General features: G+C 54.4%; 52 protein-coding genes (1 of these 52 running past the window's edge). 12 read left to right on the top strand and 40 right to left on the bottom strand.

Features of this window, described 5'->3' with window-relative positions:
* The 6 genes from ACX9GU_RS10920 to ACX9GU_RS10895 form a co-directional block, all read right to left on the bottom strand.
* On the bottom strand, positions 1 to 62 hold the beginning of the coding sequence (locus ACX9GU_RS10920; protein ID WP_473194763.1) for an amino acid permease. The gene continues 1,309 nt to the left of window position 1, outside the view; the window shows 62 of its 1,371 coding nt (coding positions 1-62); its start codon is at positions 60 to 62; its stop codon lies off the left edge, out of view.
* Positions 63 to 224: 162 nt separating this feature from the next.
* A complete protein-coding gene (locus ACX9GU_RS10915; RefSeq protein WP_021181027.1) occupies positions 225 to 461 on the bottom strand; it encodes a DUF4060 family protein in 237 nt (78 codons plus the stop codon).
* A 90-nt stretch (positions 462 to 551) separates the two neighbouring features.
* A complete protein-coding gene (locus ACX9GU_RS10910) occupies positions 552 to 854 on the bottom strand; it encodes a phage protein NinX family protein (RefSeq protein ID WP_024486479.1) in 303 nt (100 codons plus the stop codon).
* Positions 855 to 1,056: 202 nt separating this feature from the next.
* Positions 1,057 to 1,338: a YebO family protein gene (locus ACX9GU_RS10905; RefSeq protein ID WP_473194762.1), complete on the bottom strand. Its 282-nt coding sequence runs from the start codon at positions 1,336 to 1,338 to the stop codon at positions 1,057 to 1,059.
* Positions 1,339 to 1,436: 98 nt separating this feature from the next.
* Complete coding sequence (gene mgrB, locus ACX9GU_RS10900; protein WP_473194761.1) at positions 1,437 to 1,580, bottom strand: PhoP/PhoQ regulatory lipoprotein MgrB; 144 nt, start codon at positions 1,578 to 1,580, stop codon at positions 1,437 to 1,439.
* A gap of 120 nt (positions 1,581 to 1,700) precedes the next feature.
* Positions 1,701 to 1,940 carry a DUF2766 family protein gene (locus tag ACX9GU_RS10895; protein ID WP_021181023.1) on the bottom strand — a complete coding sequence of 80 codons (240 nt, stop codon included), beginning with the start codon at positions 1,938 to 1,940 and terminating at the stop codon, positions 1,701 to 1,703.
* A gap of 169 nt (positions 1,941 to 2,109) precedes the next feature.
* Between ACX9GU_RS10895 and ACX9GU_RS10890 the strand changes: the two genes are divergently transcribed.
* Positions 2,110 to 2,322 (top strand): YccJ family protein, encoded by a 213-nt coding sequence (locus tag ACX9GU_RS10890; RefSeq protein ID WP_021181021.1) that lies wholly within the window; start codon positions 2,110 to 2,112, stop codon positions 2,320 to 2,322.
* A 476-nt stretch (positions 2,323 to 2,798) separates the two neighbouring features.
* On the opposite strand, the gene cbpM is transcribed toward ACX9GU_RS10890, so the two are convergent.
* The 5 genes from cbpM to ACX9GU_RS10865 form a co-directional block, all read right to left on the bottom strand.
* Entirely contained in the window at positions 2,799 to 3,101 is a 303-nt protein-coding gene (cbpM, locus tag ACX9GU_RS10885; protein WP_021181020.1) for a chaperone modulator CbpM, read from the bottom strand.
* Positions 3,101 to 4,021: a curved DNA-binding protein gene (cbpA, locus tag ACX9GU_RS10880; protein ID WP_021805649.1), complete on the bottom strand. Its 921-nt coding sequence runs from the start codon at positions 4,019 to 4,021 to the stop codon at positions 3,101 to 3,103. Before cbpA ends, cbpM begins: the two co-directional genes overlap by 1 nt.
* A 609-nt stretch (positions 4,022 to 4,630) precedes the next feature.
* A complete protein-coding gene (locus ACX9GU_RS10875; RefSeq protein ID WP_473194760.1) occupies positions 4,631 to 5,437 on the bottom strand; it encodes a dimethyl sulfoxide reductase anchor subunit family protein in 807 nt (268 codons plus the stop codon).
* A gap of 12 nt (positions 5,438 to 5,449) precedes the next feature.
* On the bottom strand, positions 5,450 to 5,998 hold the full coding sequence (locus ACX9GU_RS10870; protein ID WP_473194759.1) for a 4Fe-4S dicluster domain-containing protein: 549 nt from the start codon (positions 5,996 to 5,998) through the stop codon (positions 5,450 to 5,452).
* A gap of 3 nt (positions 5,999 to 6,001) precedes the next feature.
* The gene (locus ACX9GU_RS10865; protein ID WP_473194758.1) at positions 6,002 to 8,335 is read right to left on the bottom strand and encodes a molybdopterin-containing oxidoreductase family protein; all 2,334 of its coding nucleotides are present in this window, start codon (positions 8,333 to 8,335) and stop codon (positions 6,002 to 6,004) included.
* 216 nt (positions 8,336 to 8,551) lie between these two features.
* Here ACX9GU_RS10865 and ACX9GU_RS10860 point away from each other — a divergent pair, with 216 nt between their 5' ends.
* Complete coding sequence (locus tag ACX9GU_RS10860) at positions 8,552 to 9,244, top strand: IclR family transcriptional regulator (RefSeq protein ID WP_473194757.1); 693 nt, start codon at positions 8,552 to 8,554, stop codon at positions 9,242 to 9,244.
* Between the two features lie 101 nt (positions 9,245 to 9,345).
* A complete protein-coding gene (locus ACX9GU_RS10855; protein WP_024486415.1) occupies positions 9,346 to 9,732 on the top strand; it encodes a helix-turn-helix domain-containing protein in 387 nt (128 codons plus the stop codon).
* Between the two features lie 699 nt (positions 9,733 to 10,431).
* Here the strand turns inward: ACX9GU_RS10855 and ACX9GU_RS10850 are convergent.
* Positions 10,432 to 10,596: a hypothetical protein gene (locus ACX9GU_RS10850; protein ID WP_166732779.1), complete on the bottom strand. Its 165-nt coding sequence runs from the start codon at positions 10,594 to 10,596 to the stop codon at positions 10,432 to 10,434.
* A 490-nt stretch (positions 10,597 to 11,086) separates the two neighbouring features.
* The gene (gene lysM / locus ACX9GU_RS10845; protein WP_024486819.1) at positions 11,087 to 11,527 is read right to left on the bottom strand and encodes a peptidoglycan-binding protein LysM; all 441 of its coding nucleotides are present in this window, start codon (positions 11,525 to 11,527) and stop codon (positions 11,087 to 11,089) included.
* 224 nt (positions 11,528 to 11,751) lie between these two features.
* Between lysM and ACX9GU_RS10840 the strand changes: the two genes are divergently transcribed.
* Positions 11,752 to 11,943 carry a YdfD/YebW family protein gene (locus tag ACX9GU_RS10840; protein WP_021181014.1) on the top strand — a complete coding sequence of 64 codons (192 nt, stop codon included), beginning with the start codon at positions 11,752 to 11,754 and terminating at the stop codon, positions 11,941 to 11,943.
* A gap of 85 nt (positions 11,944 to 12,028) precedes the next feature.
* Here the strand turns inward: ACX9GU_RS10840 and ACX9GU_RS10835 are convergent, their stop codons facing one another.
* The 6 genes from ACX9GU_RS10835 to ACX9GU_RS10810 all read right to left on the bottom strand — a co-directional run bounded on the left by ACX9GU_RS10835 (position 12,029) and on the right by ACX9GU_RS10810 (position 20,183).
* Positions 12,029 to 13,123: a porin gene (locus ACX9GU_RS10835; RefSeq protein WP_473194756.1), complete on the bottom strand. Its 1,095-nt coding sequence runs from the start codon at positions 13,121 to 13,123 to the stop codon at positions 12,029 to 12,031.
* Between the two features lie 578 nt (positions 13,124 to 13,701).
* Complete coding sequence (gene astE, locus ACX9GU_RS10830) at positions 13,702 to 14,685, bottom strand: succinylglutamate desuccinylase (RefSeq protein ID WP_473194755.1); 984 nt, start codon at positions 14,683 to 14,685, stop codon at positions 13,702 to 13,704.
* Positions 14,686 to 14,697: 12 nt separating this feature from the next.
* A complete protein-coding gene (gene astB, locus ACX9GU_RS10825) occupies positions 14,698 to 16,038 on the bottom strand; it encodes an N-succinylarginine dihydrolase (protein WP_473194754.1) in 1,341 nt (446 codons plus the stop codon).
* Between the two features lie 373 nt (positions 16,039 to 16,411).
* Positions 16,412 to 17,884, bottom strand: a complete 1,473-nt coding sequence (gene astD / locus ACX9GU_RS10820) for a succinylglutamate-semialdehyde dehydrogenase (protein WP_473194753.1) — start codon at positions 17,882 to 17,884, stop codon at positions 16,412 to 16,414.
* Entirely contained in the window at positions 17,884 to 18,918 is a 1,035-nt protein-coding gene (gene astA / locus ACX9GU_RS10815; RefSeq protein ID WP_098931916.1) for an arginine N-succinyltransferase, read from the bottom strand. The genes astD and astA overlap by 1 nt, the downstream gene beginning before the upstream one ends.
* Positions 18,919 to 18,968: 50 nt before the next feature.
* A complete protein-coding gene (locus tag ACX9GU_RS10810) occupies positions 18,969 to 20,183 on the bottom strand; it encodes a bifunctional succinylornithine transaminase/acetylornithine transaminase (protein ID WP_473194752.1) in 1,215 nt (404 codons plus the stop codon).
* 828 nt (positions 20,184 to 21,011) lie between these two features.
* Between ACX9GU_RS10810 and ACX9GU_RS10805 the strand changes: the two genes are divergently transcribed.
* Positions 21,012 to 21,986, top strand: a complete 975-nt coding sequence (locus ACX9GU_RS10805) for an alpha/beta hydrolase (RefSeq protein WP_473194751.1) — start codon at positions 21,012 to 21,014, stop codon at positions 21,984 to 21,986.
* Here ACX9GU_RS10805 and ACX9GU_RS10800 read toward each other — a convergent pair.
* The gene (locus ACX9GU_RS10800) at positions 21,983 to 23,392 is read right to left on the bottom strand and encodes an aminotransferase-like domain-containing protein (protein ID WP_473194750.1); all 1,410 of its coding nucleotides are present in this window, start codon (positions 23,390 to 23,392) and stop codon (positions 21,983 to 21,985) included. The two genes, ACX9GU_RS10805 and ACX9GU_RS10800, sit on opposite strands and share 4 nt — an antisense overlap.
* A 141-nt stretch (positions 23,393 to 23,533) precedes the next feature.
* Here ACX9GU_RS10800 and ACX9GU_RS10795 point away from each other — a divergent pair, with 141 nt between their 5' ends.
* The 3 genes from ACX9GU_RS10795 to ACX9GU_RS10785 are packed head-to-tail and all read left to right on the top strand — an operon-like array spanning position 23,534 to position 26,102.
* The gene (locus ACX9GU_RS10795) at positions 23,534 to 24,934 is read left to right on the top strand and encodes a cytochrome ubiquinol oxidase subunit I (protein ID WP_473194749.1); all 1,401 of its coding nucleotides are present in this window, start codon (positions 23,534 to 23,536) and stop codon (positions 24,932 to 24,934) included.
* Positions 24,935 to 24,936: 2 nt separating this feature from the next.
* Positions 24,937 to 25,944, top strand: a complete 1,008-nt coding sequence (cydB, locus tag ACX9GU_RS10790) for a cytochrome d ubiquinol oxidase subunit II (protein ID WP_098930740.1) — start codon at positions 24,937 to 24,939, stop codon at positions 25,942 to 25,944.
* Positions 25,945 to 25,958: 14 nt separating this feature from the next.
* Positions 25,959 to 26,102, top strand: coding sequence for a DUF2474 domain-containing protein (locus ACX9GU_RS10785; protein WP_152523268.1), 144 nt, complete (start codon positions 25,959 to 25,961; stop codon positions 26,100 to 26,102).
* A gap of 3 nt (positions 26,103 to 26,105) precedes the next feature.
* Here ACX9GU_RS10785 and ACX9GU_RS10780 read toward each other — a convergent pair whose 3' ends face one another.
* From ACX9GU_RS10780 to ACX9GU_RS10715, 14 genes are all read right to left on the bottom strand, one after another.
* A complete protein-coding gene (locus ACX9GU_RS10780; RefSeq protein ID WP_473195158.1) occupies positions 26,106 to 27,194 on the bottom strand; it encodes a fatty acid desaturase family protein in 1,089 nt (362 codons plus the stop codon).
* Positions 27,195 to 27,196: 2 nt separating this feature from the next.
* Positions 27,197 to 28,291, bottom strand: a complete 1,095-nt coding sequence (locus ACX9GU_RS10775) for a fatty acid desaturase family protein (RefSeq protein ID WP_473194748.1) — start codon at positions 28,289 to 28,291, stop codon at positions 27,197 to 27,199.
* Complete coding sequence (locus ACX9GU_RS10770; protein ID WP_473194747.1) at positions 28,284 to 29,402, bottom strand: sterol desaturase family protein; 1,119 nt, start codon at positions 29,400 to 29,402, stop codon at positions 28,284 to 28,286. The genes ACX9GU_RS10775 and ACX9GU_RS10770 overlap by 8 nt, the downstream gene beginning before the upstream one ends.
* A complete protein-coding gene (locus ACX9GU_RS10765) occupies positions 29,399 to 30,016 on the bottom strand; it encodes a phosphatase PAP2 family protein (protein ID WP_473194746.1) in 618 nt (205 codons plus the stop codon). Before ACX9GU_RS10765 ends, ACX9GU_RS10770 begins: the two co-directional genes overlap by 4 nt.
* Positions 30,013 to 31,299 (bottom strand): F390 synthetase-related protein, encoded by a 1,287-nt coding sequence (locus tag ACX9GU_RS10760; protein WP_473194745.1) that lies wholly within the window; start codon positions 31,297 to 31,299, stop codon positions 30,013 to 30,015. Before ACX9GU_RS10760 ends, ACX9GU_RS10765 begins: the two co-directional genes overlap by 4 nt.
* Positions 31,296 to 32,102 carry an MBL fold metallo-hydrolase gene (locus ACX9GU_RS10755; RefSeq protein WP_473194744.1) on the bottom strand — a complete coding sequence of 269 codons (807 nt, stop codon included), beginning with the start codon at positions 32,100 to 32,102 and terminating at the stop codon, positions 31,296 to 31,298. Before ACX9GU_RS10755 ends, ACX9GU_RS10760 begins: the two co-directional genes overlap by 4 nt.
* Complete coding sequence (locus tag ACX9GU_RS10750; RefSeq protein WP_473194743.1) at positions 32,095 to 33,111, bottom strand: NAD-dependent epimerase/dehydratase family protein; 1,017 nt, start codon at positions 33,109 to 33,111, stop codon at positions 32,095 to 32,097. The genes ACX9GU_RS10755 and ACX9GU_RS10750 overlap by 8 nt, the downstream gene beginning before the upstream one ends.
* Positions 33,108 to 34,115, bottom strand: a complete 1,008-nt coding sequence (locus ACX9GU_RS10745) for a 3-oxoacyl-[acyl-carrier-protein] synthase III C-terminal domain-containing protein (protein ID WP_473194742.1) — start codon at positions 34,113 to 34,115, stop codon at positions 33,108 to 33,110. Before ACX9GU_RS10745 ends, ACX9GU_RS10750 begins: the two co-directional genes overlap by 4 nt.
* A gap of 358 nt (positions 34,116 to 34,473) precedes the next feature.
* Positions 34,474 to 35,151, bottom strand: coding sequence for a respiratory nitrate reductase subunit gamma (gene narI / locus ACX9GU_RS10740; protein ID WP_024485415.1), 678 nt, complete (start codon positions 35,149 to 35,151; stop codon positions 34,474 to 34,476).
* A gap of 2 nt (positions 35,152 to 35,153) precedes the next feature.
* The gene (narJ, locus tag ACX9GU_RS10735; protein ID WP_473194741.1) at positions 35,154 to 35,876 is read right to left on the bottom strand and encodes a nitrate reductase molybdenum cofactor assembly chaperone; all 723 of its coding nucleotides are present in this window, start codon (positions 35,874 to 35,876) and stop codon (positions 35,154 to 35,156) included.
* Positions 35,873 to 37,417, bottom strand: coding sequence for a nitrate reductase subunit beta (gene narH, locus ACX9GU_RS10730; RefSeq protein ID WP_021805674.1), 1,545 nt, complete (start codon positions 37,415 to 37,417; stop codon positions 35,873 to 35,875). Before narH ends, narJ begins: the two co-directional genes overlap by 4 nt.
* Positions 37,414 to 41,175 carry a nitrate reductase subunit alpha gene (locus tag ACX9GU_RS10725; RefSeq protein ID WP_473194740.1) on the bottom strand — a complete coding sequence of 1,254 codons (3,762 nt, stop codon included), beginning with the start codon at positions 41,173 to 41,175 and terminating at the stop codon, positions 37,414 to 37,416. The genes narH and ACX9GU_RS10725 overlap by 4 nt, the downstream gene beginning before the upstream one ends.
* Before the next feature lie 388 nt (positions 41,176 to 41,563).
* Complete coding sequence (locus ACX9GU_RS10720) at positions 41,564 to 42,307, bottom strand: winged helix-turn-helix domain-containing protein (RefSeq protein ID WP_473194739.1); 744 nt, start codon at positions 42,305 to 42,307, stop codon at positions 41,564 to 41,566.
* A 540-nt stretch (positions 42,308 to 42,847) separates the two neighbouring features.
* A complete protein-coding gene (locus ACX9GU_RS10715; RefSeq protein ID WP_473194738.1) occupies positions 42,848 to 44,245 on the bottom strand; it encodes a NarK family nitrate/nitrite MFS transporter in 1,398 nt (465 codons plus the stop codon).
* Between the two features lie 353 nt (positions 44,246 to 44,598).
* Between ACX9GU_RS10715 and narX the strand changes: the two genes are divergently transcribed.
* Positions 44,599 to 46,383: a nitrate/nitrite two-component system sensor histidine kinase NarX gene (narX, locus tag ACX9GU_RS10710; RefSeq protein ID WP_473194737.1), complete on the top strand. Its 1,785-nt coding sequence runs from the start codon at positions 44,599 to 44,601 to the stop codon at positions 46,381 to 46,383.
* A gap of 9 nt (positions 46,384 to 46,392) precedes the next feature.
* Positions 46,393 to 47,043 (top strand): two-component system response regulator NarL, encoded by a 651-nt coding sequence (narL, locus tag ACX9GU_RS10705; protein ID WP_473194736.1) that lies wholly within the window; start codon positions 46,393 to 46,395, stop codon positions 47,041 to 47,043.
* On the opposite strand, the gene ACX9GU_RS10700 is transcribed toward narL, so the two are convergent.
* The 3 genes from ACX9GU_RS10700 to ACX9GU_RS10690 all read right to left on the bottom strand — a co-directional run bounded on the left by ACX9GU_RS10700 (position 47,040) and on the right by ACX9GU_RS10690 (position 51,199).
* Complete coding sequence (locus ACX9GU_RS10700) at positions 47,040 to 48,821, bottom strand: YchO/YchP family invasin (RefSeq protein ID WP_473194735.1); 1,782 nt, start codon at positions 48,819 to 48,821, stop codon at positions 47,040 to 47,042. The genes narL and ACX9GU_RS10700 overlap by 4 nt on opposite strands.
* Before the next feature lie 419 nt (positions 48,822 to 49,240).
* The gene (gene cbl / locus ACX9GU_RS10695) at positions 49,241 to 50,194 is read right to left on the bottom strand and encodes an HTH-type transcriptional regulator Cbl (RefSeq protein WP_473194734.1); all 954 of its coding nucleotides are present in this window, start codon (positions 50,192 to 50,194) and stop codon (positions 49,241 to 49,243) included.
* Positions 50,195 to 50,503: 309 nt separating this feature from the next.
* Positions 50,504 to 51,199: a gamma-glutamylcyclotransferase gene (locus ACX9GU_RS10690; protein WP_024485630.1), complete on the bottom strand. Its 696-nt coding sequence runs from the start codon at positions 51,197 to 51,199 to the stop codon at positions 50,504 to 50,506.
* 505 nt (positions 51,200 to 51,704) lie between these two features.
* Here ACX9GU_RS10690 and ACX9GU_RS10685 point away from each other — a divergent pair.
* Together ACX9GU_RS10685 and chaA are read left to right on the top strand one after the other, a co-directional pair.
* Positions 51,705 to 52,523: a siderophore-interacting protein gene (locus ACX9GU_RS10685; RefSeq protein ID WP_473194733.1), complete on the top strand. Its 819-nt coding sequence runs from the start codon at positions 51,705 to 51,707 to the stop codon at positions 52,521 to 52,523.
* Between the two features lie 309 nt (positions 52,524 to 52,832).
* Positions 52,833 to 53,933 carry a sodium-potassium/proton antiporter ChaA gene (chaA, locus tag ACX9GU_RS10680; RefSeq protein WP_021180982.1) on the top strand — a complete coding sequence of 367 codons (1,101 nt, stop codon included), beginning with the start codon at positions 52,833 to 52,835 and terminating at the stop codon, positions 53,931 to 53,933.
* A gap of 52 nt (positions 53,934 to 53,985) precedes the next feature.
* Here the strand turns inward: chaA and lpxO are convergent, their stop codons facing one another.
* The 3 genes from lpxO to phoH all read right to left on the bottom strand — a co-directional run bounded on the left by lpxO (position 53,986) and on the right by phoH (position 57,155).
* Positions 53,986 to 54,888, bottom strand: coding sequence for a lipid A hydroxylase LpxO (gene lpxO / locus ACX9GU_RS10675; protein WP_059202051.1), 903 nt, complete (start codon positions 54,886 to 54,888; stop codon positions 53,986 to 53,988).
* Between the two features lie 768 nt (positions 54,889 to 55,656).
* Complete coding sequence (locus ACX9GU_RS10670) at positions 55,657 to 56,229, bottom strand: phosphatase domain-containing putative toxin (protein WP_473194732.1); 573 nt, start codon at positions 56,227 to 56,229, stop codon at positions 55,657 to 55,659.
* A 137-nt stretch (positions 56,230 to 56,366) separates the two neighbouring features.
* Entirely contained in the window at positions 56,367 to 57,155 is a 789-nt protein-coding gene (gene phoH, locus ACX9GU_RS10665) for a phosphate starvation-inducible protein PhoH (RefSeq protein WP_021180979.1), read from the bottom strand.
* Positions 57,156 to 57,671: the final 516 nt, after the last annotated feature.

Below are 57,671 nucleotides of genomic sequence, written 5' to 3'. Positions count from 1 at the left end.
AGTTGTATGTGTCTATTTTTTAAACCGCGTTTTAGCGGGGTATCCTGAAGCTGACCGCCCATCTTATCCTCGTCCGGCTGAGTATCCAGGCAGCATTGCGCAAGATATCGCCAACCAATAAATAAACCTGCGGGCGTTTTAACACTTAACCTTTCAGGCATCAAGGATTAGAGCCCGGCGATCGTTAACCGGGCCAGAGGGTTGCAGGAGGTTTGCTATGCCAGCTAGCTTGGCATACCGCACAGTTTGCTGAGGTTACGTGCGCCAATCATCAGCGTCGCCACATAGGATTGACGGCGGGTGATGACCTCCACCGCCACGCGATCGTTTTGATACTTTATCAGGTAGGTTGAGGGCCAGCCCTGTCGGTGCAGCCCATAGCTTTTGGCATGACAATCGATCGCCGCATGGGCAATCACTAAATGAGAGAGAGTGGTATCACCTTTGATAATGCGCTTCATAAAACAGTCTCCGTCAGCGACAGGTCCATTGTCAGAATAAGGCGGTGTCTCATCATTACGGGTCATCTACATTATCGACTAACATTTGATTTATTGCGCTTGCTGACTCAATAAAAAACAGATCATTGCGGCACGCAACGGGCTGTGACTGCCAGCTTGCCACTCCCCTTGCTGGGTGATCATACTGGCTTGCCACTGTGGCTGGTCACTTTGTTCGGGGGCATTAAGGCTTATTTTGTTGGCGCAAATAATCGGCCAGGCATCGGAGGGGTTCTTGCAGTAATCTTTCCCTTTCACGCCGCCGTAAGGGTACCATTTGTCCGGATTTTCCCCGGTGATTAACGCAATGCTGCGGTTTACTTCGGCGTCGCTTTCTTCGTACCATCTAATCATTGCTGATATCCATCTTTCGTAGAGTTGGCGCTACATTACGACGCCAATACGACAGATTTATGACAGCTCGCGGGCCGTAAACATTATTTTTACTAACGGAATGGCAGATTGTTGCAGAGGAATGGTGAGAAGGCGATCCGGTTAAAACTGAAACTGAGATAACCGACGTGTCCTTAACCTTCTCACCAAATGAGGGGGGCGATTAACGCTCTGGGATAAACCCTTTATAACTCAGTGCCGGGCTAAGGTCATCATCATAATCGTCAACCGATGCCTTGTCCCCGCGGGCGGTTTGCACCAGCGTTTTTAACAGTGCCGTTTGCTGGCGCTGCTGCTCGGCGATTTCCTGCAACAGATGGATCTGTTCGTTGGCGCGTACGCTGGCGCGATTCACGATGAACCAGACCCACAGGCCAAACAATACGGCCAACGCCACAACGGCGATGGAAATCAGGCCGGACGGGCCAGAAGCTAAATCAAACATGGACAACCCTATCTACTCTACTGCCTCAACCAAGCTGATATAGTAACATTCTCACCAAGGCCAGGGGCAAGTTTGCGAAAAATTGTTATCTCGCCATGTTACCAGGGAACGATACGCGTGATTGAGCAAATGCCCAGTGCAAACTTCCCACCTTGATCGCAATAGCTATCCAGAGCCAGCAGATAGAAAAGCAAGCAGGCAATCAGCGTTGCCACTAGCACCAGCAGTTTTTTACGCCCCAAACCTTAGCAGCCTTATGATTATGTTGTTAACCTAATCATCAATGCTAGCATAGGCAACTTAAACGAAGTTTAACCGGCCGTTTAGATTTCTCAGCCCATCTGGAACAAAAGATAACCCGGTTACTCGCGGTTAAATTTCATCTCAATCAGCGCAATCGCTTTTTCAATCGCCCGCTTGGTGATCGGGTCGGCCCCGGCCGGGTGGCTGCTAAAATCGATACTCTTGAGCTGGCTGGCCATCTTGTCCCGTACTTCGGTCGGCGCGATCACGTCGATCACATCCAGGATCTGCTTGATAACCAGTTGGCAGGCAACCAGATCGGAAACCAGTTCTTGATCGTTGCTCAGTGCGCTAGACATAATCTTTCCTCTGTTGATTTAAACGCGGCAAAGAATACCACGCCGTTTTGCATTTTGCCGCAGGCGTTCCGCCCTGAATTTTCGGCAATAATACGCATGCCTTGCAAAAACCAGCGGCAGAATTGTGGCCTATACTAGGCTGTGCCTCACACTCAACAGGAGAGCAGTCATGGCAAATCATAATGTGAAATCTTGGGCGACAGTGCGTGAAACCTCGGTAGAAATTGCCGAAGCGATCTTTGAGTTGGCCGGTAATGACGAGGTTTTGGCGCAAAAAATTTGGGAAGAAGGCAGCGATGAAGTACTGCCGCTGGCGTTCAGTAAAACCGAAGCCGACCAACTGTACTGGGGCGAAGAAACCATCGAGCGTAAAAACGTCTGAGGCCCCTCACCCCAACCCTCTCCCACAGGGAGAGGGAGTTAGTACAGCGATGTAGTCAGGTACCGTGATCGATCCGTTTCCCTCCATAAAAAGCGCTGATTCAATGCCGTGGTCAGGTAAGTTTCCGCAACTGATAGCAAACTCGCTCCCTAACCCTAACCCGCAGGGAGAGGGAGTTAGTACAGCGATGTAGTCAGGTACCGTGATCGATCCGTTTCCCTCCATAAAAAGCGCTGATTCAATGCCGTGGTCAGGTAAGTTTCCGCAACTGATAGCAAACTCGCTCCCTAACCCTAACCCGCAGGGAGAGGGAGTTAGTACAGCGATATAGTCAGGTACCGTGATCGATCCGTTTCCCTCCATAAAAAGCGCTGATTCAATGCCGTGGTCAGGTAAGTTTCCGCAACTGATAGCAAACTCGATCGCCCCTTTGGCCAAGGTGAGTCAACTAATGCTCATGATGAATCACTGCACTTTTACTCTGCGATAAAGCGCTCAAGACGATGACGTAGCTGAGCGTTCTCCCTGCGCAACTGTTCAATCTCATCGAGCAGCGTCAGCGCCACCGCAATACCGGGCCAATCCAGAGCCAGTTCACGTTGCAGACGCTGGGCGCGATTAAACGCCGCCACCGCCCCATCATCAAACAGCCAATCATCCACCGTCAGATCGCGGGGCTGGATCACTCCCAACCCCACCACCTCGGCCAGTTCGCTTTCCGTTACGCCGGTATGCAGGCAAAACTCGGTAATGGTGAGGGTTATCTGTAGCTTGGCCATTATGCTTTACTCCATTGCGTACGAGGATCGAAGGCCTGATTCGCCTCGGCCAGTCGTTGCCAGAGTGCGGCGCTGTCTGCATCGGGTTTGGCCGGCATGACAATCTTGATCACCGCATACAAATTGCCGGTCTCTTTTTTGCTGACCAGCCCCTTCCCTTTGACGCGTAACCGCTGCCCGGTCTGGCTCCCCGCAGGGATGGTCAACAGGATATTGTCCGCCAGTGTGGGCACAGAAACCTTGGTTCCTAACGCCGCCTCCCAAGGTGCCAAGGGCAGAACGATTTCCAGATCGTGCCCGATCACCTCAAACAACGGATGCGGTGCCAGTTGAATGATCAGGTACAAATCGCCATTGGCTCCGCCAGCCATACCAGGCACGCCTTGGCCTTTCACGCGGATACGTTCCCCGTCTGCCACGCCCGCCGGGATTTTCACGTTCAGCGTTTTAGCGATCTCTTTCTCTGTCTGGCCAAATGCGTTGTACACCGGCACCTTATAGCTCAGGGTGCGGGTTTGCTCGGTGAGGGTTTCCTCCAGGAACAGCGCCACGCCGATCTCAACATCCTGCCCACGGGCCGCACGCGGTTGGCCCTGCTGGCGGCCACGCGCACGCTGGCCAAACATCGAGGAGAAGATGTCGGAGAAATCCTCGGCACCACCATACTCTTCACGCCGGGTCTGGCGGCCGAAATTGGGCTCGTTACGATGCAGCCGCATTTGGTCATATTCGGCCCGGCGTTCGCTGTCTTTCAGCACTTCATAGGCTTCTGCGACTTCTTTAAAGCGCGTTTCGGCATCGGGCTCGGTACTGACATCGGGGTGATATTTGCGTGCCAGGCGGCGGTAGGCGGTTTTGATAGCCTTGATATCATCTGAGGGTTTAACCTCTAGAATGGCGTAGTAATCCTTGATTTCCATAATGCTATGGTCTCTTTACTGTGGCCGGAAAAGTGGATAGCGCGTTGATACGTGAGCAAGTTGAGGAGATAAGACTCATTGTAGCGCCATCAAGCAGTTAGTGCAGTATGCGCATCACTTCACGCGGTGATTTAGCGTTTCGGGCTGATTTGTTGCGGAACGTGCGGGAATTGCGGTGCTGACAAAGTGTTGATGACTCGGCCCATATCTGAGCCGGTCAACAGGTTGCGAGTGAACTTCGAGTTAACATTGCAGGTTCCGGTTGCTAGCCAGTTTCACGGTTCTTCACCTCCCACGCCTTGCGTGTTATTGACCATCATCACTGGCATTGCCAGAAAAGCGGCGACGCCCACGATCACAAAAAGAGTAATAATCACTGTCATTAACATGCGATCACCCCATCAACGTGGCGTTGTTACGGCTGACTCTCTGTTTTGGTTAATTACATTGCTGGCCTGGACTACTTGGCATTTGCGGTAGCGGGCAAGTTCAGATTAGCTGGTTTTTCCGAATGCTGGCAAGCCCTGTATTGAGGCTTTTTTCTGCAGGATGTTGGGTCGGCCTGCCGCTCGGCGGTTGCACGGGCTGGACCGACCTCAGTTTATTGCATCAGAACCAGGGGAATTGGCCCATGACGTTATGATAAAACAGCATACGCCCGACAATCTCCCCCGACACCAATGCCACTCCGGCTATCACGGCCATCGATGGGGCCAAACGTGTACGTAGGCCAAGCACCGCAAACAGCACACCGCCCACCAACATGCTGCCAACCAGCTGCCACCAAAGCATGATCCCTTGAGCGCTGGCCCCGGCAATCTGGTAACGGCCCACCAACGTGGCCAGCAGTAACAGGCAGCCCACCAGCAAACCGTAGCGAACCGTACGCGGAGCGGCCAGGCCGCAGCAATTCAAATAGATCCCCAAGGTAGCGAACCCCAGCAGTAACGCGGTACTCAGAAACGCCAATTGGGTCAGTGGCGTATGCCACAGTGGATGGCTGGCCATCTGGTAGTAGATTTGTGCCGAGACCAGAATAGCGGCAATCCCCAATACCGAGGTCACCATTCCCAATGTGGTGATCACGGCCGACTTCTGCGGCCGCAGCCAGCAAACTGCCAACATCAGGAACAGGCTGATATTCACCAGGATAAAGGCGATCACCTCACGGCTTAACCAGGAGTGCGGCAGGCCCAGCACCGCGCGGTAAGCCCCAAACGGGCTCCCCAGGTGCAGCAGTGACAAGCTGGAGCCAACGACCTCCACCAGCCACAATCCCAGAACCAGATATTTCAGTTGCCCAACGGACATCTGGGAGGTTGGTCGCAACCGATAGAGCGTCAAGGCGATAATACCGCCAATGCCCCATTGGCAGAGCACGGTAAAAAACACCAACGGCAGTTCATATTCGTTCATGGTAGCACCCTATTATTTATCCGCTGGAATGATGACCACGTTCGGGCCGCTGATACGATGATCGGGCATGTGATATCTAGCCTCCAGTACCGCCCAATCCGTTGAGTGGATTTTTCTTAACTCCTCGATATCACCAAACTTCAAGACGCCCGCCGGGCAAGACGCCACGCAACGCGGCGGTAATCCTTCGTCCAAACGCTCGGCACACATATTGCACTTGCTGGTTTTACCTTCCTGCGGATCGAAGACTGGGGCGTTGTACGGACAAGCCATAATGCACATGCGGCAGCCGATGCATTTATCATGATCCTGCACCACAATGCCGTCCGGGCGCTTATGGTAAGTATCCGCCGGGCATACCTTCATGCATTGCGGATCGTCACAATGGTTGCAGGACATCGAAATAAACCCTTCAGAATTCGGGCCATCGGTTTCATACTCCCGCACCCGCCGCCAAAGCACGCCCGGTGGCGTCTGATTCTCTGACTTACAGGCCATGGAACAGGTTTTACAGCCGTAACAACGTTTAATATCAATCAGAAAGCCATATTGTTTGGTCATGGGTTATCCCTCCGCCCGTACATCAACCAGCGTACTGTTACAGCAATGCCCGGTACCCAACGCCTCTACGGCGTCATTGGTGACGTGGCTGCTGCTGCCTCCCTGCTGTTCCCACCAGCCGTTATCCAGGGAAACCACGCCTCGTTTGATATGCGTCGTCACCACGGCAATCGCCCGATGTTCCCCTCGCTGATTAAATACGGTGGCCCAGTCGCCGTGTTTGATCCGGCGCTGTTGTGCATCCTGCGGATGGATCATCACGTTAGGCTTATTGCGCTGCACCTCAAGGATCCATTCGTTCATGCCGTGGCTTGAGTGAATGCTGCGAGCCAGCTTGCGTTGTACCGCCATCAGCGGGTATTTAGCGGCCAATTCCGGCGAGCCTTGTGGCGATTCATTCACCCGCAGATAAGTAACGACCGGCGAAAATTCTTTCTTCTGCCACTCTTCAATAAAGAAGTGGGCTTTACGGGTCGGCGTGCGGAACACCCCATTTTCAAACGGGATCCAGTCGCCGCTCACCGGCAGCACCGGCCCTTTTTTCAGCTGTTCCAGGGTGATACCGGAACCTTGCAGGCACGCATTGATGTAATGCTCAATTGGCTGGTTAAACACGTCGCCAAAGCCAAAACGCTCAGCCAGACGTGCAAAGATCCAATAATCCGGCTTGGCTTCACCCGGTGGCTCGACAGCTTGCTCCATCAGCTGCACATAGTGGCTACGCACGCCCGCCATCAGGCTGACATCTTCAAAAATGGTCGTCACCGGCAGCACCAGGTCAGCATATAGCGCGGTAGAACTCATCAGGTTATCGGCCACCACCACAAAGGGAACTTTTTCCAACGCCTTCCTGACCATGTTGGTGTTGGGCAGTTGGGTCATGACCCCCATGGTCATAATCCACCAGAATTTAATCGGGTAAGGCCGGTCATTGACCACCCACTCACCCACCTTGGCAACCGGTATCGGGGTGATTTTCTTCACCGCAGGCGCTGGTGGAATGATCGGGCTGAATTTTGCCATTTGGCGTGCTCCGCCCGCGTCACAGATCCCCGCCCCTCGCTTGCCGATATTGCCAGTTAGCAGGGCCAGGTAGAATTGGCTGGCGGCCACGTAGGTACCAAATTCGGTGCGCTGAGCGCCTGACATATTTTGCACAATCATCGCCGGAGCGGTGGTGGCATAGTCGCGGGCCAAACGCAAAATGGTGTGGGCGGGAATGTCGGTTTCAGCCGCAACCCGGTCAAGCGTCCATGGTGCAGCCTGCTGGTAAACGGTTTCGAATACGGTGCGATAGCCGCTGTCAGCTGGCAGTTGGTGCTGGAACAAAGCCGGGGTTATCCCCGCCTTGTCATGCCTTACCAGGCTCTGGCTGGTGCAGTCATAAACCAGATAGCTTTCAGTGTCGTTGGCATCGGCACGTACCAATTGATCTTTGGCATCCACCAGATACACCGCGCCGGTATTCTGGCGCAGGAAATCCGCATCAATATGCTGCTCTTCGATAATGATCTTCATCATCCCGAGCGCTAAAGCCGTATCCGTACCTGGAACAATCGGGATCCATTCGTCGGCTTTGGCGGCAGTCTCGTTAAAACGTGGGTCGATAACCACGATGCGCGCGCCCTGCTCTTGCGCACGTAGATAATTTTTAAAATACGCCTGCATAGTCACCGCCGGGTTGTTGCCCCAGCAGATGATCAAACGACTGTCGGCAATGGTGTCGCGGGTATCGGCATAGCGTAATCCCACCATTGGCATCATCGCCGCCGTCACTGCCGAGCAACAGAGTGACCCCGCCTGTTTAACCGAACCACCCAGATAATCGAAGAACGCCTTGCCCATATCGTTCTTTATCGAGTCCATGTTGCCAGCATGGGTGGACAGCAGCAGCCCTTCGTTGCCCTGTTCCTTGATGGTGGTACGGATGTTTTTTTCGATTAAATCCAGTGCCTGTTGCCAGGTAATAGGTTCGAATTTGCCCTCACCTTTCTTGCCTACCCGCAGCAGAGGCGTCGTGATGCGCTGCTGGTGATAAACCCATTTGGTACGGCTGATGCCCCGCAGGCAACATTTCACATTGAAGCCTTCTGTCGCTTCAATCTTCATCAGCTTTTTCTGATAGACGTAAGCGGTCAGGTTGCAGTGCAGGCACTCCATCGCACAGGTTGAGCGAAAGGTTTGATAATCCGACAGTTTTAGGTGGATGCGGCGTAAGGGTTCTTGTTGACCCGTTGATAAGGAGAAGGCGCAAGGCGAAAGTGAAGCTAGGCCAATAACGCCCAGCCCTTTTAGCAACGTGCGCCGTTTTAGTCTGAGTGAAGCAATGTCGTTCATAGTTTTATTCTCGGTAAGATCACTTCCTGGTGTTCACTATAAATAAACCGAGTTAACCCATAGTATATTGAAGCAGATCAATCCACCTCAAAATAGTTAGTCCTTGCGCGCTGAAAATTATCCTGCTGCGGTGCCAGGCTCAGGTTAGCGGGGGCATTCACCGCCTTAAACTGGTAAAGTGATCGGATCGAGGTAATGGCAAGTAAGGTAAGCAGAATGTCGGAAGTTCAAGGTGTAAATTCGGTCGATATTGCCGTATCGGTATTAGAGAGTGTCACCGCACTGGGGGGAAACGCCCGCGCTTCGGATATCGCCAAACACAGTGGGCTGTCGAAAAGCCGGCTGCATAAATATCTGGTTTCGCTGTGCCGTAGCCAGATGCTGTATCAGGAGCAGGAGACCAGCCGCTACTCGCTTGGCAGCAAGCTGTTGGCGCTGGCCGCGGCGGCAGGCAAACAACAGACACTGGCGACAATCATCAATAATGCGCTCTGTGAGCTGCGCGATGAGCTGAACTACTCCACCGGTTGGGCGGTGCGCCAAGGGGGTAACATCTTGCTGACGCGCTACAATCGCAGCCATAAAAATATCGACATCGATTACCTTGAAAACACCCTCATCCCTATGAATGCCAGTGCGGCGGGTTATGCCTATCAGGCCTTTGATGGCTCTATTACGCCACAGCTCGAGGCTAAAGAGCTCGAAAAGATCCGTCTACAGGGCTATGCGGTACGTTACAATGTTACCGAAGGCATCCCTGGAGCACGCGCGATAGCCTGCCCGATTTTCAGCCAGGATAACGTCCTGTTGGGGATGGCGATCACCATGGGGTTTATTCCAGACGACCCGGCAGAGATTGTCCGTCTGGCAGGTCGCCTGATGGCGAAGGTCAAAACGATCCCGCTATAACCGGCTCGCAGGTGACAACCCGGGGCCTGTAAGGTACGCTAAGTGAGCCTGCCGTAAGCTCCGCGCTGCGGTTAAACGACAAAATCAATTGGGTAAAGTTATTGATACAAGAACATCACCTCGCACTAGTCTGCGCACTCAGTAAATGGGTCGAAACCCATCTGGGACGAGTGATCCACCTTGAAGAGTTGGCCGAGTATTCCGGCTATTCACTGTGGCATATGCAGAAGCTGTTCAAAGAAGCGACGGGGATCTCGCTGGGCAAGTACATCCGCGAGCGCCGCCTTGCCGGAGCGGTGTACCAGTTGCGCAGCAGCGAGGCTTCCATTTTCGATATCGCCCTGGATTTTGGTTTCGGTTCCCAATCGCACTTCACCTACATGTTCAGAAAGCGTTTCAACATTACGCCCTATGACTTCCGCCAGGATCTGAGTGTCGATCTGCATATCGAGCCTCCGCTGCATATTATTCACCAGAAGATGGCGTGAGCAGCAGCGGGTTGTTTAAATGACGACAAAAGAAACGGCCCCAGAAAGGAGCCGTTGGCTGAGTGTGCTAGCTATGTCAGGGTTGATGGTTAATCATCCAGCGTTACTTTAGTGCTACCGCCACGAGTACAGCAATGCAAACCCAAAACACCGCCGTGGCGATCACAACATGGGATAATCTTGCATGGGAGAGTAATTGGCTCATAAACACCTCGCTTACATCGGCAATAGAACTGACAGAATTTCCGTACAGATTAATCTCAGCTTAGCAGGGCTTGGCTATTTACGACAGCCTGCTAATTCGGGGTAAATAACAATATTTGATTAACATCACAAACACATTTAAGAAATACATTCACTTTAATCATTAATTGTGACTTAAATATAATTAAAGTGAATTTATTTAGAAAAATTAACCAACCACGTCCGCAGCTCATGCTGCCCGCCCCTCATAAGCAAAGACCGTCAAAAAATGTGTCACCCCCCTGCTACGCCTGAGCTGTAGCGGCTCTGCCGTGGCGGAAAAAACGCCATGCAACGATCGTTGTCTATTTAACGGCACACAGCCGACGAATAATTCGCCACAACCTTTATTAGTGGTTAAATCGCAGCTAGTGCGTTAAATCCCAAATAAACCAAGGCATATGGCAAAAATTTTTCATCGTCGAATCAACAATTACGATAAACGCAGCTCTGGCTTCAGCCGCCTTTGATGTAACAGCTTTTGGCATCGACCTCTTGATCGATATGCCGCAGATCGGATAAATACGTGATGCCAAACAGGATCGACACGACAAGCAACACTGAGACCAATAAGGCAATGACCGCAATAAGCTTGGTTTCATCATGCGGATTGTGTTCCATTTTATCTCCTAAAAACAGTAAGTTACTCCCACCCACTGTGTGATCGTCAACGTAAAAATGATCAATATGCAGCAACCACCGTCAACGTTGTGATGACGCGTTGCGCATTGTCCATGGTTTTCCTGGTATTTCTTGTCTAATGGGGTGTTCACACCCTCTACTCTCTTACTGCTGGCCATAACGCCTTGATGCTAAAAAGGGTAACCTCAGGCTCAAGCAACAGCCAAATTTACGCCATCAATAGCTAAGATTTTTCTTGCATGCAGACGCTACCAATTTTCTGCAACAGGGTCAAGATTCTCAGGGTTAGTCGCCAGCGCGCGGACTGGAAACATTCGTTGGATTTATCGAATTGCGGTTGGGAAAATTATAGGGGGCGAACATCGGTATGAACGTACACATTGGTTGAGGAATTTCAGCACAGCGCCCCAGATGAGGCGCTGGATTACGCAGCTCTAAGTTCGAGCTTCGATTATCTAGGTCTTCGGTATCATTGTGGGATGCGCAATACCTGGCCCGGATAGATTTTATCTGGATGGCTTAGCATCGGTTTGTTGGCTTCAAAGATCTTGTTGTACAGGTTGGCATTGCCATACATCTCTTTGGCAACGGCGCTCAGGGTATCGCCCTTCTTGACGGTGTAAAAGCGGCTTTCCGCTTCTGGTTGCGCTACTGCAACATTATCTTCCACGCCGCTGATACCTGCCACGTTACCCACGGCTACCAGAATTTTTTCTTTCAGTTCCTGGCTGATACCGTCCCCGGTGACCACAGCCTTGCCATCAACGACCTGAACATCCACCTTATCCGTATCTGGCAGGCCACTGTTATCAAGGTGCGCTTTCAGCTTGGCGCTTTGATCCTCAGCGTTACCACTCACCGTATCCCACAGTTTTGCGCCAGCTTCTTTGACGAAGTTAAACAATCCCATATTCGCTCCCGTTAATGATTGGACAGTTAAGAAATTTTAAAACTCATTAAGCTTAGCAGTACAGAGCGGAACTTCAATCCTCTTAAGGATGATTAAACGCTGCCAAAATTCTGAAAATACCGTTTTTGTCTGGTCAATTATTATTTTTTTGTATTAATTAGCTAAATTCAGCCAAGTTTTACCTACAATGGGGGTTGGAGTCTTAATGGGGGACGTAATAGGTTATGTACGCATTGGTGATGTTCGTTTGCTATCTGGATGGCGGCTGTGCCGATATCGTTGTCGACGTGCTGCGTGATGAGCATCAATGCCTGGTAGCAATGAAAGAACAACGGTTACGCCATGCTGGCTGTTTTCCGATCGAGGACTTTATCGACGGCTTCTGGCTGCCTGCCAGCGAGTACGCTCCTTTCTAATCTCACACACCTAACTGAAAAAGGCAGAGCTTGCGCTCTGCCTTTTGAACCACGTTCCGACACAGGAATGAGGTTTGAGTACGACTTAGAAACGGTAGGTCAAACTGGCTGCCACGATGTTGTCAGTGTTCAGTTTCAGCTTGTTATCGTCATTCAACTGGTTGATTTTGTAATCAACGTAGGTGTACATGTTTTTGTTGAAGTAGTAAGTCGCGCCGATATCGATATATTTCACCAGATCGACATCGCCGATGGTCTCAATATCTTTACCCTTGGACTGCAGGTAAGCCAGTGATGGGCGCAGGCCATTTTCGAACTGGTATTGCGCGACCACTTCAAAGTTTTGCGTCTTGTTGGCAAAGCCAGCAACGCCGTTAACCGTGATCGGGGTCATGTTGCGGGTTTCAGCATACATGGCCGCCAGATATACCTGGTTGGCGTCATACTTGAGCGCAGTGGTCCAGGCCGTCGCGCTGTCGCCTTTACCGTAGGTAGCGCCGTAGGCAGCGTCCTTCTGATATTTAGTACGATTAGAATCAGAGAAAGCTGCCGCAGCACCAATGCCGCTACCGCCGATGTCCTGATAGTCCACAGACATACCATAGCCATCACCGTTCTGCTTGTGGATGTTGCTGCGGTCATTCTCGTTCTTACCCTGATACTGCAAGGCGATATTCAGACCATCAACCAGACCGAAGAAGCTGCGGTTACGGTAGGTAGCCAGGCCGGTAGAACGACCAGTCATGAAGTTATCGGTGACGGTATAGGTGTCACCGCCAAACTCCGGCAGCATATCGGTATAGGATTCTACATCGTAAACCACACCGTAGTTACGGCCATAGTCAAAGGAACCGTAGTCGGCGAATTTCAAACCTGCGAAGCCCAGACGAGTTTTGGTGCCTTCGGTACCCGCTGACTCAGCGTGGTTAGCCTGGACGTTGTATTCCCATTGGCCGTAACCAGTCAAATCGCTGTTAATCTGCGTTTCGCCTTTAAAACCAAAACGCACATAGGTCGCGTCGCCATCGGCAGATTTGTTATCGCTGAACAAGTGCTTGGCGTTAACACGGCCGTACAGGTCGAGTTTATTGCCATCTTTGTTGTAGATTTCGGCCGCATTGGCCATCGAGGCGGCGGTGGCAAGAACAACCGCCAGGGCTACTACACTGCGTTTCATCATTTATTTTCCTAGATTTTATTAAAAGCTGCCCGTCACGCCCAATTTATGCTTTGGGCTGTGATTTTTATCATTTTGTTTTTTATCTACGCCCCTTAATAAAGCGCCATGTGACATTAGCATCATGAATAAAAACTTAAAATAAAAAAGTTCATGAAACAGTGCGCATAAAGCATGTTTATTTGTAACTAAATATTACAAATAAACGTTATTCTAATATAATGATTTAAATAGATATTTAATGCATAAGCCGTAACACTTACATTATAACGCACCAAAATAGTGCACATGCGTTTCATTTTGTGTGATTTACCTACGATTTCGAATAGCCACAAAATTAGCATGCTAATCAATAGCGTTACTTATTTCACACTTTTAACTTATATCAATCTGATTAGCCGAAATGGCGCGAATAATTCTATCTTTAATTTGTTTTTTACTCATTGGGGTAAACCATAGTGAGTAACGGCACGTAACAGACAAAATACGCTATCAACTGATTAAATAAATTACGCTATTAAAGTTTGAAAGGAAAAATGGCGCCACAAGTCACTTACCTGTGGCGTAATGAATGGGTGAGATTAAAACAGGGTACTACGCGGTACTTCTATCAACATCATGCCTGCACGTAACCCCAATGCCACCTTGGGGTTGGGAAACAGGACCCACTCCTTTTCATGCTGCACCCGATAACTATCCCCCGGTTGCTCATACAATAAAGTGCCCTGCGGCAGAGCGGTAAAATTGGCAGTCTCATCGCTCAAATGAAGTTTGAAAGATTCACTGCGCTTAATCAGCGACCGATCGACACGGAACACCCGAATCGGAGCCTCCCCCCGCAAAGGAAGAGATTGCCCGCAGACCAGCGCCTGCAGTGCTTTATTGATAGCAGAAAACTGCTGCAGATCGTTGCTGCCAAAGGGACGCGCCTTGCCCAATTCAAGGGTACAGCTGGCCGCCTGCGCATGCTCGCAGGAATAGTGGCTGAACGTGCCCCCGGGCGCCTGGTGGATCACCAGTGCATCCAACTCGGCGGCGTCCAGTAACGCCAACATCTCGGAGCTGTAACTCTGTGGTTGATAGGGCAGGATACCAAAGCGTGGCAGCAGCGATCCGCGGATCGCCGTGTGCAGATCGTAATGAAAACGGGAGGCCTGCTCTCCGGCAAAGAAGCTGGTAACCACTTGCTCTAACTGCTGCGCCCGCGCCGTTTCGCCAGAGGGCTCAAACTGCTGATAGCGCCCACCAAACATGCGATTCATATCGCTTGCCAGATAACGTTGATTGGTTCGCATCGCTGGTGGATTGCCCAACACCACCAGCAAGCGCACCGCCAATGGCCTCACGCCAGCGAAGATCTCGTTCACTAGCCGGTCGAGCAGTTCGATCGGGGCCGTTTCATTGCCGTGAATACCGGCTGAAAGCACCACGGCTTGCCGATAGCCTTGCAGTGGAGTGAGTTCCAAAAGCCCTTCCCCCAGCCACTTCCAGCGCAGTGCAGCGTTTTCACCCTGGGTGGTAGCGGGTGGCGTTCCGGCCAACGTTAGAGCCAATAAATTGTTCACTATTGCCTCCGGTTACTGTTGGAACGGGTAAACATTACCCAGCCCAAGGATAGAAGTCAGAGCATCCAGTGCCGCACGCCCTTCATGCAGCAGTTGTGGGTCAGCCAGATCCTCTTGTACCAAGCGATCGCGGTAATAGCGGTCTACCCAGTCGTTCAGGGTGGCGAAAAGCGTATCGTTCATCATCACCCGCGGGTTCACCGCCCTCAACTCGGCACCGTTCAGCGCCACGCGTAAACGCAGGCAAGCCGGGCCGCCGCCGTTGCGCATACTTTCGCGCAGGTCGAACACTTTGATCTCGTCGATTGGCCCACCGCTGGCCACCATCTCCGACAGATAATGCCAAACGCCCGGATGCTGGCGGGACTCTTCCGGCACCACGATCATCATCTTGCCATCAGCTTTGGTCAGGATCTGGCTGTTAAACAGGTAGGTCGCCACCGCATCCCCCACGCTGACGCTGGTGGTTGGCACTTCTATCGCCACCAGCTCCGTCTCCAGCAAGGCCATCTTGCGGCGGATTTGATCCAGCCCCTGCTGCTGATGCAGGAACGCCTGCTGATGATGGAACAGCACCTGCTGATTGCTGACGGCAATCACGTCGTTATGAAAAACGCCTTGGTCGATCACCGCCGGATTCTGTTGCAGAAATACCGTTTGTTGCTCGTGCAACTGATGCAGGCGGGCGATCGCCTCGCTGGCCTCGCGCGTCTGGCGAGCCGGGTAACGCGTGGGGGCACTTTCCCCGCCAAACTCTTGCTTGCCATACACAAAGACCTGCACCCCGCGTTTGGCATAGTCGTCCCCAAGGCGGTTATGGTTGGCGGCGCCCTCATCCCCAAAGAGTGCCACCTGCGGTAAGGCATCGTGGTGAGTAAAGTATTGCTCATCATTGAAGATGGCACGCAGCACGCTGGAGGTGGTTTCGGCCTCAATCGCACGATGGAATTTGTTATTCAGGTTGGCGGCGGTGAAATGCACTTTACCATCCTGACTGTCTGGCGAAGGCGAAACCGTCGCGGCATTGGCCGTCCACATGGATGAGGCCGAACTGAGCGCCGAGAGCAGGCGCGGTGAGGTTCGCATCGCCTGGGCCAGCACGCTCTCGTCGCTACCGTTGAAACCCAATTTACGCAGCGTGGGGAGATGAGGCCGTTCCTGCGGTGGCAACACGCCCTGCTGGAAGCCCATATCCGCCAATGCTTTCATTTTCAGTAGCCCCTGCTTTGCCGCCAACTTGGGGTTCGACACGCTGTTGCGGTGCTGCGTCGAGGCCTCATTGCCAAACGACAGCCCGGCATAGTGGTGCGTCAAGCCAACCAACCCATCGAAATTGACTTCATATCCGGACATTTTGCTCTCCTGTAAACTGCGAAGGGTGATGCCTGTCACTGGGTGCTATCTCCCTCACCCTAACCCTCTCCCCAAGGAGAGGGAATCGAACGTGCCAGCGGTTATTTCTTCTTCAACCTGACCACCGATGGATAAAAAATCGCTGCTATAGATGTATCTCTGTAGCTTGTTCTGGCCTAGCTACGATACCCCTCCATTCCAGCTCCCTCTCCCCAAAGGACAGGGAATCGAACGTGCCAGCGGTTATTTCTTCTTCAACCTGACCACCGATGGATAATGCTATACTGACCTAGCTACGGATCGACTCTGTATCTGAATACCACTCCATACCAGCTCCCTCTCCCTGTGGGAGAGGGTTGGGGTGAGGGGCAGATCAGTTAAATATCAGGCCCGGTGACAGGCTGGTGGGTAGCGTCAGACTGGCACTTTCCAGCGAAGCCATCGGCCAGGCGCAGTAATCTGCCGCATAGAACGCACTTGCCCGATGGTTGCCAGAAGCCCCCACACCACCGAAAGGTGCCGCGCTAGAAGCCCCGGTCAGCGGCTTGTTCCAGTTGACAATACCGGCTCGCGCCTCCAGCAGCAGCCGTTCGAACTGCTCCCGCTGCGGGGACACCAGCCCAACAGACAGGCCATAGCGCGTGTTATTAGCCATGCGCAACGCCTGGTCGAAATGATCGTAACGAATGATCGTGGTCAGCGGGCCAAAATATTCTTCGTCTGGCACGTCCGCCACGCCGGTCACATCGATAATCCCAGGGCTTAATAACGCACTGCCGCTCTCCAGCGATTTCATGGTCAACAAGGCTTTGCCGCCCAAGGCCAACAGATGGTGCTGAGCTGCCAGCATGTTCTCTGCCGCCGCGGGGGAAATCACCCCGCCCATAAACGGCTGAGGTTCAGCATCCCAACGGCCAATGCGCAGCGTAGATGCCACCTGAACCAGGCGTGCAATAAAGGCATCCCCCTGCGGCCCATTTTTTACCAAAATGCGGCGAGCACAGGTACAGCGCTGCCCGGCAGAAATAAACGCCGATTGAATGGCCAGATTCACCGCCGCGTCACAATCTTCAACCTGTTCGACGATCAGCGCGTTGTTGCCCCCCATCTCCAACGCCAGGATCTTTTCTGGCTGACCGGCCAATTGGCGGTGCAGGTGATAGCCGGTGCCAGCACTGCCGGTAAACAGCAGCCCATCAATATCAGCACAGCTTGCCAAGGCCTCACCGGTTTCACGCCCACCCTGTACCAGATTGATCACCCCGTCCGGAAGCCCCGCCTGCAGCCATAGCTGTAACGTCACCTCCGCCGTTAACGGCGTCAACTCGCTAGGTTTGAACACCACGCAGTTGCCCGCCAGCAGCGCCGGAACGATATGCCCATTCGGTAAGTGACCTGGGAAGTTATACGGGCCAAATACCGCCAGCACGCCATGCGGCCGATGGCGTAACACCGAGGCTCCGTCGGCCATCGCGGTTTCCGTCACCCCGGTACGCGCCTGATAGGCCTGTAATGAAATGCCCACCTTGCCAATCATCGCCTGGACTTCGGTCAAGGTTTCCCAGCGGGGTTTACTGGTTTCACGGCTGATGGTCTCGGCCAGATGTTGTTTATGCTCTTCCAACAAGGCCGCGAAGCGTTTTACCAACTGTTCGCGCTGTGCAAACGGCGTGCGCGCCCAGGCAGGGAAAGCCTCGCGTGCAGCTGCGCAGGCCGTAGCCACATCATCTATATTGGCCGCATTGGCTTGCCACAGCGGCAGGTTATCCAACGGATCGGTTTTGCTGAACTCAGCGCCCCGGCCAGCCAGCCAGACGCCATTAATTAACAATGCAGGATGCGACATTACACTTTCTCCTGAGCGATAAGCTTGATGACCCGTACCGGGCTCCCCTGTTCGACGCCCAGCGCCGCCGCCGTCTCGGCATTGATACGCAGGCGATCATCATGCAGTTGGGCATGTACCAACAGGGCGCGATAATTCTGATAATTGTCGTTGGCCACCAGGTAGGCCGGAGCCTCGCTGAATACCTGCGCATCATCCAGCACCACCTTCACCAGTTTGCTGCGCTTGACCGCACGGATCTCGTCGATCTCGGCTTCCAGCGTCGGGCCCCCGTCAAAGATATCGACGTAGCCCTGATAGCGCAGACCTTCGGCTTCCAGCAGCTTGCGCGCCGGTGCGGTTTGCGGGTGAACCTCGCCGATCACCTTCTGCGCATCTTCGGCCAGAAAGTCGACATACAGCGGGTGTTTTGGCATCAGTTCGGCGATAAACGCCTTTTGCCCGGTGCCGCTGAGATAGTCCGCCTTGGCGAACTCGATAGAAAAGAAGTGGCGGCCAACGCTTTCCCAGAAGGGTGAACGGCCATTTTCATCGGAATAACCGCGCATCTCCGCTATCACTTTGCGGGAGAATTGATTGCGAAATGCGGCCATAAACAGGAAGCGGACCTTTGACAGCAGCTTGCCATTTTCACCATGCCGATAGTCCGGATCGAGGAACAGCGTACAGAGTTCCGAATGGCCGGTATGGTCGTTGCTTAAAAACAGCGTTGGCACCGATTTATAGACATTAAGCTGCTTTGAGGCATGCACTTGGGTACCTACGCGGAAGCTGTACCAGGGTTCGGTCAGCCCAACCGCGACTTCGATCGCGCTGACGCCAACGACCTGTTGCCGTTCGGTATCCTCCATCACAAACAGATAGCAGCGATCGCTTTGGGGAAGTTCGCCTTGCCAGGTTTTTAACGCCCGCTCAATACGTGCCGACAGCGTCTCTTCATTCTGCGGCAAAGAGGTGAGGCCAATACCGGATTTACCGGCGAGCGTCAGCAGGTCAGCCAGGTCACGGCGCTCTATGGGGCGGATAATCATCATAATGCGAACCTCGGAAGTCATCGGCTGCGCACCAGGCGCAGCCGCCTTGATTAGCTGCAAATCCGCGCCACAGCACGCGCGAACCGCGCCAGCCCCTCTTTCACATCCTGTTCAGGGATGATTAGCGAAGGTGTAAAGCGCACCACGTCTGGACCCGCGATCAGGGCTATCACCCCTTCCTCGTTAGCCAGTTGGGTGAGCTGTTTGGCTCTACCGGCATATTCCGGGTTCAGCACGCAGCCAATTAACAGGCCCGCCCCGCGGATTTCGCTAAAGATCGGATACTGTAAGTTGATTTCCGTCAGTCCGGCGATAAACCACTCGAGACGCTGCTTCACCCCATCGAGCACCTCCGGTGTGTTAATCAGCGAGAACACCACCCCAGCCACTGCCGCTGCCAGCGGGTTGCCGCCGTAAGTGGTGCCATGAGTGCCGACGCCCAGGGTTTTCGCCAGATGGTCGGTGGTGATCATCGCACCGACCGGGAAACCGCCGCCTAATGCCTTGGCGGTGGTCAACACGTCCGGTACCACCCCGTAATTCATATAGGCATACAGCGAGCCAGTTCGGCCCACGCCGGTTTGCACCTCATCAAAGATCAGCAGTGCGCCGTGGCGATCGCACAGTTCACGTAACCCTTGCAGGAATTGCGGTTGGGCCGGTACCACACCGCCCTCGCCCTGAATCGGCTCAACGATCACCGCGCAGGTACGGTCGTCAATCACCTGAGCAGCAGCGGCCAGATCGTTAAACGGCGTGTGGGTAATGCCGCCAGGCAGGGGCGCAAAATCCTGTGAGTATTTTGGTTGGCCCCCGGCAGAAACGGTAAACAGGGTGCGACCATGAAACGCGTTATTGAACGCGACGATCTGGTTCTTTTCTCTGTTACCACTATCCAGTGCATATTTTCGCGCCAGCTTCAGCGCGGCCTCGTTGGCTTCCGCGCCGGAGTTGCAGAAAAATACCTTGTCGGCAAAGGTGGCATCAATCAGCTGTTTGGCCAGGCGCAACACCGGCTCGTTGGTATAACCGTTGCCCAGATGCCAAAGCTTGCCTGCCTGTTCTACAAGCGCCGCCAACACCTGCGGATGGGCGTGGCCCAGGGCGTTGACGGCAATGCCTCCGGCGAAATCAATATAGGATTTCCCCTGCTGATCCCAAACCTGTGAGCCTTCTCCCCGCACCAAAATAAAGTCCGCAGGGGCATAAACCGGGATCATCCAGTCGTCGAAAGACTGGCGGGTAACTGCGATTGGCTGTTCCATAATGACCTCATAACGTCAGCAAAGGCTGAATTTTGGCGGTAAGGACCGCTCTGGTGGCGTAAGGCCGGCGAAAAAGCAAATTAACCCTGTTATCCGGTGTCTTTTCTGGCCGACGATAATGCTGCTCACCGTCGCCTATTCAGATACAAACCTGTTACATAAAATCGGTTATTCACTATTAATGCCGCATTTAGCGCCCCGGAGCGGGGAATAAATGTTAATGAGTAGTTAAAATACAGCCCATTTGATAAATAGTGTAGAGCAGCTATCGTGCCAGAACGGGGTTTTTGACAGATTTACTAATTTTTTTCGTTAAAACAAGGAGTTATATTGCATAAATATTCAATAATTATGCATTTGTAATGATTAATGGCAAAAATAGGGCCTGAAATCATCAGCGATGGAGAAATCCTATTCAATCGCAAAATTCTTCCGCTTTTCTGATCCTGCTCGCAAAAATAATTGCGTGAGATGGCGGGATCGGCGCCCTTTTGCACCGCGATCGTGCAATGCGCCCTCATTTAGCGCAGCAAAATGCCCCTCACCCTAACCCTCTCCCACAGGGAGAGGGGACAGTCCGTGCCACAATTTATCTGGGTGTTCGTCCTTTTGTAGGGGGCCGATCGAGTGGATTTGAAACTGTGGTGATTCACCTTTGCATGAGGAGATGCGTTTGCTGAGAGGACCACTTTACTTCCAAATGAGCAGGAGCTATCAGCTCCCTCTCCCTGTGGGAGAGGGTTGGGGTGAGGGCATCTCCCCAGTCTTTGACTACACTGATAAGTCACCCCGTACTCAATGTTCCTCCTCGACCTTAAGGATCCCAACATGAGCAAGAAAACCTTTGATGCCACCCAGCCCGCAGCGGTCAAAGACGTAGCCGCCTTTCTGGCGGAGTTGAATGCCAGCGGCGGCAAACCGATGGAACAGATGAAGCCGAAGGAGGCACGTAAGGTGTTGGAAGGCGCGCAACGCAGCGTGGAGGTGGTACAGCGTGAGGTCGAGATCGAAGAGAAAACCATTCACGTGGCCGGTCAGGACATCCTGCTGCACATCGTGCGCCCGCCACGAGTGAAAGGTAAATTGCCGGTATTCATGTTTTTCCACGGCGGTGGCTGGGTCTTGGGTGACTTCCCGACCCACGAACGATTGGTGCGCGATCTGGTTTACAGTTCAGGAGCGGTAGCGGTGTTTGTCAATTACACACCGTCGCCAGAAGCCCAGTACCCCACCGCCATCGAGCAAGCCTACGCGGCCACGGAATGGGTGGCGGAATACGGAGAAAAGATCAACGTCGACGGTACCCGGCTGGCGGTAGTAGGTAATAGCGTTGGCGGTAACATGGCGACGGTGATCAGCCTGATGGCTAAAGAGCGAGGCACGCCGGCACTGCGCTGCCAAATCCTGCTGTGGCCAGTCACTCACGCCAGTTTTGATCGCGATTCCTATCATCAGTTTGCCGAAGGCCATTTCCTGACGCGCAATATGATGAAGTGGTTTTGGGACAACTACACCACCGACAAAGCCCAGCGAAAGGAGATCTACGCCTCACCGCTCAATGCGAGCCTGGAACAGCTGCAAGGGCTTCCACCCGCGCTGATCCAGACCGCCGAGCTGGACGTCCTGCGGGATGAGGGGGAAGCCTACGCCCGCCTGCTGAACGCGGCTGGCGTCGAGGTGACCGCCACCCGCTACAATGGGCTGATCCACGATTACGGCCTGTTAAACCCCCTTGCCCAGGTTCCGGCAGTGCACTCGGCTATTCATCAGGCCGGACGTGCATTGAAGCATTATCTGGCCTAGCCCAGGTTACGGATCAGCCTGGCCAAGGTCTTGATGGCGGTTTCAAGCCTGTCGCTCCACTCGAAGGAGGCGTTCAGGCGGAAACAGTGGTTGAAACGATCGCCGGTGGTGAACATTCGCCCCGGCGCAATACTGATGCCCTCTGCCAGCGCACGCTGGTAGAGCTCCATGGATGACTGTGTCGCCTCCAGCTCCAGCCATAGGAAATAGCCTCCGTCCGGCTGGCTGACCTTCACCGTCGGCGGGAAGTGATGGGCGATCGCCTGATGCATGGCACTTTGGCGCTGGGCCAATAAACGCCGCAGGCGACGCAGATGGGTATCATAGCCGCCATGCAGCAGATAATCGGCAATCGCCATCTGGGTCGGCACGCTGGTTGAAACGGTGCTCATCAGCTGCAAGCGCTGAATTTGCGGCGCATATCGCCCTGCTGCTACCCAACCCACGCGAAATCCCGGAGCCAGACATTTTGAGAACGACGAGCAATGCAAAATCTGCCCGCCCTGATCCAACGCCTTGGCTGGCAAGGGGCGCTCAGCGCTGAAATAGAGCTCGCCGTACACATCATCTTCCAACAACGAGATCTGATGCTCGCGCAGCATCGTCACCAGCCGTTTTTTATTTTCGTCCGACATGCTCGACCCTTGCGGGTTCTGGAAATGGGTCATCAGCCAGCAGGCCTTGATCGGATACTGCTCAATCGCCTGCTGTAACGAATCCAGATCGATCCCGTGCTGCGGGTGGGTAGCGATCGCCACCGCTTTCAGCTTCAGGCGTTCCAGCGCCTGCAACGCGCCGTAAAATGCCGGGGATTCAATCGCCACCGTGTCCCCTGGCTGCGTCACTGCTTGCAGGCTGAGGCTTAACGATTCCATCGCTCCGGCGGTGATCACAATCTCATCAGGGGAGACCTGCATCCCATTCAGCGCATAGCGTTGGGCAATATGGCGACGCAATGCCTCGTTGCCGGGCGGCAGATTGGCAAGGGAACTGTGAGGTGTGAATTTTCGGGCTACGCTGCTCAGCGCCCTGGCCAGCTTGGGTTGCATAAACAGGGTGGCATCCGGGAAAGCCGAACCGAAGGGCACAATCTCTGGATCCTTACAGGCTTGCAGCACGTCAAAGATAAAGGCGTTGATATCCACCTGTTCGCTTACCAGCAGTTTCTCACCCCGAATGGGTTGTGGTAACGCCTGTGAACGGGCCGCCACATAGTAACCAGACTGCGGCCGCGCTACGATCCAGCCCTGGCTTTCCAGTAGCTGGTATGACTGCACCACCGTCATCAGGCTCAGCCCGGCACGTTTGCCACTTTCCCGCAGCGAGGGCAGTTTGTCCCCCGCACGCCAAACCCGGCTCTGGATCTGTTCGCGGATCTGCTGGGCAAGCTGTTCATATCTGGTCATACAATTCCAACTGTTATAGTAAAAAGTGAAATAACTGTCACTGTTATCGTTACTCTACTCCATGCTCTACTTAGCGCAAGTTTTAATAAGCAAGCTATCGCTTTCCTAAGAGGCCAATTATGAACAAATCAAGGAGGCTCCATGTTCGGACTTGATGCATTGGAGCTGGCACGGATCCAGTTCGCCTTCACCGTTTCCTTCCACATTATCTTTCCGGCGATCACCATCGGCATGGCCAGCTATCTGGCGGTGCTCGAAGGCCTATGGCTGAAAACCGGCAATCAGGCTTACCGGGATCTGTACCATTTCTGGTCCAAAATCTTCGCCGTCAACTTCGGCATGGGCGTGGTTTCCGGCCTGGTGATGGCCTATCAGTTCGGCACCAACTGGAGCTTTTTCTCCGAATTTGCCGGCAGTATCACCGGCCCATTACTGACCTATGAAGTGCTGACTGCCTTCTTCCTCGAAGCCGGATTCCTGGGTGTAATGCTGTTTGGCTGGAATCGTGTTGGCCCCGGCCTGCACTTTTTTGCCACCTGTATGGTAGCACTCGGCACGCTGATCTCCACCTTCTGGATCCTGGCCTCCAACAGCTGGATGCAGACTCCGCAGGGGCACGAGATCATCAACGGCGTGGTCGTGCCGGTTGACTGGTTCAAAGTGATCTTCAACCCGTCCTTCCCTTACCGCCTGCTGCATATGACCACCGCGGCATTCCTGTCGTCGGCCTTCTTTATCGGTGCCTCGGCGGCCTGGCACCTGTTGCGTGGCCGTGATACGCCAGCCATGCGCAAGATGCTGTCAATGGCCATGTGGATGGCACTGATCGTCGCCCCTATCCAGGCGGTGATCGGCGACGCACACGGCCTCAATACGCTGAAATATCAACCGGCCAAAATCGCCGCCATCGAAGGCCACTGGGAAAACCCTCCGGGAGAAGCCACGCCGCTGATCCTGTTCGGATGGCCGGATATGGAGCGTGAAGAAACTCGCTTCAAGCTGGAAATCCCTTACCTGGGCAGCCTAATCCTCACCCATAGCCTTACCGAGCAGGTTCCGGCGTTGAAATCCTTCGCACCGGAAGACCGCCCTAACTCCACCGTAGTGTTCTGGTCGTTCCGGATCATGGTGGCGCTGGGCATGCTGATGATCCTGGCTGGCGTGTGGAGCCTGTGGCTACGCTGGCGCGGCGGGCTGTATCAGTCCAAGCCTTTCCTGTACTTCATTCTGTGGATGGGGCCTTCGGGGTTGATCGCCTTGCTGGCGGGGTGGTTCACCACCGAGATTGGCCGCCAGCCATGGGTCGTCTACGGGTTACAACGCACCGCCGATGCCGTCTCTGCCCATGGCGACATCCATATGAGCGTGAGCCTGCTGGCCTTTATCGCCGTCTACTGCTCGGTGTTTGGGGTCGGTTACTCCTACATGATGCGCCTGATCCGCAAAGGCCCGCAGGCCCATGAAGGTGACGAGCCAAGCGGCCACGGTACACCGGCACGCCCGCTCTCAGCGGTACACGAAACTTTGGACGACAGGAGCTGAACATGGGTATCGATCTTCCGTTGATTTGGTTTGTGATCATCGTGTTCAGCACCATGATGTACGTGGTCATGGACGGCTTTGATCTGGGCATCGGCATTCTGTTCCCATGGGTGAAAGATAGCCACGATCGCGATGTGATGATGAACACCGTAGCACCGGTATGGGACGGCAACGAAACCTGGCTGGTGCTTGGCGGGGCCGCCTTGTTTGGTGCTTTCCCACTGGCGTATGCGGTGATCCTGGATGCGTTGGCCATTCCCCTCACGCTGATGCTGTTTGGCCTGATCTTCCGCGGCGTGGCCTTTGAGTTCCGCTTCAAAGCCAAACCGGAAAAGCGCCATATCTGGGACAAGGCGTTTATTGGCGGTTCAATCCTGGCTACCTTCTGCCAGGGCGTGGTCGTCGGGGCGATTATCGACGGCTTCCCGGTGGAAGGCCGTGCCTATGTTGGTGGCCCCTTCGACTGGTTCACACCGTTCGCCCTGTTCTGTGGTTTGGGTTTGGTAGTGACCTATGCGTTACTCGGCTGCACCTGGTTGGTGATGAAGACTGCCGGAAGCTTGCAGGCCCGGATGCATCGTCTGACCACACCCCTGCTGGTTAGCCTGCTGCTAATCTTGCTGGCCGTCAGCGTCTGGACGCCGATCGCTCATCCCGAAATTGCGACCCGCTGGTTCAGCCTGCCGAACCTGTTCTGGCTGCTGCCGGTGCCGCTGCTGGTGCTGCTCAGCGCCTGGGGGATCTGGCACGGCGTACGCCACGATGCCCACTATTCGCCGTTCCTGCTGACGCTGTTGCTGGTGTTTCTGGGGCTAAGCGGTCTGGGTATCAGCATCTGGCCGCTGCTGATCCCACCGACCATCACCCTGTGGCAAGCCGCTGCGCCGCTACAAAGCCTGGGCTTTATGCTGGTGGGCGCACTGTTTATTATTCCGATTATTTTGGTCTACACCTTCTGGAGCTACTACGTGTTCCGCGGCAAGGTGAGCCATGAGGATGGGTATCACTGATGTTGAATAAGACGATGAATGAGAACACCGCCACCCTTCCCTGGTGGAAACGCGTCGGCTGGCTGGTGGTTATCTGGAGTGCCAGCGTCCTGGGGCTGTTTTTGGTCGCTTCGCTATTCCGCCTGCTGATGACCGCCGCCGGGATGAAGCCGGAATAGCTCCTACTGCTTCCCCATCGCCCCCAAAAAACGCTGTTGCATCTGCAACAGCGTTTTCAGATCCAGGCACTGATAATCCAGCCCATGTTGAGCGGCAACCTCGGCAATGATCTTCGCCAAGGCCGGGTAATGCCGATGGCTCCAATGCGGGAACAGATGGTGGGTCAGGTGCAGGTTGGCACCGCCCAGCCAATAGCCAACCCAGCGCGGCGTGGCCTGCCAGTCGAAGGTGGTGGCAAACAGATGTTGATACCAGCCATGCACCATCTTGCCCTGCTCGGGAGCCTGATAAAAATTGGCTTTGGCCCAATGGGTACCGACAATCAGCATCACAAATACCAATGACGACAACATCTGGCTCAGCAGGTAAGTTAGCCAGATCGCCGTGGCGCTGACATCAGGCGGCATCAGCCATAGCGGGATTGCCAACGCCAACGTGAAGTGTGCCAGCTTGCTCAGCAAGAAAACGCCCCAGCCTTTGCTCCCCTGTAACATCATCTTGGGCGTCATGCGCGTTTTGCCAGCCCGATCCAACCAGTCAAACAGCCAGATGTAATACGGGAAAGTCAGTGCCGCCACTATCGGCCAGTAGTATTGCTGTAAACGCATAAAGGTTTTGCGCTGCTGGAACGGCGTTTGCCTCAGCACGCCGTTCGGCTCGATATCCGGATCGTAACCTTCGATGTTGTTGTAAGCATGGTGGAAAATGACGTGGCGCACCCGCCAACAGTCCGCATCCAACCCCAACGGGATGCTCACAATAAAGTTAAGCCAGTGGTTTAGCCGTGCCTGTTTGAAAAAGGCATTGTGTGAGGCGTCGTGCACCACGTTCACCGTCAACATCATGGCGGAGAAAATAAAGCCGACGTAGCAGCCGAAATAGGCCCAGGCGTTTTGCTGCTGCAAACTGAGTGCATAAAAGCCCGCGCACACCAGGATCAGCAGCAACGCCTTGGCGAACATCCCAAGGTCGGCAAAGCGGTGGTCGCCCCGCTCCGCCAGATAAGCCTGGCTGCCACGCATCAGCGCCAGATGAATATCGCGGTTCTCCCGTTGGAACGCCAAGGGCCGCAGCGGCGTGGTGTCTGGCATTTTCATCGTGGCGGTTGCCCCATCGTACGTAGGAAGCGTTGCTGCTGTTGCAACAGTTCGCGATAGCCGATGCAGCGATAATCCATGGCATAGCGTGGCGCGAGTTCAGCCAGGATGGCGGCCAGCGCCGGATAATGGCGGTGATTCCAGCCGGGGAACAGATGATGGGTGAGATGATAATTCAGCCCGCCGGTCAGATGGTGCAACCACTTCGGCGAGGTTTCCCAGTCGCAGGCGGTGGCAAAGTTGTGCCGATACCAGCCCTGCGGCATTTGGCTTCCTTCTGGCACCGCGTAAAACTCAGCCTGCGCCCAGTGAGTACCCAGCAGTAAGAACACCACCAGCAGCGAGGCCAGCATCTGGCTCAACAGATAAGCGATCAGCACCGTTTGCCAGCCGATGCCGTGTTGTTGGCAAACCACCAAGGGAATAACCAGCACCACTAACAGGTGGCACAGCTTGCTGGCAATAAACACCGCCCAGCCCTTGCGCCCGGCCAGCACACCCTCGGCGGCCAACGGGGTTTTGCCCAACCGGTCTGACCAATCAAACACCAGCGCGATATAGGGCAGCGACAAGGCGGCAATCAGCGGCCAGTAAAGGTGCTGATAGCGCATGTGCGCTCGCCATTGCTGGAACGGCGTCTGGCGGAAAAAGCCGTTCTCTTCGGTGTCCAGATCGTAATGTTCCACGTTGGCATACACATGGTGATAGCTGACGTGCCGTGTCCGCCAATAGTCCGGATCGACCCCCAGCGGGATCGTCACCAAACGCCCCGCCAGGCGATTCACCCAAGGAGTGCGGGCAAACGCGTTATGCGAAGCGTCGTGATTGACGTTGACGTTCAGCAACATGCCCATCATGACAAAGGCAAAGTAGCACAGCATAAACGCCAGCCCCTGCTGCTGCATCAGGCTAAGCAGATAGAACCCGACACATAGCAACAGCAGGACAATCGCCTTGACCCAACGGGCCACATCGGCAAAGCGGTGATCGTTACGGCCGCTCAGATAAGCATGGGCCCGGCGTTTCAGTTCACGATGAAACGCCTGTTCCCCATCCGCAGGGAAAGAGAGTGGCGGCAACGGTTCAACCATGTACAGCCTCCTTCTGGCGTCCCCAGCCAGCGGCGACGGCGCAGCCATGCACGGCAATGCCACAGGTCATCAGCCACCAGTAAGGTTGGTGCCAACCCAGCGCCAGCAGCAACAGCAGTGGAGCGGCCAACGCCACCAGTAACCAGACCTTGACGCCCCAGCTACGGCCTTCGGCAATCCCACCCAGCGCCACCGCGCCTACCGCCAACAGCATAAACAGTACAGCCTGCTCGCCGGTCAGGCCGTTGTAGCCGTAACCGAAGCGATACACGTAGCCCAGCACCAGGGCGAACAGCAGCAACGCACCACTCACCATGCACCAGGCGGAACTGCGGAAACGGACGCTATTGGCCGAGGGTTTGAAAGGCAGTTTGAAGTAACGTAAAAACGGCTGATTGCTGGCCCAGAACGGGTTAACCGATGATTTCTCCCCGCGTACGCCATAGGCGAAAGGCTCGGTTGGCAGCGACGGGCCAAAGGTACCAAACAGCTTGTCCCAGAAGATAAAGCTGCCGCCAAAATTACGGTTGGAATAGGCCAGATCGTTGACGTGATGCACCCGATGGTGCGCCGGGGTAACGAAGATTTTTTCCAGCCAGCCCAGTTTTGGGGTCAGCGCATTATGGTTAAACAGCTGAATGCCGTAGTGCAGGATCGAAACGGTAATAAACACCGAAAGCGGCACACCGGCCAACGCCAGCAGCATAAAGAACGGGATCGACGTTAATGACGAATACCAAGAGTTACGCACGCCCAACGACAGATTGAAGTGTTCGCCCTGGTGATGCACCACATGCACAGCCCACAGCAGGCGGAAACGGTGATGCAGACGGTGTAACCAGTAAAAACCAAAGTCCCACGCCAGCAGGGCAAACAGCCACACCAGCGCGACCGGCCAGCTATCTACCAGGCCCAGGCTGTAATGGGTCGCCACATAGCCATAGCAGAAGATCTCCAGCCCCCGGAACAGCCACAGCATGATATGCCCGGAGTTGAGGTTGAAGATCACATCGTGCCAATCAACGCTGCCCCGGTTGCGCTTTTGCAGCCACAGGGCTTCGCCAAGCACCACGCACAGCATAAATATTATCGGTATTACCAGATCGGTCATGGTCGTTCTCCCTGACGAAAATCACTGACAATCCATCGAACATGCTGGCAGGCATAGCCTACGGCCATGGCCAACAGCGCCCCACTGAGCAAATCCACCAACAGGTGACGGCGCAGTTGCAGAATAGAGAAGGCAATCGCCAATCCCCAAACCGACAACAGTACGCTGCGCCATTTTTTCCGGCTGTCCGCCACGGCCCACACGGCCAGGGCCGTCAAGGCTATATGCAAAGAGGGTAAACAGTTTTGTTTTGAATCAATGCCGATCAATGCCGCCAGCATGGTTGAGCTGAGTGAACTGCCGTGATCGACCGGGTAGTCCATCGTCGTCGGCCACAGCAGATAGATGGCCCCCGCAACAAGAGCGGCAAGCTGCATTGAGCTTCTAAGCCATTTGATCCGGCTCAGCGGACACAACAGATAGCACAGCGGAACAATCAGGAAAAAAGACAGGTATAGCCAGATAGCATGCGGGCTGAAGGGAATGGCGCGATCCAGCCAACTCGGCGTCAGCTGATAACCAGCGCCTTGCCATCGGTCAGTGCTGTTATAAATCAGGCCGACAAAGCCCCAACCCAGCAGCATTTGCCATAGGCGATAGATCACCTCTTTCATGGCACCTCCGGCAACCGTACGATACGTCGGCGTTTGGCATCGAACTGCGGCATGATGCTCTGTGCAGTCAGTTGCCATTCCAGTTGCTGCACCGCGATACCCTGCTGGGTAAACAGCGCAATCAGTTGCTGCTGGCAATCCACCAATTCTTTGGGGCTACAGTCGGCCATCAGGTGCAGCCGTTGGCTAGACAACTGGGTCAGGCGATAATCCGCCACGGCGGGCAACGCGTTGGCAATCACCCGGCGGCACAAGTCGGCAAAGACTCGCTGCGCTGCGCCCTGCAATCCTGGCAGCAACAGTTGATCGTCACAGCGCCCTTCAATCCGCTCCAACGCCATGCTGGCCTGGCCGCACGGGCAAGGCTCCGTACGCCGTACCAGAATATCATCCAACCGATAACGTACGATCGGCTGCGTACGGCGGGTAAAATCGGTGATCAGCGGGGTAAAACGCTGCTCATCGATCCACTGTGGTTCCACGTGAATAAACTCTTCGTTCAGATGCAAGGTGCCGTGGCTACAGGTGGCAGCCAGAAAACCTTCGGTGGCTTGATAGACTTCACCCACGTCGGCAAATACCCGCTTTATCAGTTGACGATCTTGCGGCTCCAGCACCTCGGCCACCGAGATCACCTTTTTCACCTGTAGTTGTAACTCGCCCCGCTCGACCGCATGAGCCAACGCGCACAATACCTGCGCAGGTGCGACCACGATGGTGGGTTGCTCCCGTTCAATCTGCGGTAAGTGCTCGGCAAAGGGTGCAAACAGATCGAAAAATGTCAGGCTCAACCAGCGGTTGTTGACGCTGTGATACAGATTGTTGTCCGCACGCAGAAACAGCGCGACCCGCTCACCGGCAAACACCCCTTGCGGCAGCATTTTTGCCAGCATGCCGCCAGCCCAGATCTGCTGCTCCTGCGGGCTGACCACAAACACGCCGCGTCTCCCGGAGGTGCCGGTCGATAGACCTACGCTGTATTTGCCCACTTTTGGGGTGAAGTCGCGATCGGTTTCGCTGCGCCTGGCACAGGCCAACAGCGCCTCAAGTTGTAGCCCGGCGGTATTCATCCGATCAAAATGCGTCATCATGATCGCTTTGTCCATTTCTGGCCATTCGCCCACAGGTAACAGACAGTATGGCCGGAAATAGGGGCTATACGCCAATACCCGACGGGCAAAGCGTTTTAACTGACGCGCCTGGTAAGCCTCCAGTTCTGCCCGTTCGGTGAAATGCAGCCTGCGCGCTCGCAGATAGTGCCACAGCGTCATCAGCGGGATCATAAATCCCCCTCATGGCACAACAGGATCTCCGCCGCGCCGCCATGATGCAGTTGGTTGAGTGCTTCAAGGGTTTGGTAGTAGCTACGCGGATTATCCATGATCAGGTTCGCCAACCGCGAAGGGCCACGCAGTTGCTGGTAGTTCAGCGGCGACCAGGCGGCATCGCTTGCCAGCAGCGTCCAGCCCGCGTCGGTTTGGACAAAGGCACCAAGGTGTCCCGCAGCATGGCCTGGCAGAGGCACAATGAGGATTTGCCCATCGCTGCCCGGTAGTGCATATCCCTGTTGGAACGGTGCCAGTTCGGCTGGCAGACTCTGTAGCGTGAATGACTCCACAAACTGCAATGCGGATTCAAACTCTTCGGGGATCAACCCCGGTATAAACGCCCGCTTCAGGGCGGCAAAGCCACGCAGCTCTCGAGTTTGCTGCCAGCCCTCACCGGAACAAATCATGTTGAGGCTGCTGAAATCACGCAGGCCAGCGATATGGTCAGCATGAAAATGGGAAATAATCACCGCCTCAATATCACCCACGCTCACACCCCGGCTACGCAACTGCTCAAGCAGTGCCTGCTGTGGGCTGAAATAAACCGGGGTGATCTGGCTATACAACCGGAAAATACCGCTGGCGGTGTACTGTTGGAAATAGCTGGCATAACCGGTATCCCATAGCCAGCGACGCTCGCCCACCTCCAACAGGTAGGCACGGGAGGGGAATTTGCAGCTACGCATCGGCGAGCCACGCAGCGCCATGCAGCCAAGGTGGGTGCAATAGCCGATTTCAAAGGTGGTGATGTTAGCCATGCGCCGCCATCCCCTGCTGTTTCATCCATTGCCCGGTCAGCTCAATCCCCTGCTCCAGGCTATAACGTGGCCGGTAACCCAGCTCTTCAATCGCGCGGCCGTTATCCAGCGTCATATCAAAATAGGCGGCTGCCGCGCTATAGCGCGTCAGCATCGGTTCTTTGCCGGTAAAATGGGCTATCAATTCCATGCCCCCTGCCACCGCCCACAACAGCCGGTAAGGCAATGCCTGCACCCGATATTGCCAGCCTAGCTGCTGGGCCAGCAGTTGGTGCAGCATATCCTCCAGCCGCTGCGGCTGTTGGTTGGTGATGTTATAAATGCCGCCGGAAGACAAATTCGGCCGGTTGCTGGCCAGATCCATTGCATGCACTACGTTGAGCACAAAGGTCAGATCCAGATAGGCTTTACCGCCACCGGGCAGGCGCAGAGCACCTTTGTCACGCTGCATCTGGGCCAGTATCCTGGGTACGATCACTCGGTCATGCGGGCCAAACAGGCCACGCGGACGCAGGATCAGATAAGTGGTTTGCGGATAGCGATGCAGCAGCGCGCTAATGCTCTGTTCGGCAGCATACTTGCTGGCAGCGTAATGATTGGCAAACCGGCGGGCAGGCTCACCTTCGGTGATGTTGTGATGATGTTTGAAATCAAAATAGATCGCTGGCGTCGAGATATGGATAAAGCGTTTCACCCCGCAACGCCCGGCAGCTTTGGCGAGCTTTTCCGTAACGTAGGTGTTGGCCTGGAAAAACGCCTTGCGATCGCCCCACGGGGAAGATTTGGCAGCACAATGCCAGACGATGTCATAACCCCTCATCAACTGTTCGCACTGTTCCATCCCGGCACGGGTCAGATCCAACGGGGTAAACTTTGCCCCCAGTGCCGCCAACTCACGGCCAACGGCCTCATCACGCCCGGTGGCATGCACCTGATGTCCGGCAGCCAACAGCCACTCGGCCGCATTGCGCCCTAACCCACTGGTCGCTCCGGTTACCAAGACTTTCATGGCAGCAGAACCATGCCGCCCAGGGTCAGCCCGGCAGCGGTACCGATCAACATTACCGGCTGATTGGCATTCAGCCTGCCTGTGATCGCCGCCTCATGCAACGCGGAAGGAATTGATGCTGCCACCTGGTTGCCCCGGTAACGATAGATATCCACCAACGCCTCTGGCGCTACATGCAGCCTTTTGCGCATATGTTCCAGCGAGAGATGGCTGGCCTGATGCGGCACCACGGTGGCGATTTGTGGCAAGGTGAGCCCTGCGGCGCTCAGCAAGCGCTCAAGGTAGCCTTCGATCAGCACCGAAGCCTGGCGGAACAGCTGCTTGCCCTTCATATGGAACAGAAAATCGCTGTCGTTCATCCCGGCACGCGGGTTACGGCGTGTGCCACCGGCGCGGATTTCACACAGATCGCTGCCTTCCGGGTAGGTTTCCATCAGGTAGGACAGAATCCCGCTGCGCCCATCGCCGCGTTCCACAATGGCACAGGCGGCACCATCACCAAAAATCAGTGAGGACTCTTCATCTTCCCAGTCGATACCGCGCGAGGCGATATCGGCAGAGACGATGGCAATACGCCGGTAAACGCCTGCGTTGAGTAGCCCAGCCGCCACCTGCAATGCGCTAATAAAGCTGACGCAGCTGGTATTGATATCAAAACCGGCGGTGCCTGAGGGTAAGCCGGCGATTTTAAGAATATGCGCGGCACTAAAGGGCAATGCCTGTACGGCAATGGCCGAGGCCGAGATCAACAGATCTATCGAGTCACGCGGGATAGCATGGCGAGCCAGCGCGTCATCCAATGCGGCGACGGCCAGTTCGGCCTGGCTGGCCTGATCACTGGCATGAAAGCGATGAATAATCCCCGAGCGTTTTTCTACATAGCCAACGGGTTTTTTCAATTGCCGATCCAACGCCGAAGATTCGATGCAGCCGGGAGGCAAAGCTGCGCCGGTCGCGATGATTTTCAGCGGCAGGACGGGGTGGGACAGGTTATCTATGGTCATAGGTGTTCAGTCTGCTTATCCCTAACTCGTTTGGCTTAGCATCCAGCGTAATTAATCAAACTATTTACGCTCTTTTGATCTAGCCCTTATTTAACATCAGCATAATCAAAATCCTAACAGGAATTTTTACTGATTGATTCCGTTCGCTTAACTAACCTGGTAAACCATGCCGTTAACCTAATGGCACAGCCTAGATCAACGCCGAAAAGAGATCTATAAGAATAAGCTGTTTGGCCAGGTCCTGGGAGGCTAAGGCAGGCCAAAATCAATGTCTGAATCAACGGTAAAAGGGTATTGATGCGGGGAAAACAGAACAGCGGCAACGTCCAAGGACCTTGCCGCTGGGTAACGCGGGGAATTAACGGCGGTTACGCACCAACTGGTAGCGGCGAGTCAGATATTCCACCGGCACGCTCCAGATATGCACCAGGCGGCAGAACGGGAATATCAGGAACAGGGTCATGCCGAGCACGATATGGATCTTGAATATCAGTGCAACCCCTTCCAGGTGTTGAGCCGCACCGCCATGGAAGGTCACCACCGCTTGCGCCCAGGCGACCAACTTCAGCATCTCGCTGCCGTCCATGTGTTGAGCAGAGAACGGAATGGTCAACAGCCCCAGGCACACCTGCACGACCAGCAACGTCAGGATCAGGATATCCCCTACGCTACTGGTGGCGCGGATACGTGGGTTGGTCAGACGGCGCTTTAATAACAGCACACCGCCCACCAACATCATCACGCCACAGGCCCCACCGGCAAACATCGCCATTTTCTGCTTCACGGCGATCGGCAGGAAAGATTCATACATCCAGTGCGGCGTCAGCATCCCGAGGAAATGCCCGGCAAAAATGCCGAGAATGCCGATATGGAACAGATTGGAGGCCAGCCGCATGCCCTTTTTATCCAGCATCTGGCTGGAGCCAGCACGCCAGGTGTATTGCCCGTAGTCGTAACGCAGCCAACTGCCGATCAGGAAGATCGCCCCGGCGATATACGGATAGATATCGAAGAAGAAAAGCGTCAGAAAGTGCATGATTAGCGTCCTTTGGTTGCCGTGGTCATTGAACCCACATCCAGATACTGTGGCGCTACCGCCCCAGCAAAGCGCCGCTGGTGAGTGGCCTGCTGAGCCGAAGCACAGCCCTGCTCACCCAAAAACTTGATCTGTTCTTCTTCCCAGACGGCATCCAGCGCCTGTGGCGTGTCGTCACGTGTTTCACCGGCAACTTGTGGCTGCAAACTTTTGGCTGCAACACCACTAGCAGACAGCACCAGCAGCAGATCGAACAGCACCGCATACGGGCTTTGACGCTGCTGCAAGCGAGCCCCCAGCAGAGCCAGAATGGGGGCGATATCCTGCAATCCGCCCTGAGCATCCTCTTTGTTGCAGCTCGCCAGATACTCCAGATACAGCGGCAGGAAGTCCGGCAGCTCGCGACTGTCGATCTCCAGCCCGGCTTCGCGGTATTGCGCCATCAGATCGACCATCGCCTGGCCGCGATCGCGGGATTCACCGTGAACGTGCTCAAACAACAACAGTGAAGTCGCACGGCCACGATCGAACAGCTCGCAATACTCCGCCTGCACGTCCAGCAACGGACGGGCGCAGAAGCGCCGGATAAACAGAATCAGCTGGGCACTATGATGCAAATCCAGTTCGCAGGCTGTTTCCAGGGCTTCCACCAGCTCTTGCTGATGGTCAAACAGTTCCTGCTCAGGATAATCCAGCAGGCGGGCAATAATTCGCACAGCGATCATGAAGCATCCTCCTTGCGCGGGGTTTTCTGCGTCACGTCGATGGCATCGATGCGGCGGCTGTTAAACAGGTTGAATTTGCTGTCGCTGCCGTGGCAACCGTCGCCAAAGCTGAAGCCACAGCCTTTGCTTTCCGGGAAGGCTTCGCGCGCCAGCTCACGATGGCTGGAAGGCACGACGAAACGGTCTTCATAGTTAGCGATCGCCAGATAGCGATACATCTCTTGCGCCTGCGCCTCTGTCAGCCCCACCTGCTCCAGCGCGCTGGTATCCACCACGCCATCCACGGTTTCTGCCCGCTTGTAGTGGCGCATCGCCAACATCCGTTTCAGCGCCAACAGCACCGGAGCGGTATCCCCGGCGGTCAACAGATTCGCCAGATATTGCACCGGGATGCGCAGACTTTCGACATCAGGCAACACGCCGCTATGGGCCAACTCACCGGCATCGGCAGCCGACTGGATCGGAGACAACGGCGGCACGTACCACACCATCGGCAAGGTGCGATATTCCGGGTGCAGCGGCAGCGCCAGCTTCCAGTCCATCGCCATCTTGTAAACCGGCGACTGCTGCGCAGCCTCAATCACCCCTTGCGGGATACCGTCTTTCAGCGCTTGCTCAATCACCGCCGGGTCGTGCGGATCGAGGAAGATATCCATTTGGCTCTGATACAGGTCTTTATCGTTCTCTGTAGCGGCCGCTTGTTCAATGCGGTCGGCATCGTACAGCAGCACGCCGAGATAGCGGATACGCCCCACGCAGGTTTCCGAACAAACGGTCGGCTGGCCAGCCTCAATCCTTGGGTAGCAGAAGATGCACTTCTCGGATTTGCCGCTCTTCCAGTTGAAGTAGATTTTCTTGTACGGACAGCCGGTCAGGCACATCCGCCAGCCGCGGCATTTATCCTGATCGATCAGCACAATGCCGTCTTCGCCGCGTTTATAGATCGCACCGCTCGGACAAGTCGCCACACAGGCCGGGTTCAGGCAGTGCTCGCACAGCCGTGGCAAATACATCATGAAGGTGTTTTCGAACTGGCCGTACATCGCCTTCTGCATGTTGTCGAAGTTTTTGTCTTTGGCACGCTTGTCGAACTCACCGCCGAGGATCTCTTCCCAGTTTGGGCCACTTTCGATCTTGTTCATCCGCTGGCCGGTGATCAGCGAGCGCGGACGGGCGATCGGCTGATGCTTGCCCTGCGGAGCGGTATGCAGATTCTGGTAGTCGTAATCGAACGGCTCGTAATAATCGTCCAGCGCGGGAACATCCGGGTTGGCAAAGATCTTCGACAGCAGGCCAACGCGGTTACCCATGCGCGGCTCCAGCTTGCCGTTGATTTTGCGTATCCAGCCGCCCTTCCACTTATCCTGATCTTCCCAGGCGTTGGGATAGCCGATGCCCGGCTTGCTTTCCACGTTGTTGAACCAGGCATATTCCATGCCTTCGCGGCTGGTCCAGACGTTCTTACAGGTCACCGAACAGGTATGGCAACCGATGCACTTGTCCAGGTTGAGCACCATGCCAACTTGCGAACGAATTTTCATTTGGCTTTCTCCTGCTGGCTGCCCTGAGCGTAGTCGTTACCTTCGCCGTCTAACCAGTCGATATGGTCCATTTTGCGCACCACCACAAACTCATCGCGATTCGAGCCGACGGTGCCGTAGTAGTTAAAACCGTAGGCCAGCTGGGCATAGCCGCCGATCATATGGGTCGGTTTCGGGCACACGCGGGTCACCGAGTTGTGGATCCCACCGCGCTGGCTGGTGATTTCCGAGCCTGGAATATTCACGATACGTTCCTGCGCGTGGTACATCATGGTCATGCCCGACGGAATACGCTGGCTGACCACCGCACGGGCGGTGAGCGCGCCGTTGGCGTTGAAAGCCTCGATCCAGTCGTTGTCTTCAATGCCCAGATCTTTGGCATCGTCCTCACTCAGCCAGACGATTGGCCCGCCGCGTGACAGGGTCAGCATCAGCAGGTTGTCACTGTAGGTGGAGTGAATGCCCCACTTCTGGTGCGGCGTCAGGAAGTTCAGCGCCTTCTCTTTGTTGCCGTTTGGCTTTTTGTTCAACAACGGCTGCGCGGCACGAGTGTCGATCGGCGGGCGATAAACCAGCAGGCTTTCCCCGAAGGCACGCATCCACTCGTGATCCTGATACAGCTGTTGGCGGCCACTCAGGGTGCGCCATGGGATCAGCTCATGCACGTTGGTGTAGCAGGCGTTGTAAGAGACGTGTTCGTCTTCCAGGCCAGACCAGGTTGGGCTGGAGATGATCTTGCGCGGCTGGGCCTGAATATCACGGAAGCGGATTTTTTCGTCTTCCTTGTTCAGCGCCAGATGGGTGTGATCGCGCCCGGTGATGTTGCTCAGCGCCTGCCAGGCTTTCACCGCCACCTGCCCATTGGTTTCCGGTGCCAGCGAGAGGATCACCTCCGCTGCATCGATAGCGCTTTCGATCTTAGGCCGCCCTACTGCCGGGCCTTCGGTCTTCACGTAGTTCAGCTTTTTCAGGAAGTCGACTTCGGTTTGGGTGTTCCAACTGATGCCCTTACCCCCATTGCCAAGCTTGTCCAGCAGCGGACCAAGTGAGGTAAAGCGCTCGTAGGTCGCGGGATAATCGCGTTCTACCACTAAGATGTGTGGCGCGGTTTTGCCCGGGATCAGCTCGCACTCGCCTTTCTTCCAATCTTTCACGCCGTAGGGCTGTGCCAGTTCGGCGGCGGAGTCATGCTGGATCGGCAGCGTGACGATGTCGGTCTCCTGGCCCAGGTGGCCAACGCACACCTCGGAGAAGGCTTTGGCGATACCCTTGTAGATCTCCCAGTCGCTCTTGGAATCCCAGGCAGGATCGACAGCCGCAGACAGCGGATGAATAAACGGATGCATATCCGAGGTATTCATATCGTCTTTCTCGTACCAGGTGGCAGTTGGCAATACGATGTCGGAATACAGGCAGGTGCTGGACATGCGGAAATCAAGCGTCACGACCAGATCCAACTTGCCTTCGCCGCCGTTATCCAACCACTCGACTTCCTGCGGTTTTACGCCGCCCTGTTGGCCCAGATCCTGGCCCTGGATGCCATTCTCGGTCCCCAGCAGGTATTTGAGCATGTATTCATGCCCCTTGCCTGAGGAGCCCAGCAGGTTGGAGCGCCAGACGAACAGGTTACGCGGGAAGTTCTGCGGGTTATCCGGCTGTTCGGCGGCAAAGCGGACGTTGCCCTGTTTCAGGCTCTGCACGGTGAAGTCCAGCGGTGTCTGACCGGCAGCTTTGGCCTGAGCGGCCAGATGCAGCGGGTTGGTGTCCAGTTGCGGTGCCGATGGCAACCAACCCATGCGCTCGGCACGCACGTTCAGGTCGATCAGGCTGCCAGCAAACTGGCTCTTGTCCGCCATCGGTGACAACAGCTCTTCGGTGCCAACCGTCTCATAGCGCCATTGGCTGGAGTGGTTGTAGAAGAACGAGGTGCTGTTCATATGGCGCGCAGGCCGTTGCCAATCCAGACCAAAGGCCAGCGGCGTCCAACCGGTTTGCGGACGCAGCTTTTCCTGGCCGACATAGTGCGCCCAGCCGCCGCCGCTTTGGCCAACGCAACCGCAGAAGATCAGCATGTTGATCAACCCGCGGTAGGTCATGTCCATGTGATACCAGTGGTTGACACCGGCCCCAACGATAATCATCGAACGGCCGTGGGTTTTCTCGGCGTTCTCGGCAAACTCGCGCGCAATGCGGATGATGTTATGGCGCGATACGCCGGTGATTTGTTCTGCCCAGGCTGGCGTATAGGCTTTGACTTCGTCATAACCGTTGGCGCAGTTGGCATCATTCAGACCACGATCCAGGCCGTAGTTAGCCAGCGTCAGGTCGTAGACGCTGGTCACCAGCGCCTGGCTGCCATCTGCCAGTTGCAGGCGTTTTACCGGCAGCTTGTGTAGCAGGATTTCGTCCAGCGCCACGCTGTTGAAATGCTCACTCTCGGCACCGCCGAAGTAAGGGAAGCCAACGTCAATCACCTCATCATGGCTGCCTAGCATACTAAGTTGCAGCTCTACATCCTGCTGGGCTTTACCTTCACGCTGTTCCAGGTTCCATTTGCCCTTCTCGCCCCAACGGAAACCGATGGAGCCCTGCGGCGCCACCAGTTCACCGCTGGTCTGATCCAGCGCGACGGTCTTCCACTCGGGGTTGTTTTCCTGGCCAAGGCCATCCACCAGATCGGCGGCGCGCAGCAGGCGGCCAGCGGCGTAATAACCTTCGGTACGTGGTTCCAACAGCACCAGCATCGGCATGTCGGTATAGCGGCGTACATAGTCGCGGAAATAGCCAACTTCACGATCCAGATGGAACTCTTTAAGCATCACGTGGCCCATCGCCAGCGCCATGGCGCTATCGGTACCCTGTTTCGGGTTCAACCACTGGTCGCATAGCTTGGCTACTTCCGCGTAGTCTGGCGTCACCGCGACGGTTTTGGTGCCCTTGTAGCGAACCTCGGTGAAGAAGTGGGCATCCGGGGTGCGCGTTTGCGGCACGTTGGAGCCCCAGGCAATAATATACGAGGAGTTGTACCAGTCGGCGGATTCAGGCACGTCGGTCTGTTCGCCCCAGGTCATCGGCGAGGCCGGTGGCAAATCGCAGTACCAGTCGTAGAAACTCAAGCAGGTGCCGCCAATCAGCGATAGATAACGGGCACCGGCTGCGTAAGACACCATCGACATCGCCGGGATCGGCGAGAAGCCGATAATGCGGTCCGGGCCAAAGGTCTTGGCGGTATAGACGTTGGAGGCGGCGATCAGTTCATTGACCTCCTGCCAGCTGGAACGGACAAAACCCCCGCGGCCACGGGCCACTTTGTAGCTTTTGGCTTTTTCCGGATCGGAAACAATCGAACCCCAGGCATCAACCGGATCGCTGTGCAAGGCTTTAGCCTCGCGCCATAGCTTGATCAGGCGTTTGCGCATCAGCGGATATTTCAGGCGGTTGGCGCTGTAGAGATACCAGGAATAGCTGGCACCGCGTGGGCAGCCACGGGGCTCATGGTTGGGCAAATCTGGACGGGTGCGTGGATAGTCGGTCTGCTGGGTTTCCCAGGTAACCAGGCCGTTTTTCACATAGATTTTCCAGCTACAGGAACCGGTGCAGTTCACGCCATGGGTGGAACGCACCACTTTGTCGTGCTGCCAGCGGCTGCGGTAACCGTCTTCCCAATCGCGGTTGGTGTTTAGCGTTTGGCCATGACCGCCAGAGAAAGGTTCGGCCAACTGTTTGAAGTAGCGGAACCGATCTAGAAATTTGCTCATCCGGAGTTCTCCTGAAGGCTCATTACCCTACGAGTTTCAAGCCGCAGCTTGAAAGACGACGGGCATATTGTTGTAAGAAGTTGCCAAGTGACATTGCTCAATCTGCGGCCAAGGCTACTGATGCTCTGCCGGGCGTAACTTGATTGCGATCAAGGGAATCAGTGAGGGAAAACGTGGGGAACGGTGGAAATACCACTAAAGGATGATCGTTAGAATTAACGCTATCACATTGTAATAAAACAAAAATAATAGACTTTCAAAGAGACGCACCTGGCGACCACACTGAGGCGGAAATTTGGGGGTAGTGGCGGTAAAAAGGATGTGTGAACGAGAATAATGACAAAATTACCGGATAATCTTGTGTTAAACGGCTTACAGGGACTCCCTGCTAGCGAGTCCTACATTCAACCCGCATTTCCTTTTCATTCCCCGCCAGATACACGCAGTTCAGCGCCTGGGGATTAACACCAGGAGAGGTGTCTAATGAAAAAGAGAGGACCATACGAGGGCTGTTTAGCTGCTCATGCTGTATTGCAGGCCTGGTTCGGCTGCCCAAAGCATAGGATAAAAGTGAAACTGTCAACAGCGCAATAAACGCCGCCAGATACTTCAATATTCGGCCCACCGGCGTTAGCGTGTTTTGCCTGGGATCATCCAAAGCCATTTCGCTTAATATCGGATCCTTGCGGGAATAACCTTCCGACACCGTCGCATTTTCAATAATTTTATCGGCCATATGATCTAATTTACCCCCAGATAAATCACTATTGAAATTTTCATCATCATTCCCAGGAATAACCTTCGTCGCGACGGCAGATTCCCCTGATGATATAAACTTAAAAATCGCTTTATCGTCCACCTTATAGCCAAGACGGGGAATGGTCCTGATGAGAGCATGCTCCGTGTCGCCAATTTTCTGGCGAATGGACTTAATCGTCTGATTTATTGTCGAGTCTGAGCAATAGGTGCCTTTCCAGATAGTCTCAATGATTTCTGAGCGGCTCACCAACTCAGGCGACCGGTTAACCAGCAGGGAAAGGATCTGCAGCTCTTTCCAACGTAGGCGTGAACGCTGCCTGGAGGGGAGAAAAACATCAAAATTTATGATTTTTATTTCCTGTTCAGCATCCACTTTTCATTTTCCTTATGAGTTCACAGCGTCCCCATTTGTATAGACATATGAAAAAATGTTCAACAATTTAAATATAAACTCGGTGAAACAGGCTGACTTTATATTTCACCTGTTTTTCATAACTTAGTGAAATCATGCATCTCACTGAGAAAAAACCACCCCCTCCTGGTCCATGGCCAATTCAGACATAAACTACTCTACATCAAGGATTACGGGTTTTCTTTTTTGATGAAATAGTGGGCATTAAGATTTCATCAATAAATAAACATGGGATCCTCTTATCAGCACTCAACAAAAAAGCGATGTAATATATACCAATAAAATCGCCAAACGTCGGTAATATTACACAGCGAAGTGTTGGCAAAAATAGCGGTAAATTTACCGATTGGCCATCAGTGAAACAACGGGTGTGAATTGAGAGGGTAGACACTCCCCGGCAAGCAGGGAGTGTCAGATTACGGACAGGCAATGGTGCCCAATGGGAAGAAGTTGCACATGTTCGACCGTAGGGTCGCCGCATGCGGCCTCTGCTTAACTCAACTAGCGTGAAACCTTTTTACGGCCGTAAACGCCCCAAGTCACCACGACACACAGAATATAAAACACCAGGAAGATCTTCATCGCCCCAGCCGGTGAGCCAGTCAACGCCAGCGAAGTCCCAAACGCCTTGGGAATAAAGAACCCCCCTGCCGCACCAATCGCCGAGATAAAGCCCAACGCCGCAGCCGAATCGGTTACCGCCTCGCGCTGTGCCAACTCATCGCTTCCTCCTTCGGCTTTCACTCTGTCCACGGTGATTTTACGGAATATCACGGCGATCATCTGGAAGGTCGAGCCGCTGCCCAACCCGGCGGTGAGGAATAGCACCATAAACACGCCATAGAAGGCCATAAACGAGCCCTGATGATCGTTACCCGGCAAGGTCAGGAACAGCAAGGCGGCGAAAATAGCCATGACTATAAAGTTCAGCAGCGTCACACGAATACCGCCAAAGCGATCGGAAAGCGCCCCGCCCACGGGACGAGCCAGCGCCCCAAGGAACGGCCCGAAGAAGGCATAATGCAGGATCACCACGTCCGGAAACTGGGTTTTCGCCAGCATGGCAAAACCGGCAGAGAAACCAATAAAGGAACCAAAAGTTGCCAGATACAACAGGCTCAAAACCCACAGGTGACCCCGTTTGAGTACCGGCAGTTGTTGGCGCAAAGAAGCCTTTGAGGCGGCCAAATCGTTCATACCGAACCAGGCCGCCAGCGTTGCCACCAGCAGGAAAGGCACCCAAATCCAGGCGGCGTTTTCCAACCATAGCTGGCTGCCGTCTGGCTGTGTCTGCCCCGTACCGCCCAGGAAGCCGAACATGGCGAGCGAGATGGCTAACGGAGCCACCAGTTGCATCACGCTGACCCCGAGATTTCCCAGACCGCCGTTCAGCCCCAACGCGCCACCCTGCTTCGCCTTCGGGAAGAAGAAGCTGATGTTCGCCATGCTGGAGGCAAAGTTGGCCCCAGCAAAACCACACAACAGCGCGATAATGATAAATACGTTGAATGAGGTGGTCGGATCTTGCACCGCATAGCCCAACCACAGGCAAGGTACCAGCAGGAAACAGGTGCTGATGGCAGTCCAACGGCGGCCACCAAACATCGGGATCACGAAGGAATACGGCACGCGCAGGATCGCGCCGGAAACCGAAGGCAATGCGGTCAACAGAAACAGCTGATCGGTGGTGAAATTAAAACCCACTTTGTTCAGGTTTACCGCCACGGCGCTGAACAACATCCAGACGCAGAAGGCGAGCAACAGGCAGGGTATGGAGATCCACAGGTTGCGGCGGGCAATGCGGTGCCCGCTCTGCTGCCAGAATTCGCTGTTCTCAGGTTGCCAGTCCTGAATAACCGCACCCGTTTTTTTTGCTAAAGGCGTTGCAGATTGCGACATAATAACCTCAGAAACACGGTGATAACTGCGCACACCCTAGTTGATCCCCTCAAGCGGTAAAGTTGACGCAAATCAATGAGCAAGCAGGTAACTCATGGCGGAAAAACCTCATACATCCCTTAGTGAGTAGCCAATCAAGCCCAGCTAATCTATTGGTATTCAGCAGGTTATACCACAGTAGTGCTAATGGTTTGGCTATGGGTCAGGCCACCGGAAACTAAGAGGTACTTCGTTAGGGGTATGGGGTTACGCCGGGGGATGAGGAAAAATGGCGGCTATTGACGTAATTTGGCGGCCAGAGTTGCGGGTATCTACTCTCTGGTTTCTGCTGCTCTATAGGGGACGCGTATTCGATGAAACGCTTGCTGGCTCCGCTTTCCATCGTTAACCAGGTTGCCCTGCTAATGCTACTGCTGGGGGTGCTGGGTATCGCCGGAATGAGTATTTCCGCCTGGATGTCGCAAAGCATTCAGGGCAATGCTCATGCCATCAACAAAGCGGGCTCCCTACGGATGCAGAGCTACCGTCTGCTGTCTCAGGTCCCTCTGGATGCCCACAGTGACCTCCTGATGCAGGGATTGGATCGGGATGAAACCAGCCGCGACTTGCAGCAGGCGCTGGAGCGCGAAGGGCTAACCCCGCAGTTGCTGACGCTGCGTGACTATTGGCTAAACCAGCTGCAACCCCGGCTCCGTCAGGCGCAACGCCCCGCCGATGCAGCCCCCCAAGTAGCCCATTTTGTCAGCCTGCTGGACAAGCTGGTTTCCGATATCGATCATCAAACCGAACGGCGCTTGTTGATGGTGACGCTGGTTCAGGGGGGATTTATCGGCCTGACGCTGTTGCTGCTGGTCGGCACCATCTGTTATCTACGCCGCCGTTTGCTGCACCCTTGGCGTCAATTGGTGGCACTGGCGCTGGCGGTTGGCCGTGGTGATTTCAGCCATCGCTTTGCCCAACGTGGGCATCAGGACGAGATGTCTTCCCTCGGCGCTGCGCTCAACACCATGTCCGACGAGCTTGCCACCATCTATGCCAGGCTGGAGCAACGTGTCGCAGAAAAAACTGCCGACCTGCAACAGAAAAATCAGGTGCTGGGCTTTCTGTATCGCACCAGCCGCCAGTTGCACACCAGCGAGCCGATCTGTAGCCGCCTGACGCCAATCCTCAACCAGTTGCAAACGCTGACGCCGCTACACAGCATCCAGGTACGGCTGTATGAAAACAACAGTCAGGAACAGTTTCTGCAATTAAGCGGTAACCAGCCATTGAGGCCGGAGTATTGCCATAATCCGGTCTGTAGCGCCTGCTTAAGCGAACATCAGCCGCATAGTCAGGGGCATCCTTCTCTTAGCTGGAGCCTGAGTGACCAACTGGGCAATTATGGCATCGTCGTCGCTCAACATGCACCCGAACAACGGCTAAGCGATGAGCAATGTCAGCTGATGAATACCCTGATAGAGCAGTTGACCAGCGTATTGGCGATAGAGCGCCAGGTTGACCACCAGCAGCAGTTGATGTTGATGGAAGAGCGGGCCGCGATTGCCCGCGAGTTACACGACTCCATCGCTCAATCCCTTACCTGCTTGAAAATGCAGACCAGTTGCCTGCAAATGCAGGGGGGCGAACTCCCTCCAGCCAGCCTGGCACTGGTGCAACAAATGCGTGAAGAGATCAATACCGCCTATCGCCAGTTACGTGAGCTGTTAACCACCTTCCGCCTGCGCCTGACCGAACCTGGCCTGCTGGCGGCACTACAGACTACGGTGCAAGAATTCAATCAGCGGCTGGGGCTCAACATCGAACTGGATTATCAGTTAGGCCCACGTAGCGTACCGGCCTATCAGGCGATCCACCTGCTTCAGATCGCGCGTGAAGCATTGAGTAACATTCACCAACACGCGCAGGCCAGCCAGGTCGCGATTCGGGTGATAAACCAGCAGGGTGAAGTCACCCTGAGCGTCAGCGATAATGGCCGTGGCCTGCCAGATATCAGCGAGCGGCCCGATCACTACGGCCTAATCATCATGCGCGATCGCGCCAAAAGCCTGCACGGCCAGTGCGAAATCTTGCCGTACAGCGGCGGCGGCACCGAAGTACGGGTGACGTTCCGCCCGGATAATTCTGCTATCGAATAAGGAAGTATTATGACGACCGAAGAAGCTGCCACCATACTGCTGATTGACGATCACCCCATGTTGCGTAACGGCGTCAAGCAGTTGATTAGCATGGATCCGCGGCTGCAAGTCATCGCCGAAGCCAGCAATGGCGAACAAGGGGTGGAACTGGCGGAGCTGCACGATCCCGACCTGATCCTGTTGGATCTGAATATGCCCGGAATGAACGGCCTGGCAACGCTGGATCGCCTGCGCCAAACCGCCCTTTCCGGCCGCGTGGTGGTATTCAGCGTCTCCAACCATGAAGACGATGTGGTGAGCGCACTAAAACGCGGTGCAGATGGCTATCTATTGAAAGATATGGAACCAGAGGAACTGCTCAAGGCACTGCATCAGGCGGCGGCAGGGCAAATGGTATTGAGCGAGGCATTGACGCCAGTGCTGGCGGCCAGTCTGAGGGAAAACCGCCCGGCGGTAGAACGCGACATCCAGCAGTTAACCCCGCGCGAGCGCGACATCCTCAAGCTGATCGCGCAGGGGCTGCCAAACAAGCTGATCGCCCGTAAACTGATGATCACCGAGAGTACCGTCAAGGTGCACGTGAAACACCTGCTAAAGAAGATGAAACTGAAGTCCCGCGTAGAAGCCGCCGTTTGGGTGTTGGGTAATAAGAAGGATTAGTTATCCTCTGGGTGCAACGGCCCGGTAACCGCCGGGATTGCCGGTGGCTGCAGGGTTTGCGGCGGCGGTAACCCAGGCTCCCCTTCAATAGACAAGCTCAGGGGAGCGGTAACCTGTAGCGTGATCCAGTTCGAGGTGGCTTTCTGCTGCTTTTCATCCTCAAGGGTGACGGACAATTGGTAGTGATTGCTGGCCCCTGGCGTCTCATCCCACGCGGGCACCGTCAAGGTCCACCCCTGCGGATCGTTGATATTCGCCGGTGGTGTCAGGCTGACTGCCTGAGTGTCCCCTTGCCAGTTGACCGCAACGATCTTATTGGCCGCTTTGATTTCCAGCACCAGCGGCAGCGTTTCCCCTGGGTTCAGGCTCCATGACGGCGTCGCCAGAAACACCTGCAACGTTTTGCTTTCACGGAACTCCAGCACCGGCACATTATTTCGTTCAATGCTGTCATAGCGGCTACCGCGCAATGATTTGGCCTGCTCCACGTAGTACGGAGAAATCTGTTTAAGCAGCGGCACCCCAAGGCGGTAGGTCATCGCCAGCTCGACCTTGTCCTGGGTTTCGCCCACATTATCCAGTTTGTGCAAGGCTTTGACCGTAACCAACGGGACCGGCGTATAGTTGAGCCCCACCTGCATAGCGCTAGGATCGGTTTGTTTGTTGCCATTACCTAGCAGATCGACACTGGCGCCGCGATACTGTTCAAAGCTGAGCGAGGCCCCAAGCTGGTGGTAAAACGGCAGATAACCTTGGGTGGTAATGTCGTAGCCACGCGCCGGACGGCCGAGAAAGACGGCATTATTTGCCTGTGGAGAAAATGACGATAGCGGGTGGTAATAGTTTGCCGACAAGCGTAGATAGTCACCCCAGGCTTCGGCACCGATGCTGCCACGGTTGCGCTGATTCTGGAAGTCACTGTCGAGTACGGAGTTGTATCCCAGCAGCCAATCCCCCACCACCCAGCGCTGCCCCAGGCCAAAATTACCCTGTGAACCGTTAGCCTTTTGCAGATAACCCACCTGGCTGTAGGTCAACAAGCCATCCACGTCATAGAGCGGGCTGAACAACTGACCGCTGCTGCCGGTAAAATCCCCTTCAGGGGTGACCGCAAGCGACAGTTTAGCGGTGCCAAGTGGCGAAAGCAGCTCCTCGGTCTCCTGTTGTAGGACCGAGCTGGCCTGGTTGGTCAGGTAATCTTTGGTATCGGCGCGCGCCCGCTCGCTGGATATCTGGTTAAGATTCTGCTCTGCCAGCTTTTTCGCCCGCGTTGCCCACTCTTTTTCTTTTTCGGCATCGTTGACGCCAGCGCTGCCCAGCTCCGGCAGTTCTTGCGCCGGGGATGCCTGCGCCTTGACCTCACTGACCACAACCGCAGGCTTTTCTACCGGGGTCACGGCCGCAGGCACTTTAGCCGCGATATCAGCCGCATTTGCCACCGCCGGTGGGGCGATAACCTGAGCCTCTGCAGGGGGTGCTACTGTCTGTGCTTCTGCTACCGCCGCCGGTGGTACTACCGTCTGGGTTTCTGTTGTTGCTGTCGGTGGCGCTTTAGCCAGATCGTCAATCACGCTCGTCCCAACCGAGGGTGCTTCCACCGTAGCCTCAGCTTCACTTTTTACTGCAGCGGGTGCCTCAGCCTGGGCATCAGCCACGCCAGCCACTGCCGGGGGAGCTTCCGCTTGGGCGTTAAACATTATCACCGGTAGAGCTAATAACCCGAGTAAACGCGTGCTGGATAACAACTGTGACATCTTTTGCTGAATAACCTTGGTCATAACCACGTTTGCCCTTCGTCTTCCTTGCCGCATGGCAAACTTACCTCGTTGACACTACCGTTCCGGCAGGAAGAAAAAACCTGCCGCACAGCATAATGCAACCTGAAGCCATAGGGTAAGCGATCGGCAAAAAGAAGCCATCGGAAAAACCTGTAATCGGGGATCTCAACCAAGGGTATTACCAGCGATAAAAAAGACGTCCGAACAGCACATTCCACCATTGGGGCAAACGTGCTGCACGGACGCCTGTTGAAATTCGTCGCGGATAGTCAACGTTTCCGCGTTAAAGGTAAAGCAGCTTGTATGCCACTTTGCCAAGCTACAGATTTTAGAGTGTTATTGACGTGCAATCTGTAATCCACCCCTCACTATTGCACAGTGATATGGCGCGCTTTGCACCATTCCAGCGCATTACAACTTCAGATCTGATAGTCGATAACCTGTTCCAACTGATCGGAGAACACTTTCTCCTTAATGTCCGTGAGCGACAAGGTGGGATTACATAGCTGGATAAACTGCCAGGTATAGTTACGTTGTAACTGACCGCGCTTCAGCCCCAACCAGACGGTATTAGGCTCAAACAAATGTTCGGCATTGAGGCTCACCAACCCACGATCGCGCTCCTTTTCAAACGACATATCCGCCAGAATGCCTACACCCAGCCCCAACTCAACATAGGTTTTGATGACGTCAGAATCCTGGGCGCTTAGCGCGATATCCGGCGTCAGCCCTGCAGCTTTGAATGCCGCATCCAGCCGTGAGCGCCCGGTGATGCCCTGGCGGTAGGTAATCAACGGCAACGCACTGAGCATTTCCAACGTAACCAGCGGTTGGCGTGTCAATTCGTGGCCTTCCGGAACCAGGATCGCATGGTTCCAGCGGTAATAGGGAAAAGCAGCCAATGAGTCTTCGCTCATCAGGCGTTCACTGGCGATGCCGATATCCGCTTCGCCGCAGGCCAGCATGGCGGCAATCTCCTCCGGGCTCCCCTGATTAAGCACCACGCGCACCTGCGGATACAGCGACCGAAACTCCTTAATCACCCCCGGTAGGCTGTAGCGGGCCTGGGTATGGGTGGTGGCAATATGGAGTTGGCCCGCGTCTTTACTGCTGAACACATCGGCCAGACGGCGGATATTATTGGCATCATTGAGGATGCGTTCCGCGACCACCAACAGCTCTTTGCCCGGTTCGGTCATACCTAATAACCGTTTGCCACGGCGGATAAATATCTCAATCCCCAGTTCCTCTTCCAGCTCGCGAATATGGCGGCTAACCCCAGACTGTGAGGTAAATAACGCATTTGCAACGTCAGTCAGGTTGTAGTTGCAACGTGCTGACTCACGAATAATTTTTAATTGCTGAAAATTCATTCCGTCCTCTTCTCTCCCCAAAACCGTTAACAATATTGATACGGAGTCTGGGCAGACAGAACAAATAAGGAATAGTCTTTACTTATAGCTTTTAATGCTAAGTGCATTTTTTATCATTAAAAATTCACCACCGCTTTTCTTTAGATTATAAACAGCTTTAAAATTAATGAGATAAATAACCGTTTTAATATTGTGGTTAAATGAGTTATGCAGCAAAAAGTTATTACCTAGAGGGATAAGATATATCAACGCGAGGGTTGTTGAGGCATTTGGGGGCGCGCAATACGACGCCCCGATGGTAACTGAAGGTTAGGCCGTGGCTTCGCCACCTATTGGCCCCGAGGTGTTCTGTTGCAGCCACTGGCGGACATAGCCGACCAGATCGCCGATGCAGTCATCCTTCATGCCGTGACTTTTCAGCTCGTTGTCCAAGGCAAACAAATATTGCGCATTGGTGCCCAACGGGCCGCTGGCGCTGGCGATCAGCGGAGCGATCACCTGATGGCTGGTATCCGCTTCAAATAGCGGATGCTGCGGGTTCATCACAAACACCAAGGCGGTAACGACGCTGCCGTCGTCCAGCGTCAGGTCACACCAGGTTGGCAGATAGCAACCGGTGATCATCTCACGCTTCCACAGGAGTTCCAGCTCTTCACGTAGCTTATCTTCCGGCAGGCGGAAGGCCAGACCGGTGGTTTGCCCCCCTTCCTGCAGAGCAAGCATGCGCCCTGGCTGATGCAGCGTGCCCCGTCCGGCGGTCAAACGCAGGCAAAATGCCCGATGCCAGCCTTGCAGCGTCGCCGGGCGCACCTCTTCGGATTCAAATACCGGGTTCCACATCAGTGAACCATAGCCGAAAACCCATACTGGGCTATTATCCGGCCGCCTGGAGAGTGTACATGTCAGTGAGGCCGAGCGCTGTTCCGGCGTCAGCAACAGCGACTCTTCGATCGTGCCGAATGCCGTTTTGCAGTCTGCTTTTTGCAGAAAATCTCGAGTTAACACCTAATACAACCTCCTGGGAATAGGATTGCCCTAAACCCTTCGCCACTGTGTATGCAATTTCTTTTTTGGGATTCGGGGCGTATTTATTTCCACCGCCCAGCAAAAAATATATACCCTATGGATTTCAAGTTGCAGCTAGGCAACAAGCTTACTCATCCCCAGGAGCTTACTTTTGGGTAAGTGACTGGGGTGGGTAAGTGCAGATAACAACGCTGCAACTTGAAAGACGACAGGTATAAATGACCATATTCTTTTCTGACCTCCCAATCAAGTTTCCAGGCATATTTAATGTGAAAAAGTATTTGTACTCAGAAGCAATAATAATTATAGACGTAAAACTTTACTCTTCCCCTGCGTTTTGTTAACAGAGAGCGGCGTTTTAACCGAAAAAAACACAATCCTGGCTAATTTCTCCGCTGGGCCTGATTTGCCATGTCAATCAGCAAACAATTCTCATTATCAGATGGCGTGATATACTGGCCGCAGAATGATAAAGGAGAACCCCGTGACAACCGAAACCCCACGCAACCGCGCACCCTATTTGATCGAAGTTGCCCGTTTACGCGACATCACGCCGCACCTGCGCCGTATCACCTTCAGCGCGCCAGACCTGCGTTTTTACCCTGCTGAAGCCGCCGCCGCACATATCAAGGTGTTCTTACCGCTCGCAGGCCAAACCCAGCCAGACCTTCCCACTCTCACCGAGAAGGGCCCGGTGTGGGCCGCCGATGCAGTGCGTCCGCTAATACGCACCTACTCTATTCGAGCCGTCCGCCCGCAGCAGGGTGAGATTGATATTGAGTTTGCCCTGCACGACCACAGCGGGCCAGCGGTGAACTTTGCACGTCAGGCCAAGCCGGGGGATAAAATTGGTATCAGCAACCCTGGCGGCCCCAAACCAATGTTGCCAGCGGCCGACTTCTACTGCCTGGCTGGCGATCCTTCTTCATTACCGGCCATCGCCGCACTGCTGGAAAACTTGCCAGCACATAGCGAAGGCCACGCGTTTATCCGTGTCGATACCCCTGCGGACGTTATCGATCTGCAAAAACCTGCCGGTGTTGAACTAAGCTGGATCATTGGCGGCACGGAGAAAACGGCCGATCTCATCACGCAATTCTGCGCCTTGCCACTGCCGCAAAGCGGCACCCAGTTCTGGCTGGCAGGTGAGGACCGTCTGGTGGTCGAACTGCGTCGTTACCTGCGCCGGGAGCGCCAATGTGAGCGTAATCAGCTTTATGCCGTACCTTACTGGCGTGAAGGGCTAAATGAAGAGGGTTACCACCAGAAAAGGCACGATATCATGGATAACATTGACTCCTGATCGCCATTATCTGCCTTATTTACCGTGAAAAATGCCAGTTAAAACCCTTTTATAGGCGTTTAACATAGAAAACCTGGATTTTTACGTAAAAGTAAGTAAAAAAAACCGCATCGCATGCGGTTTTTTTGTTACTCTTATCACATAAAGCAAAGTTTTGCTTTCTAAAAACTAAACACAACATCACATTATTACTCGGCGTCATGCGCAGAGTGTATCCTATTATTATTAACAACTTTCTGGATACGCTGACCCTACCTGCAGGTGAACAGCGATGACGGGCCACGCAGTTTGAGAAGGAGATGTACCCTAATGAAGTCGCACAACGATCCTGGCCGATCAAAATCTCGCCACACAGAGTATTCCCTGATTTTCCCTATCGCCGCGTTGGTTGTGCTCAACCTGTGGAGCGGTACCAGCAGTTTCCCACTGATTGTGGCCATCAACATTATTGCCCTGGTCGGTATCCTCAGCAGTGCTTTCAGCGTGGTACGCCATGCCGACGTACTGGCCCACCGCCTGGGTGAACCCTACGGCTCGCTGATCCTCAGCCTGTCGGTAGTGATCCTGGAAGTGAGCCTGATTTCGGCACTGATGGCAACCGGCGACGCGGCCCCGGCCCTGATGCGTGACACACTGTATTCAATCATCATGATTGTGACTGCCGGACTGGTTGGGGTTGCCCTGCTGCTCGGCGGGCGCAAGTTTGCTACCCAGTACGTTAACCTTGGCGGTATCAAGCAATACCTGATGGCGATCCTCCCACTGGCGGTGATCGTGCTGGTGTTGCCAAGCGCCTTGCCTGGGGGCAACTTCAGCGTGGGCCAGTCACTGCTGGTTGCGGCCATCTCGGCGGCAATGTACGGCGTGTTCCTGCTGATCCAGACCAAAACCCACCAGAGCCTGTTTGTTTATGAACACGAAGATGACGATGGCGACCCGCACCACGGTAAACCCTCGTCCCACAGCAGCCTGTGGCATGCCGCCTGGTTGATCGTGCATCTGGTCGCGGTCATTGCCGTCACCAAATTCAACGCCAACCCGCTTGAAGGCTTGCTCACCAAGCTGAACGCACCAACCCAGTTCACCGGTTTCCTGGTTGCGTTGCTGATCCTGTCCCCGGAAGGGCTGGGCGCTCTGCGCGCGGTGTTGAACAATCAGGTGCAGCGCGCCATGAACCTGTTCTTCGGCTCGGTGCTGGCGACCATTTCACTGACGGTACCGGCGGTAACGATTATTGCCACCCTGACTGGCCAGACGCTAATCTTCGGCCTGCAGGCACCGCATATGGTAGTGATGCTGACGGTGTTGATATTGTGCCATATCTCGTTCTCTACCGGCAGAACCAACGTGTTAAACGGCACCGCGCACCTGGCGCTGTTTGCCGCTTACATGATGACGATATTTGCCTGATAGCGGGCAGTGACAAACCATCAACAGGGCGCAGTGTTGCGCCCTGTTCTATTTATAGCGCAAAGAAAATCAGTGCTGCAATCCCGCCAAACAGCAGCCATTTGATAATGTAATAGCCCGTCTTGTTCCAGGCTTTTAATCGCTTGCCAACCTTACGCACGGCATAGATATATTTGAACAGCCGATTGACGCCGCCGGTACGATCGCCCTCTTCATTCGGTGCTGTCGCAGCACTCATCAAATTACGCCCTAACCAGTGATTCACCGCCTGCGCCCAACGGTAACGCATTGGCCGCTCGATGTCGCAAAACAGGATCAAACGGTTTTCCCCGCTCTGGTTTTCGGCGTAGTGCAGATAGGTTTCATCGAACATCACCCCTTCGCCGTCACGCCAGCTGTAACGTTCGCCATCCACTTCGATAAAGCAGCGGTCGTCATTCGGGGTGATCAGCCCCAGGTGATAGCGCAACGAACCGGCATAAGGGTCGCGGTGGCGTGGCAAGCGGCTGCCATGAGGTAATTCGGCAAACATCGCGGCCTTCACCGAAGGCAGGCTGCGTAACAGCGCAGTGGTTTGCGGGCATAACGCCATTGCCGAAGGATGATTATCCTCATACCACTTCAGATAAAAGCGCTTCCAGCCGGTTTTGAAGAAGGAGTTGAATCCGGCATCGTTAAATTTATCCGACGCCTTGATTTGCTGGATCTCCATCAGTTGCTGACCTTCTTCACGAATGGTCTGCCAGTTGTCACGCAGGATAATGAGATCGGGGAACTGCTCCGGTTGCAGGTAAGGCGTGGTCGGCACCCGTGAGAACAGGTACATAAACACGTTCAGCGGGGCGGTAAAGGTGGAATGGTCGGAAAGCTGACGCCAAAAGGGATAGCGAACACGGCCACGATAATGAATGTATAAAACGCACAAAATCAATAAGATAAGAATGATATATTTCATGATAACTTCAGAACCCCAAAATACGACCAGCAGAATGCCAATCACGGCACACAACCCAACGATTCCTTTAGCCCCGTTAAGATCGGTTTAACGGCCGCAAGACACCAATAATTAACGTTATTGAAACCAAAATTCTATACAAAAAGCCGCAAAAATTTACACAAAGCTTAAACGAGAATGGGATTTACGCTAGGGAGGAAGCTAACGATTTAGCAGATTCGGTTTGGGTGGAGTAAATGAACATACGGGGAAAGATACCGGATTGTCGGTCATGCTATCGAGATCCCCCTCACCCCAACCCTCTCCCGCAGGGCGAGGGAGCTGCAACGGTGCTGTGTTTGGAAGGGGGGGCATTTTGACTAGGTCAGAACGGGGGGCGTTAAGCCAGTGCGGAGGTTGGGTTCAAGAGCTAATCCGTGGCACGGTAGGTCCCCTCTTCCTATGGGAGAGGAATTGATACAGTGCTGTATTTAGTTATAGGAAGCAATCTGCAGCTTATTCACGAAGGAAATCGATACGGTGTTGTAAACCGGTAAAGCGGCCAATTGGTAGCACGGCCAGTCCCTTCTCCCTGTGGGAGAGGAATTGATACAGTGCTGTATTTAGTTATAGGAAGCAATCTGCAGCTTATTCACGAAGGAAATCGATACGGTGTTGTAAACCGGTAAAGCGGCCAATTGGTAGCACGGCCAGTCCCCTCTCCCTGTGGGAGAGGGTTAGGGTGAGGGGACGATCGCCGTAGCCAATGCCCCACCCTTTGCTAGCAAATCACTTCCCCTTGGTGAAGTTATCGGCAAAAACCCGCTGCCGTATCTTGCTGACATCGACATCACCAATATAGCGCGCAATCCCGGCATAATAGCTTTCATGATAGCCATGTCCCGGCTTTCTCAATTCGGCCAGCACCGCAGGTTTATCCGCGTTTTCAAACACCAGACGATACATTGCCACCACCAGCCCGGTACGATCGCTGCCATGCCAGCAGTGAACCAACACCGGTTTCAGGGCAAAACGAATTTCTCTGAGTGCCGCAACCACGATGTCATCATTAATTACGGCGGCGTTGATCGCCACCCGGCGCAGAAGTAGGCCAGTGCCTCTCGCTTCGCTGTCGTCGTCATGCCACTGGCGTAAACTGAGTACGGTTTTAATGCCCTGCTGTTCGAGCGTTTGCATCTGGGCAGCCGAGGGCTGAGAGGAACGGTAGAGTTCTGGCGAGACCTGATGGTAGTTCTGTGGGGTCGTTGCATTTACCGAGGATGTAAAACTTCCCACTAACAGTATCGCGCCCAGTAACCACGTTTTCCCTACGCTGGACCGCCAGCGCTGATTATCGTCCATAATATTATTCCTTAATGATCCTGCGATTTATTGTACTCAAATTGGCCGCAATGGCGCAGCTTTAGTGATGTAGGCTACTGGCACTTGCAACCAACAAAAAGGCCACCGAAGTGGCCTTTGGAAAACTAACAGACAAATTAATCGTAAGCATTAAGCGTGCGTTGGCACAAGGCAGAGCGCACACAGTCCTGTTTGTCGAAACGAATGATGCCAACCATCTCGTCCTCTTCGAAGCGCTCCAGCGCGTCGCTAAGGCCGGATTTCACGCCGCGTGGCAAATCGCACTGGGTAATATCACCGTTCACGATCACCGTGACGTTCTCGCCCAGGCGGGTCAAAAACATCTTCATCTGGCTGGCCGTCACGTTCTGGGCCTCGTCCAGGATGACTACCGCATTTTCGAAGGTACGCCCGCGCATATAGGCGAAAGGCGCGATCTCTACCTTGCCAATTTCCGGGCGCAGGCAGTATTGCAAGAACGACGATCCTAAACGGCGTAGCAGAATGTCATACACCGGCCGGAAATAAGGGGCGAACTTCTCAGAGATATCCCCCGGCAAAAAGCCGAGATCTTCATCCGCCTGCAGAACCGGACGAGTGACGATTATCCGATCCACCTCTTTATGTATCAGGGCTTCAGCTGCCTTGGCAGCACTGATGAAGGTTTTACCGCAACCGGCCTCACCAGTGGCAAATATCAACAGCTTGTTTTCTATGGCTGATAAGTAATGACCTTGAGCTTCGGTTCTAGCCTCGATGGTAGAAGTATCCCGGCTGTCACGTGCCATGCCGATAGATTCCACACCACCCATTTGTACCAGCGAGGTCACGCTTTCTTCTTCACGCTGGCGATGACTACGTGCGTCACGACGAATGACGCGTTTGGCTTCACGACGTGCTTTGATCACTGCTTTCTGTCTTCCCATAGTGGCACCTTACAGTTTGTTTCACCTACCGCAGGGCAGCAAACACCGAGCGATTATGTTACACACGTATCAGGTTGTGGCCCCCTTTAAAGCCATAGAATGACGTGAACACCTAGCCGCCATCGGGCGCGGCTCTTTTTCACAGGACAACGAGATTGGTACAAAACAGGAGTGTGTGTCAGCCGGATTAATGCGAAAGGAAAGCCAAGAGTCGGTCAGAAATTGAGAGTCGTAGAGAGAGCCCTCGTTACAACGAGAAATCAGGGAAGGTATGTTATTTGTTGTTTGTAGCCCAACCAAGGACTTTACCATTAGCGATCCCCGCAGTGATATTTACAGCACTAAGCTGTGCACCGTGTGAAAACTACCGCCAGATGATTACAGTATAATGACATTCAACCGCGCCGCGTTGCTAAAATGTAAAAAAATTTAATATTTTTTGTTTTAACCCGCTGCAACACCACTATATCAAAGCGAAAACGACTTGGCATTAAATTATTTTTTTATTAAATTTCA

The sequence above is a fragment of the Serratia sp. K1WW1 genome (assembly GCF_055790865.1).
The sequence above is the reverse complement of the archived record's forward strand: the minus strand, read 5'-3'. Positions and strand labels throughout refer to the sequence as shown.

What these genes read in the sequence shown, in the direction of transcription:
- ACX9GU_RS10770 (WP_473194747.1), bottom strand. Translation starts at nt 29,402, where the DNA reads ATGACCGATCTGGTAATACCGATAATATTTATGCTGTGCGTGGTGCTT.
- ACX9GU_RS10765 (WP_473194746.1), bottom strand. Translation starts at nt 30,016, where the DNA reads ATGAAAGAGGTGATCTATCGCCTATGGCAAATGCTGCTGGGTTGGGGC.
- cbpA (WP_021805649.1), bottom strand. Translation starts at nt 4,021, where the DNA reads ATGGAAATCAAGGATTACTACGCCATTCTAGAGGTTAAACCCTCAGAT.
- ACX9GU_RS10760 (WP_473194745.1), bottom strand. Translation starts at nt 31,299, where the DNA reads ATGATCCCGCTGATGACGCTGTGGCACTATCTGCGAGCGCGCAGGCTG.
- ACX9GU_RS10840 (WP_021181014.1), top strand. Translation starts at nt 11,752, where the DNA reads ATGTACGCATTGGTGATGTTCGTTTGCTATCTGGATGGCGGCTGTGCC.
- chaA (WP_021180982.1), top strand. Translation starts at nt 52,833, where the DNA reads ATGAAGTCGCACAACGATCCTGGCCGATCAAAATCTCGCCACACAGAG.
- ACX9GU_RS10700 (WP_473194735.1), bottom strand. Translation starts at nt 48,821, where the DNA reads ATGACCAAGGTTATTCAGCAAAAGATGTCACAGTTGTTATCCAGCACG.
- ACX9GU_RS10725 (WP_473194740.1), bottom strand. Translation starts at nt 41,175, where the DNA reads ATGAGCAAATTTCTAGATCGGTTCCGCTACTTCAAACAGTTGGCCGAA.
- astB (WP_473194754.1), bottom strand. Translation starts at nt 16,038, where the DNA reads ATGTCCGGATATGAAGTCAATTTCGATGGGTTGGTTGGCTTGACGCAC.
- narL (WP_473194736.1), top strand. Translation starts at nt 46,393, where the DNA reads ATGACGACCGAAGAAGCTGCCACCATACTGCTGATTGACGATCACCCC.
- ACX9GU_RS10715 (WP_473194738.1), bottom strand. Translation starts at nt 44,245, where the DNA reads ATGTCGCAATCTGCAACGCCTTTAGCAAAAAAAACGGGTGCGGTTATT.
- narJ (WP_473194741.1), bottom strand. Translation starts at nt 35,876, where the DNA reads ATGATCGCTGTGCGAATTATTGCCCGCCTGCTGGATTATCCTGAGCAG.
- narH (WP_021805674.1), bottom strand. Translation starts at nt 37,417, where the DNA reads ATGAAAATTCGTTCGCAAGTTGGCATGGTGCTCAACCTGGACAAGTGC.
- narX (WP_473194737.1), top strand. Translation starts at nt 44,599, where the DNA reads ATGAAACGCTTGCTGGCTCCGCTTTCCATCGTTAACCAGGTTGCCCTG.
- ACX9GU_RS10810 (WP_473194752.1), bottom strand. Translation starts at nt 20,183, where the DNA reads ATGGAACAGCCAATCGCAGTTACCCGCCAGTCTTTCGACGACTGGATG.
- ACX9GU_RS10750 (WP_473194743.1), bottom strand. Translation starts at nt 33,111, where the DNA reads ATGAAAGTCTTGGTAACCGGAGCGACCAGTGGGTTAGGGCGCAATGCG.
- ACX9GU_RS10800 (WP_473194750.1), bottom strand. Translation starts at nt 23,392, where the DNA reads ATGACCAGATATGAACAGCTTGCCCAGCAGATCCGCGAACAGATCCAG.
- ACX9GU_RS10905 (WP_473194762.1), bottom strand. Translation starts at nt 1,338, where the DNA reads ATGTTTGATTTAGCTTCTGGCCCGTCCGGCCTGATTTCCATCGCCGTT.
- ACX9GU_RS10915 (WP_021181027.1), bottom strand. Translation starts at nt 461, where the DNA reads ATGAAGCGCATTATCAAAGGTGATACCACTCTCTCTCATTTAGTGATT.
- ACX9GU_RS10755 (WP_473194744.1), bottom strand. Translation starts at nt 32,102, where the DNA reads ATGGCTAACATCACCACCTTTGAAATCGGCTATTGCACCCACCTTGGC.
- ACX9GU_RS10775 (WP_473194748.1), bottom strand. Translation starts at nt 28,291, where the DNA reads ATGGTTGAACCGTTGCCGCCACTCTCTTTCCCTGCGGATGGGGAACAG.
- astD (WP_473194753.1), bottom strand. Translation starts at nt 17,884, where the DNA reads ATGTCGCATCCTGCATTGTTAATTAATGGCGTCTGGCTGGCTGGCCGG.
- ACX9GU_RS10795 (WP_473194749.1), top strand. Translation starts at nt 23,534, where the DNA reads ATGTTCGGACTTGATGCATTGGAGCTGGCACGGATCCAGTTCGCCTTC.
- ACX9GU_RS10805 (WP_473194751.1), top strand. Translation starts at nt 21,012, where the DNA reads ATGAGCAAGAAAACCTTTGATGCCACCCAGCCCGCAGCGGTCAAAGAC.
- ACX9GU_RS10910 (WP_024486479.1), bottom strand. Translation starts at nt 854, where the DNA reads ATGATTAGATGGTACGAAGAAAGCGACGCCGAAGTAAACCGCAGCATT.
- phoH (WP_021180979.1), bottom strand. Translation starts at nt 57,155, where the DNA reads ATGGGAAGACAGAAAGCAGTGATCAAAGCACGTCGTGAAGCCAAACGC.
- ACX9GU_RS10870 (WP_473194759.1), bottom strand. Translation starts at nt 5,998, where the DNA reads ATGACCAAACAATATGGCTTTCTGATTGATATTAAACGTTGTTACGGC.
- ACX9GU_RS10850 (WP_166732779.1), bottom strand. Translation starts at nt 10,596, where the DNA reads ATGGAACACAATCCGCATGATGAAACCAAGCTTATTGCGGTCATTGCC.
- lpxO (WP_059202051.1), bottom strand. Translation starts at nt 54,888, where the DNA reads ATGAAATATATCATTCTTATCTTATTGATTTTGTGCGTTTTATACATT.
- ACX9GU_RS10745 (WP_473194742.1), bottom strand. Translation starts at nt 34,115, where the DNA reads ATGACCATAGATAACCTGTCCCACCCCGTCCTGCCGCTGAAAATCATC.
- narI (WP_024485415.1), bottom strand. Translation starts at nt 35,151, where the DNA reads ATGCACTTTCTGACGCTTTTCTTCTTCGATATCTATCCGTATATCGCC.
- ACX9GU_RS10860 (WP_473194757.1), top strand. Translation starts at nt 8,552, where the DNA reads ATGTCGGAAGTTCAAGGTGTAAATTCGGTCGATATTGCCGTATCGGTA.
- cbl (WP_473194734.1), bottom strand. Translation starts at nt 50,194, where the DNA reads ATGAATTTTCAGCAATTAAAAATTATTCGTGAGTCAGCACGTTGCAAC.
- ACX9GU_RS10670 (WP_473194732.1), bottom strand. Translation starts at nt 56,229, where the DNA reads ATGGACGATAATCAGCGCTGGCGGTCCAGCGTAGGGAAAACGTGGTTA.
- lysM (WP_024486819.1), bottom strand. Translation starts at nt 11,527, where the DNA reads ATGGGATTGTTTAACTTCGTCAAAGAAGCTGGCGCAAAACTGTGGGAT.
- cydB (WP_098930740.1), top strand. Translation starts at nt 24,937, where the DNA reads ATGGGTATCGATCTTCCGTTGATTTGGTTTGTGATCATCGTGTTCAGC.
- ACX9GU_RS10780 (WP_473195158.1), bottom strand. Translation starts at nt 27,194, where the DNA reads ATGCCAGACACCACGCCGCTGCGGCCCTTGGCGTTCCAACGGGAGAAC.
- ACX9GU_RS10875 (WP_473194760.1), bottom strand. Translation starts at nt 5,437, where the DNA reads ATGAACGAATATGAACTGCCGTTGGTGTTTTTTACCGTGCTCTGCCAA.
- ACX9GU_RS10890 (WP_021181021.1), top strand. Translation starts at nt 2,110, where the DNA reads ATGGCAAATCATAATGTGAAATCTTGGGCGACAGTGCGTGAAACCTCG.
- ACX9GU_RS10835 (WP_473194756.1), bottom strand. Translation starts at nt 13,123, where the DNA reads ATGATGAAACGCAGTGTAGTAGCCCTGGCGGTTGTTCTTGCCACCGCC.
- astA (WP_098931916.1), bottom strand. Translation starts at nt 18,918, where the DNA reads ATGATGATTATCCGCCCCATAGAGCGCCGTGACCTGGCTGACCTGCTG.
- cbpM (WP_021181020.1), bottom strand. Translation starts at nt 3,101, where the DNA reads ATGGCCAAGCTACAGATAACCCTCACCATTACCGAGTTTTGCCTGCAT.
- ACX9GU_RS10785 (WP_152523268.1), top strand. Translation starts at nt 25,959, where the DNA reads ATGAATGAGAACACCGCCACCCTTCCCTGGTGGAAACGCGTCGGCTGG.
- ACX9GU_RS10865 (WP_473194758.1), bottom strand. Translation starts at nt 8,335, where the DNA reads ATGAACGACATTGCTTCACTCAGACTAAAACGGCGCACGTTGCTAAAA.
- ACX9GU_RS10895 (WP_021181023.1), bottom strand. Translation starts at nt 1,940, where the DNA reads ATGTCTAGCGCACTGAGCAACGATCAAGAACTGGTTTCCGATCTGGTT.